General features: G+C 66.7%; 50 protein-coding genes, 2 tRNA genes and 1 pseudogene (1 of these 53 running past the window's edge). 37 read left to right on the top strand and 16 right to left on the bottom strand.

Annotated features, from left to right (window positions below; genetic code table 11):
- The 4 genes in view from D0D37_RS11690 to D0D37_RS11675 are tightly spaced (at most 20 nt apart) and all read left to right on the top strand, a layout consistent with a single transcriptional unit that may run on beyond the window.
- Nucleotides 1–563: the 3' end of an RND transporter family protein gene (locus D0D37_RS11690; RefSeq protein ID WP_116200531.1), read on the top strand. It extends 1,678 nt beyond the left edge of the window; only the last 563 of its 2,241 coding nucleotides appear in the window; its start codon lies beyond the left edge, outside the window; its stop codon occupies nucleotides 561–563.
- On the top strand, nucleotides 563–1,696 hold the full coding sequence (locus D0D37_RS11685) for a peptidylprolyl isomerase (RefSeq protein WP_116200530.1): 1,134 nt from the start codon (nucleotides 563–565) through the stop codon (nucleotides 1,694–1,696). The genes D0D37_RS11690 and D0D37_RS11685 overlap by 1 nt, the downstream gene beginning before the upstream one ends.
- On the top strand, nucleotides 1,693–1,905 hold the full coding sequence (locus tag D0D37_RS11680) for a hypothetical protein (RefSeq protein WP_116200529.1): 213 nt from the start codon (nucleotides 1,693–1,695) through the stop codon (nucleotides 1,903–1,905). The genes D0D37_RS11685 and D0D37_RS11680 overlap by 4 nt, the downstream gene beginning before the upstream one ends.
- Before the next feature lie 20 nt (nucleotides 1,906–1,925).
- The gene (locus tag D0D37_RS11675) at nucleotides 1,926–3,467 is read left to right on the top strand and encodes an acyl-CoA synthetase (protein ID WP_116200528.1); all 1,542 of its coding nucleotides are present in this window, start codon (nucleotides 1,926–1,928) and stop codon (nucleotides 3,465–3,467) included.
- 55 nt (nucleotides 3,468–3,522) lie between these two features.
- Here D0D37_RS11675 and D0D37_RS11670 read toward each other — a convergent pair whose 3' ends face one another.
- Nucleotides 3,523–4,038, bottom strand: coding sequence for a hypothetical protein (locus D0D37_RS11670; RefSeq protein WP_116200527.1), 516 nt, complete (start codon nucleotides 4,036–4,038; stop codon nucleotides 3,523–3,525).
- 190 nt (nucleotides 4,039–4,228) lie between these two features.
- On the opposite strand from D0D37_RS11670, the gene D0D37_RS11665 reads away from it, so the two are divergent.
- The 11 genes from D0D37_RS11665 to D0D37_RS48785 all read left to right on the top strand — a co-directional run bounded on the left by D0D37_RS11665 (nucleotide 4,229) and on the right by D0D37_RS48785 (nucleotide 14,745).
- Entirely contained in the window at nucleotides 4,229–4,630 is a 402-nt protein-coding gene (locus D0D37_RS11665; RefSeq protein WP_116200526.1) for an SCP2 sterol-binding domain-containing protein, read from the top strand.
- Between the two features lie 21 nt (nucleotides 4,631–4,651).
- Nucleotides 4,652–5,707, top strand: a complete 1,056-nt coding sequence (locus tag D0D37_RS11660; RefSeq protein WP_116200525.1) for an alcohol dehydrogenase catalytic domain-containing protein — start codon at nucleotides 4,652–4,654, stop codon at nucleotides 5,705–5,707.
- Nucleotide 5,708: 1 nt separating this feature from the next.
- Entirely contained in the window at nucleotides 5,709–7,229 is a 1,521-nt protein-coding gene (locus D0D37_RS11655; RefSeq protein WP_116200524.1) for an aldehyde dehydrogenase family protein, read from the top strand.
- Nucleotides 7,230–7,234: 5 nt separating this feature from the next.
- Nucleotides 7,235–7,426 (top strand): ferredoxin, encoded by a 192-nt coding sequence (locus D0D37_RS11650; protein ID WP_116200523.1) that lies wholly within the window; start codon nucleotides 7,235–7,237, stop codon nucleotides 7,424–7,426.
- 71 nt (nucleotides 7,427–7,497) lie between these two features.
- The gene (locus tag D0D37_RS11645) at nucleotides 7,498–8,706 is read left to right on the top strand and encodes an NAD(P)/FAD-dependent oxidoreductase (protein ID WP_116200522.1); all 1,209 of its coding nucleotides are present in this window, start codon (nucleotides 7,498–7,500) and stop codon (nucleotides 8,704–8,706) included.
- A gap of 24 nt (nucleotides 8,707–8,730) precedes the next feature.
- Nucleotides 8,731–9,558 carry an SDR family oxidoreductase gene (locus D0D37_RS11640; RefSeq protein ID WP_116200521.1) on the top strand — a complete coding sequence of 276 codons (828 nt, stop codon included), beginning with the start codon at nucleotides 8,731–8,733 and terminating at the stop codon, nucleotides 9,556–9,558.
- 10 nt (nucleotides 9,559–9,568) lie between these two features.
- A complete protein-coding gene (locus D0D37_RS11635; RefSeq protein WP_116200520.1) occupies nucleotides 9,569–10,333 on the top strand; it encodes an SDR family NAD(P)-dependent oxidoreductase in 765 nt (254 codons plus the stop codon).
- Nucleotides 10,334–10,352: 19 nt separating this feature from the next.
- Entirely contained in the window at nucleotides 10,353–11,690 is a 1,338-nt protein-coding gene (locus D0D37_RS11630; protein WP_116200519.1) for a cytochrome P450, read from the top strand.
- A 53-nt stretch (nucleotides 11,691–11,743) separates the two neighbouring features.
- Nucleotides 11,744–12,769 carry an LLM class F420-dependent oxidoreductase gene (locus D0D37_RS11625; protein ID WP_116200518.1) on the top strand — a complete coding sequence of 342 codons (1,026 nt, stop codon included), beginning with the start codon at nucleotides 11,744–11,746 and terminating at the stop codon, nucleotides 12,767–12,769.
- 399 nt (nucleotides 12,770–13,168) lie between these two features.
- Nucleotides 13,169–13,828 carry a hypothetical protein gene (locus D0D37_RS47375; protein WP_244223477.1) on the top strand — a complete coding sequence of 220 codons (660 nt, stop codon included), beginning with the start codon at nucleotides 13,169–13,171 and terminating at the stop codon, nucleotides 13,826–13,828.
- 479 nt (nucleotides 13,829–14,307) lie between these two features.
- Nucleotides 14,308–14,745, top strand: a complete 438-nt coding sequence (locus D0D37_RS48785) for a hypothetical protein (RefSeq protein ID WP_244223476.1) — start codon at nucleotides 14,308–14,310, stop codon at nucleotides 14,743–14,745.
- Between the two features lie 106 nt (nucleotides 14,746–14,851).
- Here D0D37_RS48785 and D0D37_RS11610 read toward each other — a convergent pair whose 3' ends face one another.
- Entirely contained in the window at nucleotides 14,852–15,895 is a 1,044-nt protein-coding gene (locus tag D0D37_RS11610) for an NAD(P)/FAD-dependent oxidoreductase (protein WP_116200562.1), read from the bottom strand.
- A gap of 554 nt (nucleotides 15,896–16,449) precedes the next feature.
- Between D0D37_RS11610 and D0D37_RS47370 the strand changes: the two genes are divergently transcribed.
- Complete coding sequence (locus tag D0D37_RS47370; protein ID WP_208719902.1) at nucleotides 16,450–16,770, top strand: cyclic nucleotide-binding domain-containing protein; 321 nt, start codon at nucleotides 16,450–16,452, stop codon at nucleotides 16,768–16,770.
- A 266-nt stretch (nucleotides 16,771–17,036) separates the two neighbouring features.
- On the opposite strand, the gene D0D37_RS11595 is transcribed toward D0D37_RS47370, so the two are convergent.
- Nucleotides 17,037–17,909 carry an oxidoreductase gene (locus D0D37_RS11595; RefSeq protein ID WP_244223475.1) on the bottom strand — a complete coding sequence of 291 codons (873 nt, stop codon included), beginning with the start codon at nucleotides 17,907–17,909 and terminating at the stop codon, nucleotides 17,037–17,039.
- An 81-nt stretch (nucleotides 17,910–17,990) separates the two neighbouring features.
- Between D0D37_RS11595 and D0D37_RS11590 the strand changes: the two genes are divergently transcribed.
- Nucleotides 17,991–18,614, top strand: a complete 624-nt coding sequence (locus tag D0D37_RS11590) for a TetR/AcrR family transcriptional regulator (protein WP_116200516.1) — start codon at nucleotides 17,991–17,993, stop codon at nucleotides 18,612–18,614.
- Between the two features lie 844 nt (nucleotides 18,615–19,458).
- Here the strand turns inward: D0D37_RS11590 and D0D37_RS47880 are convergent.
- On the bottom strand, nucleotides 19,459–19,902 hold the full coding sequence (locus tag D0D37_RS47880; RefSeq protein ID WP_167493520.1) for a WD40 repeat domain-containing protein: 444 nt from the start codon (nucleotides 19,900–19,902) through the stop codon (nucleotides 19,459–19,461).
- Nucleotides 19,903–20,178: 276 nt separating this feature from the next.
- Here D0D37_RS47880 and D0D37_RS11580 point away from each other — a divergent pair, with 276 nt between their 5' ends.
- Nucleotides 20,179–21,450 (top strand): NucA/NucB deoxyribonuclease domain-containing protein, encoded by a 1,272-nt coding sequence (locus D0D37_RS11580; protein ID WP_162834168.1) that lies wholly within the window; start codon nucleotides 20,179–20,181, stop codon nucleotides 21,448–21,450.
- Between the two features lie 9 nt (nucleotides 21,451–21,459).
- Nucleotides 21,460–22,110, top strand: a complete 651-nt coding sequence (locus D0D37_RS11575; RefSeq protein ID WP_162834167.1) for a hypothetical protein — start codon at nucleotides 21,460–21,462, stop codon at nucleotides 22,108–22,110.
- Between the two features lie 352 nt (nucleotides 22,111–22,462).
- Here D0D37_RS11575 and D0D37_RS11570 read toward each other — a convergent pair whose 3' ends face one another.
- Together D0D37_RS11570 and D0D37_RS48780 are read right to left on the bottom strand one after the other, a co-directional pair.
- Nucleotides 22,463–22,744 (bottom strand): hypothetical protein, encoded by a 282-nt coding sequence (locus D0D37_RS11570; protein WP_116200513.1) that lies wholly within the window; start codon nucleotides 22,742–22,744, stop codon nucleotides 22,463–22,465.
- A 60-nt stretch (nucleotides 22,745–22,804) separates the two neighbouring features.
- On the bottom strand, nucleotides 22,805–23,515 hold the full coding sequence (locus D0D37_RS48780) for a phosphotransferase family protein (RefSeq protein ID WP_425266921.1): 711 nt from the start codon (nucleotides 23,513–23,515) through the stop codon (nucleotides 22,805–22,807).
- 11 nt (nucleotides 23,516–23,526) lie between these two features.
- Between D0D37_RS48780 and D0D37_RS47360 the strand changes: the two genes are divergently transcribed.
- From D0D37_RS47360 to D0D37_RS48625, 3 genes are all read left to right on the top strand, one after another.
- Nucleotides 23,527–23,688 carry a hypothetical protein gene (locus D0D37_RS47360; protein ID WP_208719900.1) on the top strand — a complete coding sequence of 54 codons (162 nt, stop codon included), beginning with the start codon at nucleotides 23,527–23,529 and terminating at the stop codon, nucleotides 23,686–23,688.
- 272 nt (nucleotides 23,689–23,960) lie between these two features.
- A complete protein-coding gene (locus D0D37_RS47355) occupies nucleotides 23,961–24,563 on the top strand; it encodes an integrase core domain-containing protein (RefSeq protein WP_244223482.1) in 603 nt (200 codons plus the stop codon).
- Between the two features lie 98 nt (nucleotides 24,564–24,661).
- The gene (locus D0D37_RS48625) at nucleotides 24,662–25,855 is read left to right on the top strand and encodes a DUF2637 domain-containing protein (protein ID WP_341867979.1); all 1,194 of its coding nucleotides are present in this window, start codon (nucleotides 24,662–24,664) and stop codon (nucleotides 25,853–25,855) included.
- Between the two features lie 681 nt (nucleotides 25,856–26,536).
- On the opposite strand, the gene D0D37_RS11550 is transcribed toward D0D37_RS48625, so the two are convergent.
- A complete protein-coding gene (locus tag D0D37_RS11550; protein WP_116200511.1) occupies nucleotides 26,537–26,788 on the bottom strand; it encodes a hypothetical protein in 252 nt (83 codons plus the stop codon).
- A 370-nt stretch (nucleotides 26,789–27,158) separates the two neighbouring features.
- Between D0D37_RS11550 and D0D37_RS11545 the strand changes: the two genes are divergently transcribed.
- The 7 genes from D0D37_RS11545 to D0D37_RS11515 all read left to right on the top strand — a co-directional run bounded on the left by D0D37_RS11545 (nucleotide 27,159) and on the right by D0D37_RS11515 (nucleotide 40,424).
- Entirely contained in the window at nucleotides 27,159–28,181 is a 1,023-nt protein-coding gene (locus D0D37_RS11545) for a pentapeptide repeat-containing protein (RefSeq protein WP_162834166.1), read from the top strand.
- Between the two features lie 1,316 nt (nucleotides 28,182–29,497).
- Nucleotides 29,498–34,813 carry an NACHT domain-containing protein gene (locus D0D37_RS11540; RefSeq protein WP_162834165.1) on the top strand — a complete coding sequence of 1,772 codons (5,316 nt, stop codon included), beginning with the start codon at nucleotides 29,498–29,500 and terminating at the stop codon, nucleotides 34,811–34,813.
- Between the two features lie 204 nt (nucleotides 34,814–35,017).
- Nucleotides 35,018–35,788: a hypothetical protein gene (locus D0D37_RS11535; RefSeq protein ID WP_244223474.1), complete on the top strand. Its 771-nt coding sequence runs from the start codon at nucleotides 35,018–35,020 to the stop codon at nucleotides 35,786–35,788.
- Between the two features lie 395 nt (nucleotides 35,789–36,183).
- Nucleotides 36,184–36,993 carry a pentapeptide repeat-containing protein gene (locus D0D37_RS11530; protein WP_162834164.1) on the top strand — a complete coding sequence of 270 codons (810 nt, stop codon included), beginning with the start codon at nucleotides 36,184–36,186 and terminating at the stop codon, nucleotides 36,991–36,993.
- A 23-nt stretch (nucleotides 36,994–37,016) separates the two neighbouring features.
- Entirely contained in the window at nucleotides 37,017–37,868 is an 852-nt protein-coding gene (locus D0D37_RS11525) for a hypothetical protein (RefSeq protein WP_116200507.1), read from the top strand.
- A gap of 516 nt (nucleotides 37,869–38,384) precedes the next feature.
- The gene (locus D0D37_RS11520; protein ID WP_162834163.1) at nucleotides 38,385–39,722 is read left to right on the top strand and encodes a hypothetical protein; all 1,338 of its coding nucleotides are present in this window, start codon (nucleotides 38,385–38,387) and stop codon (nucleotides 39,720–39,722) included.
- A 258-nt stretch (nucleotides 39,723–39,980) separates the two neighbouring features.
- Nucleotides 39,981–40,424 carry a hypothetical protein gene (locus D0D37_RS11515; protein ID WP_116200505.1) on the top strand — a complete coding sequence of 148 codons (444 nt, stop codon included), beginning with the start codon at nucleotides 39,981–39,983 and terminating at the stop codon, nucleotides 40,422–40,424.
- 778 nt (nucleotides 40,425–41,202) lie between these two features.
- On the opposite strand, the gene D0D37_RS11510 is transcribed toward D0D37_RS11515, so the two are convergent.
- The gene (locus D0D37_RS11510; protein ID WP_162834162.1) at nucleotides 41,203–41,763 is read right to left on the bottom strand and encodes a Shedu anti-phage system protein SduA domain-containing protein; all 561 of its coding nucleotides are present in this window, start codon (nucleotides 41,761–41,763) and stop codon (nucleotides 41,203–41,205) included.
- Nucleotides 41,764–42,092: 329 nt separating this feature from the next.
- Here D0D37_RS11510 and D0D37_RS11505 point away from each other — a divergent pair, with 329 nt between their 5' ends.
- Complete coding sequence (locus tag D0D37_RS11505) at nucleotides 42,093–43,193, top strand: integrase core domain-containing protein (protein WP_116200503.1); 1,101 nt, start codon at nucleotides 42,093–42,095, stop codon at nucleotides 43,191–43,193.
- Nucleotides 43,194–43,224: 31 nt separating this feature from the next.
- Nucleotides 43,225–43,488 (top strand): annotated as a pseudogene (locus D0D37_RS48775) (tyrosine-type recombinase/integrase); the annotation flags it as partial.
- A gap of 194 nt (nucleotides 43,489–43,682) precedes the next feature.
- Here D0D37_RS48775 and D0D37_RS11495 read toward each other — a convergent pair.
- From D0D37_RS11495 to orn, 3 genes are all read right to left on the bottom strand, one after another.
- A tRNA-Lys gene (locus D0D37_RS11495) sits at nucleotides 43,683–43,755 on the bottom strand.
- A gap of 273 nt (nucleotides 43,756–44,028) precedes the next feature.
- Nucleotides 44,029–44,101 (bottom strand) — tRNA-His (locus D0D37_RS11490).
- A 75-nt stretch (nucleotides 44,102–44,176) separates the two neighbouring features.
- The gene (orn, locus tag D0D37_RS11485; RefSeq protein ID WP_116200560.1) at nucleotides 44,177–44,785 is read right to left on the bottom strand and encodes an oligoribonuclease; all 609 of its coding nucleotides are present in this window, start codon (nucleotides 44,783–44,785) and stop codon (nucleotides 44,177–44,179) included.
- Nucleotides 44,786–44,903: 118 nt separating this feature from the next.
- On the opposite strand from orn, the gene D0D37_RS11480 reads away from it, so the two are divergent.
- On the top strand, nucleotides 44,904–46,442 hold the full coding sequence (locus D0D37_RS11480) for a helicase HerA-like domain-containing protein (RefSeq protein WP_116200502.1): 1,539 nt from the start codon (nucleotides 44,904–44,906) through the stop codon (nucleotides 46,440–46,442).
- Between the two features lie 73 nt (nucleotides 46,443–46,515).
- Entirely contained in the window at nucleotides 46,516–46,902 is a 387-nt protein-coding gene (locus tag D0D37_RS11475) for a DUF3224 domain-containing protein (protein ID WP_116200501.1), read from the top strand.
- 116 nt (nucleotides 46,903–47,018) lie between these two features.
- On the opposite strand, the gene D0D37_RS11470 is transcribed toward D0D37_RS11475, so the two are convergent.
- The 4 genes from D0D37_RS11470 to D0D37_RS11455 all read right to left on the bottom strand — a co-directional run bounded on the left by D0D37_RS11470 (nucleotide 47,019) and on the right by D0D37_RS11455 (nucleotide 50,792).
- The gene (locus D0D37_RS11470; protein WP_162834176.1) at nucleotides 47,019–47,996 is read right to left on the bottom strand and encodes a S1C family serine protease; all 978 of its coding nucleotides are present in this window, start codon (nucleotides 47,994–47,996) and stop codon (nucleotides 47,019–47,021) included.
- 383 nt (nucleotides 47,997–48,379) lie between these two features.
- A complete protein-coding gene (locus D0D37_RS11465; protein WP_162834161.1) occupies nucleotides 48,380–48,577 on the bottom strand; it encodes a hypothetical protein in 198 nt (65 codons plus the stop codon).
- Between the two features lie 93 nt (nucleotides 48,578–48,670).
- On the bottom strand, nucleotides 48,671–49,993 hold the full coding sequence (locus D0D37_RS11460) for a M20 family metallopeptidase (protein ID WP_116200499.1): 1,323 nt from the start codon (nucleotides 49,991–49,993) through the stop codon (nucleotides 48,671–48,673).
- A gap of 37 nt (nucleotides 49,994–50,030) precedes the next feature.
- A complete protein-coding gene (locus D0D37_RS11455; RefSeq protein WP_116200498.1) occupies nucleotides 50,031–50,792 on the bottom strand; it encodes a class I SAM-dependent methyltransferase in 762 nt (253 codons plus the stop codon).
- A gap of 165 nt (nucleotides 50,793–50,957) precedes the next feature.
- Here D0D37_RS11455 and D0D37_RS11450 point away from each other — a divergent pair, with 165 nt between their 5' ends.
- From D0D37_RS11450 to D0D37_RS11435, 4 genes are all read left to right on the top strand, one after another.
- Nucleotides 50,958–51,884, top strand: a complete 927-nt coding sequence (locus tag D0D37_RS11450) for a DNA-3-methyladenine glycosylase family protein (protein ID WP_116200497.1) — start codon at nucleotides 50,958–50,960, stop codon at nucleotides 51,882–51,884.
- A 208-nt stretch (nucleotides 51,885–52,092) separates the two neighbouring features.
- On the top strand, nucleotides 52,093–52,809 hold the full coding sequence (locus tag D0D37_RS11445; RefSeq protein ID WP_116200496.1) for a M50 family metallopeptidase: 717 nt from the start codon (nucleotides 52,093–52,095) through the stop codon (nucleotides 52,807–52,809).
- 650 nt (nucleotides 52,810–53,459) lie between these two features.
- Nucleotides 53,460–54,692 (top strand): aldehyde dehydrogenase family protein, encoded by a 1,233-nt coding sequence (locus tag D0D37_RS11440; protein WP_116200495.1) that lies wholly within the window; start codon nucleotides 53,460–53,462, stop codon nucleotides 54,690–54,692.
- Between the two features lie 32 nt (nucleotides 54,693–54,724).
- The gene (locus D0D37_RS11435; RefSeq protein ID WP_162834175.1) at nucleotides 54,725–55,831 is read left to right on the top strand and encodes a dihydrofolate reductase family protein; all 1,107 of its coding nucleotides are present in this window, start codon (nucleotides 54,725–54,727) and stop codon (nucleotides 55,829–55,831) included.
- A gap of 77 nt (nucleotides 55,832–55,908) precedes the next feature.
- Here the strand turns inward: D0D37_RS11435 and D0D37_RS11430 are convergent, their stop codons facing one another.
- Entirely contained in the window at nucleotides 55,909–57,138 is a 1,230-nt protein-coding gene (locus tag D0D37_RS11430; RefSeq protein WP_116200493.1) for a chitinase, read from the bottom strand.
- Nucleotides 57,139–57,488 lie beyond the last annotated feature (350 nt).

Raw genomic sequence — 57,488 nt, 5'->3', positions numbered from 1 at the left:
AACTGGCCGCCCCGCCGGGCTACCAGGTCGACCTGAGCGGGCTGTCGATGGTGGCCGTCCGCAGCGAGGAGATGGTCTCGGCGGAGCGCGTCGTGGGCAACGTTCTCGGCATCGCGGCGGCGTCGCTGGTCCTGCTGATCGGGCTGCGTCGCCGGGGTGACGCCGTGCGCGCGTTCGCCGCGGCAGTCCTCGCGACCGGTCTCGGTCTGCTGGCGTTGTGGCTCGCGGGAATCGCGCTGAGCCCGGTCACCGTCGCACTCGGCTCGCTGACGGCGGCGGTCGGCTGCGAATTCACCGTGCTGCTGAGCGAAGCGGCCCGGCGCGGTTATCGGAGTCTGCGCGTGTCCGTCCTGCTCGCCGCCGCCACTTCGGCGACCGGCTACCTGGTTCTGGTGTGTTCGGGGCTCGCGGTGATCCGGCAGTTCGGCGCGTTGCTCGCAGCCGCGGTCGTGCTCGCGTTCGCCGCGGCATCGCTCGTGGTCCTCGTCGCGAGCCCGCGCGACACCGGCCGGGAGCCGCGGCGGTCCGGCAAGGAAAGCGAAGAACTGGTTGGAGTGAGCTGATGAGTACCCGAACCGAAGAAGAGCGCACTGCCGAAGCTGCCGAAGTGGACGACGCCAGCGTCGAGCCCGACGAGGTGGAGTCCGAAGTGGACGAACCCGGATCCCGACGACCGTGGTGGCGGCGGGTGTGGGTCCTGGCGCTAGCGGTGCTGCTGGTCGCGGCAGGCGGGGGATACGCCTGGTACCGGTCGACGGTGCTGCCGGACAATGTCGCCTTCCGGCTCGGCGACCAAGACGTCACCGTGGACCAGCTCGACCGCAAAACCGACACTCTGCGCGCCCTCTACGGCGTGCAGGCCCCGACCGACCCAGCGAAGCTTGACGGCTTCCGCAAGGACGTAGCCAAGTCGACAGCCGTCGGCATGATCCTCGACAAGGCCGCGGCAGACCGCGACATCGTCATCGCCGACAAAACCGCACAGGACACGCTGGCCCGCTTCATCGGCCAGCAGTACGGCAACGGCAACGACGCGCACGACAAGTTCGTGCAGGCGCTCGGCACGGTCGGTACGACGGAAAAGGCCGTCCTGGACGAAATCAAACGGCAGCTCGCGGTGAACCAGCTCTTCGAAAAGGTCTCAGCCGGGACGGCCGTCTCGGACGCCGACGTCCAGAAGGCGTTCCCGCAGCGGAAAGACGCGCTGGGCACCCCGGAACGACGCGACCTCCGCAACATCGTCGTCAGCTCGAAGGCCGAAGCGGACCAGGTCGTCACAGCCCTGAAAAACGGCGCGGGCTTCGAAACCGTTGCGGCACAGCGCAGCTTGGACGCCAGCACCAAGAACAACGGCGGATCGCTGGGTGCAGTCGCGGCGAACCAGCTCGACAAGCCTTACGCCGATGCCGCCTTCGCAGCGCCGGTGAACGCTGTGTTCGGCCCGGTGCAAACCCAGTACGGCTGGAACGTCGGCAAGGTCGTGCAGGTGATGGCACCGGTGCCGGCAGTGTTCGATCAAGTCAAGGACAAGCTGAAGCAGCAGCTGCAAACCGAGGGCCAGCTCGCCAAGTGGCGCGCCTGGCTGGCTTCGGCGATCAAGGACGCTTCGGTCGAGTACGCCGACTCCTACCGGCCCGCGGATCCCGACGGACCGCCGCCCGGGCAGCCCGGCGCGCCGGCGATCGGCGCGAAGTGAGAATCGCCGCGATCGTCGTCCAAACGCTGCTCGGAGTCGCGCTGGTCCTCTTTGGACAGTGGGCCGCCCGGCACGCGACCGCGTTCGTCCCGGCGCACCTGCCCGTCGCGGACCGGGTTCGCCGCGCCCGGGTCGTCGGCAGGGGCGCGACCGCCTGCCGGATCGCGGGCGCGCTCTTCGTCGCGATGAACCTGATCCTCTTCTTCTGAACACCGACAGGGAACCCATCATGTACCCAGGCACGCACGCGAAAACCGACCCGGGCAAGCCCGCCGTCGTCATGGTCGAGTCCGGCCGGACGCTGACCTACCTCGAGTTGGAGGCGCGTTCCGCTCAGCTGGCACGGGTTCTCCGCGACGCCGGGCTTCGGCGCGGAGACACAGTCGCCGTGCTGAGCGACAATCAGCCCGAGGTGTTCGAGGCGTATTGGGCAGCGCTGCGTTCGGGCCTGTACCTCACCGCGGTCAACCACCACTTGGCGGCAGAGGAAGCGGCCTACATCATCGACGACTGCGACGCGAAAGCCGTCGTCGCATCGGCGGGCAAGCGCGAACTCGCCGAATCTGTAGTCGCGTTGACTCCTGAAGTCGGTCTGCGCCTGGCATTCGGCGGCCCGATCGCCGGACACGACGACTACGAGAGCGCGCTCGCCGCACAACCGACTGATCCGCTGCCGGACCAGCCGCGCGGCGCGGACATGCTCTACTCCTCGGGAACCACCGGCCGCCCCAAGGGAATCAAACCTCCGCTGCCCGATCGGCAGGTCGACGAGCCCGGCGACTCCTACACCGCTGTCTTCGGTGCCAAATACGGTTTCGATGCCGACACTGTCTACCTCTCACCGGCCCCGCTGTATCACGCGGCACCGCTGCGGTTCGGCGGCGTCGTGCAGGCGCTCGGCGGCACCGTGCACGTGATGGCGAAGTTCGACCCGGTGAAGGCACTCGAACGGATCGAGCAAGCGCGGGTCACGCACAGCCAGTGGGTGCCGACGATGTTCGTCCGACTGCTCAAACTCGACGACAATGTGCGTTGCGGATTCGACGTCTCCAGCCTGCGCGTGGCCGTCCACGCGGCCGCCCCCTGCCCGGTCGAGGTGAAACAGGCGATGATCGAGTGGTGGGGCCCAATCCTGCACGAGTACTACTCCTCGACCGAGGGCAACGGAATCACCTTCATCGACAGCGCCGAATGGCTGCGCAAGCCCGGGTCGGTGGGCAAAGCCGGTCTGGGCATTCCGCGGGTCTGCGACGACGAAGGACGGCTGCTCCCGACCGGCGAGGACGGCATCGTCTACTTCGAACGGGACGCGCCGCCGTTCGAGTACCACAAGGATCCCGAGAAGACCCGTTCGGCGCAGCATCCCGAGCATCCGAACTGGTCGACCACCGGCGACATCGGCCATGTCGACAAGGACGGCTACGTGTACCTCACCGACCGGAAGGCGTTCACGATCATTTCCGGCGGCGTGAACATCTACCCGCAGGAAATCGAGAACTGTCTGACCCTGCATCCGAAGGTGTACGACGTCGCGGTCATCGGCGTGCCGGACCCCGAGATGGGGGAGGCGGTGCGGGCGGTGGTCCAGCTGCCGCCCGGCGTGGAGCCGAGCGACGAGCTGTCCGCCGAACTGCACGAGTACGTCCGCGCGCGGATCGCGCGGTACAAAGCGCCCAAGGTGATCGACTTCGTCGCCGAGCTGCCGCGCACCGAGACCGGGAAACTGGTCAAACGCGTGCTGCGAGATCAGTATCTGCGCGAATCCGTCTAGGGCAAGCAAAACCGGGGCAGTTGTTGCAGTGCAACGACTGCCCCGGTTTCTGCGTTCAGGAGAGATACTGCTGCACCGACTCGGCCAGCAGCGTCACCGCGCCGACGACGAAGGCGAAGAAGACGATCGCCGCCTCCCCATGCCCGCCGAGCGCCAGCACGATGACCGCCGCGACCGCCAGCACCGAAAGCACCGGAAGCGCCCACCGCTTCTTGACCAGCGCGAGAACGATCGCCACGACCAGGCACCCGCCGACAAGCAGCGCCAGGAAATCCTGAGGATGGGCCGGTGCCGAGCCGACGACGCTGCCGCTGTCGAACTGATCGCTGACTTCCTGCGCGGCGCGCTGATCCGGGTCGCCGCCGAACGCGTCGGACCCGGCCCAGATCGTCAGGAAGGCGACTGCGCTCCAAGCGATGGCCGACACGACGAGCGCGGGTGGGACTGAGCGGGGACGGAAGCGGGAGGCGAGCGCTTTCGCCCCGGCGCGCCAGCGACGTTCCGGTTCCGGCTCGGCCTCGCGGCGGGGAAACGGCGAGGGTTTCCAGCCGCCGCCGATGGTCTGAGGCATCAGATTCCTTTCGGTTCCGAGGCGGGCACGTTCACCGCGACGCTAGCTCTTCCGACGCCGGTGAATGCCCGTCGCGGAGGCGAAACCCGCCTTTCGGGAGAGAGGAACACCTCCGGAGAGCGATGAACCGCAAGGCGTTCCGGGATTAGCTTCGTTCAACACGCTTCACCGTCTGCGACAGGAGAACGAAATGGCCTACTTCGCCAATGCCGCCGAAGTCGATCAGTACATCGGCGAAATGTTCCGCATGGCAGGCGACCACCCCGAGGTGGGCGAGAAGATGAAGGCCGCGGGCATCGTCATGCGGGTCGAATACTCCGACCCGGACTGCGTCGTCACCGTCGGCTTCCAGGACCCGATGCGCGTCGAGTCGGGCGAGACCGACCTGAAGCCGGACATCACGCTGGTGATGCGCGCCGACACCGCGGACAAGTTCTGGCGCGGCGACTACAACCTCGCGGTCGGCCTCGCCAAGGGGCAGGTGAAGGCCAAGGGACCGGTCAACAAGATCCTCAAGCTCGTCCCGCTGACGAAACCGCTCTTCCCCGTCTACCGCGACCTGGTCAAGGACAAGGACGCCGCGGTTTCCTGAGCCGGAAAGGGACACGAGCTGATGAGCACCATGAAAGCCGCGGTGTTGCACGCACCGCACGAGCTGAGCGTCGAAGAGGTCGATGTCCCGTCGATCGCCGACGCCGGGGACGTTCTGCTGAAAGTGGAGAAGACCGCGATCTGCGGCACCGACCTCCACCCTTACGAAGGCCGCATCGAGATCGAAGGCGGCGTGACGCTCGGCCACGAATTCCTCGGCACCGTTGTCGAGGCGGGCAGCGCGGTCGGCCAAGTCGAGGCAGGAGACCGCGCGGTGGCCTCGTGCGTGGTCAACTGCGGGCACTGCTGGACCTGCCGTCGCGGCGACCCGGGCCGGTGCGTCGGCTCGCGGATCTTCGGCCTCGGCATCGCGCTGGGCGACCTCGCCGGCGGGCAGGCGGAATACGTCGTGGTCCCGAACGCGGACCTGACGCTGCGCAAGCTGCCCGACGACATCCGGAGCAGCGACGAGGACCTGCTGTTCGCCGGCGACATCATGACCACCGGCTACGAGGCCGTGCGGCGTGCGATGCAGCCCGGCGACACGGTCGCGGTCGTCGGTGCGGGCCCGGTCGGTCTCTGTGCCGCGATGTCCGCGATCGCGCTCGGCGCGACCCGGACCATCGTCCTCGACAAGGTCCCCGCGCGGCTGAAGGAAGCCGAACGGCTCGGCGCGATCCCGGTGAACGCCGACGAGACCGATCCGGCCGACGCGGTCCTCGAACTGACCGAATGGCGCGGGGCCAACGTCGTGATCGACGCGGTCGGCCACGAATCGGCCCTGACCAGCGCCTGCGGTCTGCTGGCCGCCGGCGGCACCCTGTCGATCCCGGGCGTCTACCTGGAGGAACAGCTCACGCTGCCCTTCGGCGACCTCTGGCTCAAGGGGATCAAGGTCGTCACCGGTGTCGCCAACATCGTCAGCTACATGGACGAGGTCATCGAGCTGACCGAGGCCGGGAAGCTGAACCCGGCCACGATCATCTCCCACCGGATGGGCCTTTCCGAGGCTGCCGAGGCGTACCGGATGTTCGAAGCGCACGAAGCCACCAAGATCGTCCTGGATCCGAGGATCTGACATGACGCGCAATTTCCCCATGCTCATCGACGGAAAGCCCGTCGAGTCCGGGCAAGTCCTCGAAATCTTCGATCCGCAGAACGAAGAACTCGTGGCGACGGCCTCGCGCGGCGGCGAAGAGCACATCGATGCCGCCGTCGATGCCGCCAAGCGTTCCTTCGCCAGCGGCGAATGGTCCCGCGCCACTCCGGCCGAACGTGCCGCCGTTCTTCGCAAGACCGCGGAAAAGGTGGGCGAACAGCTGGACGAACTGGTCGAGCTGGAGATCATGGCCAACGGCGCCACGATCCGGCAGGCCACCGGGTTCCACATCGGTTACGTCGCGCCGCATCTGGAGTACTTCGCCGATCTCGCCGAGCGGTACGAGTTCGAAAAGGCCGCCCCGCGGGCGACTTTCCCGACGCTCGGCCAAAGCACGGTCCGCCGCGAGCCGATCGGGGTGGTCGGCGCGATCGCACCGTGGAACTTCCCGTTGCTGCTCGGCATGTGGAAGATCGGGCCCGCGCTCGCCGCGGGCAACAGCGTCGTGGTGAAGCCGGACGAGAAGACTCCGCTGTCCACTTTGGAATTCGCGCGGATCGCCGAGGAATGCGGACTTCCGCCCGGCGTGCTCAACGTCGTCCCCGGGGTCGGCGTCGAAGCGGGTGCGCGACTGGCCGCGCATCCGGACGTCGGCAAGATCGGCTTCACCGGGTCGACCGGCGTCGGACGCGAGATCATGCGGCTCGCCGCGGACACGGTCAAGAAGGTCACCCTCGAACTCGGCGGCAAGTCGCCGTCGATCGTGCTCGACGACGCGGACCTCGACGTCGCGGTCGACGGAGTCCTGTACGGCTGTTTCCTGTACTCCGGCCAGATCTGCGAGTCGGGCACCCGGCTGCTGGTGCCGGAATCGCTGCACGACGAGTTCGTCGAGCGGCTGGTGGAGCGCGCCCGCACGATCAAGCTAGGGGACACGCGCGACTGGGAGACCGACCTGGGCCCCGTCATCTCGGCCCGGCAAAAGGAGCGCATTCTCGGCTACCTCGCCTCGGGAGCCGAGGAAGGCGCCCGGCTCGTGCTCGGCGGCGGCACTCCGCGCGGCGAGGAATTCGAGCGGGGCCACTGGATCGAGCCGACGATCTTCACCGACGTCAGCAACGACATGCGGATCGCCCGCGAGGAGATCTTCGGCCCGGTGCTGTCGGTCATCAAGTACCGCACGGAGTCCGAGGCGATCGAGATCGCGAACGACACGACCTACGGGCTCGCCTCGTCGATCTGGAGCGGCGACAACGATCGCGCGCTGTCGCTGGCCAACTCGATCGAAGCCGGTTCGGTGTGGATCAACGACGCACACCAGATCAATTGCCAGGTCCCGTTCGGCGGCTACAAGCAAAGCGGCCTCGGCCGCGAACTCGGGCCGGACGCGCTGGACGAATACACCGAGACGAAGAACGTCCACCTGGATCTGTCCGGCAGGCGGGACCGCCGTCCCTACGACGTCCTGCTCAGCCACGCCGACGACGCCGAGGAGAGGTGAGCGGCATGCGGGTCATCGTCGACCACGCGAAGTGCACCGGGCTCGGGCTCTGCGAATCGGTCGCGGAGGACGTCTTCGAGGTGCAGGAGGACGGCAGTTTGAGGCTGCTCGTCCAGGAGATCTGCCCGAGCCGTCGGGCGGAGATCCAGGAGGCGGTCGATTCGTGCCCGACCGAGGCGCTCCGTCTCGTCGACTAAGGGGTCTCGTGAGCGGCGATCACGGTTAGAACCGGGATAGCCACTCACGAGCGTCAGGAAGGACTGTCCTCATGCGACGGCGACTTGTCATCGTCGGAGCCTGCTTGGCCGGGCTCCGCGCGGCAGAGGCGGCTCGGCGCACCGGCTTCGCCGGTGAAATCACGCTCGTCGGCGCCGAGCCGCACCTGCCGTATGACCGGCCGCCGCTGTCGAAGGCGTACCTCGATGAACCAGAAGCGCCAGCCTTGCCCGCCTATCGCGACGAATCGGTTCTGCGGCAGGAACTCGATCTGGATCTGCGCCTCGGGGTGGCAGCGACCGCGCTGGATCTCGAACAACGCGTGGTCGGCCTGGACGACGGCGAGGTCTCCTACACCGAGCTTGTGCTCGCCACGGGTGCGCGAGCCCGGACGCTGCCCGGCATGCCCGCGATCGCCGGAGTGCACACATTGCGCACCGTAGACGACGCGGCTGCGGTGCGAGCCGCGCTCGACGGCGGGGCCCGCACCGTCGTCGTCGGCGCTGGCTTCATCGGCTCGGAGGTCGCGTCCGGGGCTCGAAAACGGGGCTTGCCGGTGACCGTCGTCGAACTCGCGCACACGCCGTTGACCCGTTCGGTCGGCCTCGAAGTCGGCGCTGTTTTCGCCGACCTGCACCGGCAGAACGGCACGGACCTCCGCCTCGGCGTCGGGGTGGAGAGCGTTCTCGGCGACGACAAGGCCTCCGGAGTCCGGCTGAGCGACGGCACCGAACTGGCCGCGGACCTCGTCGTCGTAGGTGCGGGCGCTGCGCCTGCCACCGACTGGCTGCGTGACTCCGGGCTGCAGCTGGACGAACGGGACGGCGGCTTGGTCTGCGACGAGACGCTGAACGCCGGCTACCCGGGCGTCTACGGCGCCGGGGACGTCGCGCACTGGCACAACCCGTTGTTCGACCGGCGCATGCGGCTGGAGCACTGGACGAGCGCCGCCGAGCAGGGAGCGGCGGCCGCACGCAATGCCCTCGATCCAGCGGCAGCGAAGCCGTACGGGACAGTCCCATACTTCTGGTCGGACTGGTATGGCCACCGGATCCAGTTCGTCGGCGTGCCGGGCGCGGACGAAGCACGGGTTCTGCCGGGAGAGAAGTTTCTCGCCCTCTACCGCGAGGGCGACCGACTGGCCGGCGCGCTGACCGTCGACCAGCCGACGTTGATCATGAAGTTCCGCCGGCTCGTCGCCCGGCGCGCGACCTGGCGCGAGGCGCTGGAGTTCGCGGGAGCGAAAACGGCCTCGGCGTAGGCCGCAGTTTGTGAAAGGACACTGATGTCTGATCCTCGACCGCTCGCTGGTCGCACCATCCTGATGTCCGGCGGCAGCCGGGGAATCGGACTCGCGATCGCGCTGCGCGCCGCCCGCGACGGCGCGAACGTCGCGTTCGTCGCCAAGACCGACAAGCCGGATCCGCGGCTTCCGGGAACCATCCACACCGCCGCGGCCGAAATCGAAGAGGCGGGCGGGAAAGCTCTGCCGATTCTCGGCGACATCCGTTCGACGGACTCGGTCATCGAGGCGGTCAACCGCACCGTCGAGCAGTTCGGCGGTATCGACATCGTGGTCAACAACGCGTCCGCGATCGCGCTGGACGGGTTCGGCAAGGTCACGCCCAAGCGCTACGATCTGATGCTCGACATCAACGCGCGAGGCACGTTCCTGCTGACCTCAGCGGCGCTTCCGCACCTGCTCGAATCGCCCGCGCCGCGCGTGCTCACCCTGTCGCCGCCGATCAATCTGGATCGCAAGTGGTTCGGTGCGCACGCCCCGTACACGGTGAGCAAGTACGCGATGACGATGCTCACGCTCGGGCTCGCCGAGCAGTACCGGCACCACGGACTGGCCGCGAACTGCCTGTGGCCACGCACTCTCATCGCGACCGCCGCGGTCCAGAACATCGTCGGCGGCGACGACGGGATGCGTGCCGCACGTCGGCCCGAGATCATGTCCGACGCCGCGCATCTCGTCCTGACCGGCTCAGCGTCCGGCGAGTGCTACCTCGACGACGACGTGCTGCGAGCCCACGGGGTGACCGATTTCGCCGAGTACCGCTACGGCACCGCCACCGAAGACCAGCTCCAGACCGACCTCTTTCTCTGAGGAGAAAACCGTGCGCATCAACCACAACACGGTCGCTGTCGTCACCGGCGCGGCCTCGGGGCTCGGTCTCGCCACCGCACAGACGATCATCGGGGCGGGCGGCTCGGTCGTCGTCGCCGACCTCGCTCGTTCGGACGGCGAAACCGTCGCGAAGGAACTGGGCGAGCGGGCAGTATTCGTCCCGACCGACGTCACCGACGAGGACGACGTCACCGCCGCGGTAGACGCCGCGGCCGGACTCGGCTCTCTCCGCGTAGTCGTCAATTGTGCTGGCATCGCACCCTTCCAACGGATCATCGGCAAGTCGGGGACGATGCCGCTGGCCGAGTTCCGCTCCGCGATCGACATCAACCTGATCGGGACCTTTAACGTCCTGCGCCTCACCGCCGCCGCGATGGCTGCCCAGGAACCCGTTGACGGCGAACGAGGCGTCATCGTCTGCACAGCTTCGGTCGCCGCTTTCGAAGGCCAGATCGGGCAGGCTGCCTACGCTGCTTCGAAGGCCGGCGTCGCAGGCTTGACGCTGTGCGCCGCTCGCGACCTGGCCGACAAACAGATCCGCGTCGTGACCGTCGCGCCCGGCATCTTCGAAACGGCGATGCTCGCGTCGCTGCCCCAGCAGGCCCGCGATTCCCTCGGCGCCCAGATCCCGCACCCCAGCCGTTTGGGCCAGCCGGCCGAGTACGCGGCACTCGTCGAGCACATCGTCGAAAACCCTGTGCTCAACGGCGAAGTCATCCGCATCGACGGCGCCCTGCGCATGGGCCCGCGCTGACACACCCAGGAGGACGACCATGAGCACCGAGACTCTTAGCGACGTCGAGGACGACGCACCCGAGTTCATCCCGGCGACTTCGGAAGGCAAGCCGCCGCACAGCGAGATCGACATCTCCTCGAAGGCGTTCTGGACCCAGACGTCGGAGGAACGGGAACAGAAGTTCAAGCTGCTCCGCGAAACCGACCCGGTGTCGTGGCAGCGGCCGGTCGAGGACGCCGTCACCCCGGACCCCGACGACCCCGGCTACTGGGCCGTGACGAGGCACGCCGACATCGCCCGGGTCAGCCGGGACAACGAGACGTTCATTTCCGGTCAGGGCGTGCTGTTCGACTTGCTGCCGACCATCTTCCTGGAGATGACCCAGTCGTTCCTGGCGATGGACCCGCCCAAACACGACGACCTGCGCCGTTTGGTCAGCTCCGCCTTCACCCCCAAGCAGGTGAAGCGGCTGGAACAGCAGATCAAGACCGCCGCCCGCGAGATCGTGGATTCCTTCGCTTCCGACCCCGCCGGAGCCGAAGGCGAACTCGACTTCGTCGAACGCTGCGCCGAACGGCTTCCCGCACGGCTGTTCTGCGACATGTTCGGCATCCCCGAACACCTTCGCGAAGCCACCGTCAAGGGAGCCGGCGACATCGTCGCGTGGGCTGACCCCGACACGCTGGCCGGCCGCCCCGCCGACGAGGTGCAGGTCGAGGCCGCGGCCACGCTGCACGAGATCGCCGAGGAGCTGATCGCGCTGCGGCGCAAGGAACCGGGCGAAGACCTGTTCTCCAGTCTGCTGGACGCCGAAGTCGACGGCCGGAAGCTGGACGACTTCGAGATCGGCGCGTTCTTCGTGCTGATGTCGGTGGCCGGAACCGACACGACGAAGCACACCTCGAGCCTGACCGTGCGGGCGATGACCCAGTTCCCGTCGGAAAAGGAGTACCTCAAGGAGGATTTCGACGGGAGGATCAAGGTCGCCGTCGAGGAATTCGTCCGCTTCGCCTCGCCGGTCATGACCTTCCGGCGCACCGCGATGAAAGAAACCGAGCTGGGCGGCAAGAAAATCGTCCCGGGCGACAAGGTCGTCATGTTCTACCCGTCCGGCAACATGGACACCGACGTCTTCGCTGACCCGGAAACGTTCGATCTGTCCCGCGACCCGAACCCGCATGTCGGCTTCGGCGGGGGAGGCGCGCACTTCTGCCTGGGAAACCAGCTCGCGAAAGCCAGCCTGACGGCCCTTTTCCGCGAACTGCTCACCCGGATCCCCGACATCGAAGCGGTCGGCGAGCCGCGTCTGCTGGGCACCAACTTCATGCGCGGAGTCAAAAGCATGAAGGTGCGCTTCACCCCTGAAGGAAAGTAACCGGGACGGTGCCCGGGCGGCTTCCGCCCGGGCACCTCAGGCTAAGGAGCGCCATGAAGCTGGGCTACCACATCGGGTACTGGTCGTCCGGACCGCCGGAAGGCATCGCCGAGGTGATCGTCGAAGCCGAAAACCTCGGCTTCGACTCGGTATGGACCGCCGAAGGCTACGGCTCGGACGCACTGACTCCCTTGGCCTGGTGGGGTTCCGCGACCCGACGGATCAAGCTGGGCACGAACATCCTGCAAATGTCCGCCCGCACTCCCACCGCCACCGCGATGGCGGCAATGACCCTGGACCACCTGTCCAACGGCCGGTTCGTGCTGGGCCTAGGCGCTTCCGGCCCGCAAGTAGTAGAAGGCTGGTACGGGCAACCCTATCCGCGGCCCCTGGCCCGCACCCGCGAATACGTGGACATCATCCGCCGCGTAGTCCGACGCGACGATCCAGTCACCTACGACGGCGAATTCTTCCGCCTGCCTGCCCCCGGCGGAACCGGACTGGGCAAGGCACTGAAGCCGACCGTCCACCCGCTGCGCCGGGAAATCCCGATCTACCTGGCCGCCGAAGGCCCCAAGAACGTAGCCCTGTCCGCGGAAATCTGCGACGGCTGGCTGCCGCTGTTCTTCTCCCCGAAGAGCGACGCGTTCTACCGCACCGCTTTGGACGAGGGCTTCGCCCGCCCGAACGCACGACGTTCCCGCGCCGACTTTGAAGTAGCCGCCTCGGTTCCGGTAGTCATCGACGACGATGTCGAAGCCGCTGCCGACCAGGTCCGGCCCGCACTCGCGCTCTACATCGGAGGCATGGGCGCGAAGGAGGCGAACTTCCACAAGGACGTGTTCTCCCGGCTGGGCTATGACGATGTCGTGGACAAGGTCCAAGACCTCTACCTCGCTGGCCGCAAACCCGAGGCCATCGCCGCGATCCCGACCAGCCTCGTGGAAGACACCGCGCTCGTCGGCCCGGCGGCGAAGATCCGCGCAGAACTCGCCTGGTGGGAGGAGACGGTCGTTACTACGCTGCTGCTTCGAGGAGACCACAGCACTCTGCGCGCCGTGCGCGACGCCATCGACTGAGGCCCACCTGGTGCGGCACCCGTGCGGTGAGGGAGAACTGCACCGGCGCAGCAACTTCGCCCGCCGCGGATTCCGGGCCGCCGCGGACGGGAACCCCCGCGTTGCCAATCCCGAGGTGCCGTTGCAGCCGAGCAAGACGGCAGTGAAGTTCCACCGCCTGCGCCACAGCCACAAGACCTGGCTTGTCGCCGACGGCATCCCAGAGAGCGCAGAAGCTCCGCCTCGGCCACGTGATCGAGGAGAGAGTCCAAGAGATCTACTTCCACACCGCCGCCGTCGAGTAAGTCCTTTTCGAAGCCTCCAGACCCGGTGGGAAAAGGTGCGGGGCTCGGGAAGTCGTTGCCGTTGGCAGGGGACTGTGTGCGCCAGCTCCTCTTGGGCGGCTGAGATGTTTCTTGGGTGATCATTTGGTTGCTGTACCGAGCAACTCGTGCGTTGCTGTCGGTGTCGGCGATCCTGCTGCGCCGGGGCATGGGCGAGGGTGCCGGGCTGCTGGTTCTCCGGCATCGGCACGCGGTGCTGCGGCGACAGGTCAATGGCACGGTCCGCTGTGAGCCTGCGGGCCGGTTCTGGCTGGCCGCGCTGTCGTCGCTGTTACCGCGCCGCCGCTGGTGCAGCGTCTTCCTGGTCACCCCGAGGGCATTGGTGGGCTGGCGTCGCAGACTGGCCGCCGGGAAGTGGGACTGCGCCGCTCGACGTTCAGGCACCGCGCGTCCGCCGACGGAGGCCGCGTTGAGGATGGCGGTGCTGCGCTTGGCGCGGGAGAACCCGCGGTGGGGCGACCGCGGAGTCCAGGGCGAGTTGGCTCGGCTGGGGCATCGGATCGCGCCGTCCGCGGTCTGGGAGATCTCGCGTGCGGCCGGTGCCGACCCGGCTCCGCGCCGTACTGGTCCAAGCTGGCGCGAGTTCATCACGGCCCAGGCCGAGGGGATCATCGCCGCGGACTTCGTCCACGTGGACACGATCACCGGCTGGCGGTTGTACGCACTGGCGTTCCTCGAGCATCGCACCCGCAAGCTCCACATCACCGGCATCACGGCGCACTCCGCCGCGCAATAGGCGACCCGGCAAGGCTCGTAACCTCGCCAATGATCTGGGCCGCCGGGCCGAGTCGCTGCGCTTTGTCCTGCGCGATCGCGACAGCAAGTACACCGGCTCCTTCGACGCGGTCTTCGAAGCCGAGGAGATGGAGGTGCTCCTCGCTGCGTCCCGGGCTCCGCGGATGAATGCTCACTGCGAAAGAGCACTCGGGACCATTCGCCGCGAGGCCTCGACCGCATCCTGGTCGTCAGCGAGGCCCACGCCGGACGGGCCCTCGCCGAGTGCCAGGAGCACTGCAACAGACATCGACCACACCGGTCCCGAGGCCAGCGCCCCCCCCCGAGGTCCAGGATCAGCCCTTGTGCCGTTCACGACTTCGAGGCCCGCAGATTCTTGCGGACCCCGGTCCTCGCAGGAGTGGTCAACGAGTACCCATACGCCGCCTGAGCTGCAGCGACGACTTTTCGAGCCCTACAGGATGCCAGGCCGGAGCGACGGTGTACGAACTGGGGGCGCGGTTCGGCATCGAACGGCGGACGGTCAGCAACATCCTGCACCGGCACGGCGTGCCGACGCGACGCCGTGGCCTCTCCTCCGAACAGGTCGACGACGCCATTCACCTCTACAACCTCGGCTGGTCCCTGGCACGAGTCGGCGGACACCTGGGCGTCGACCACACCACCGTGCTGACCAAACTCCGCGAACGCGGGATCCCACTCGCGACAGCCACGGACGACCACGATCGTGAACAGATCAGTCGCCGGCTCGGCGAACCTGATGCCGGGCCGTTGTCGATCGCGTGGTGCACGGCTTTGCGCAACGCCCCGCTGCCACCGAGCCTCCAGACGGTGGGGGACTGGCCTGAAACACGACGGCTACCCGGCAGTGGACTTGCCGTTCGATTGGTCTTTCCCCTTGCTGCTGAGCATGGTTGAAACCGTCTGGAAAACTCATCGGTTTCCAGACGGGAAAACAGGTCGGTTTTCTCACCGATAAAAGTGAGGTGAGCGGGTGACGAGCTGAGATCTCAGGGCTTCGAGATCATCGTGCGGCCGCTTTCGGGCTTTCCTCGGCGATCCCCTGCGGGGCCGCGTCGGTGTCCGCGATGGCCAGCATCTTGTTGATTTCGGCGCCGGCCAGTGCGCCGGCCGCCGCGGAGGCTCCGACCTGGGCGACCGGATCGGTGGCGTTGCCGGCCACCCACACACCCGGCACCTCCGTGGCGCCGGCCAGGCCGGAGACGAAACCACGGCCCACGTTCGGCTTCGGCAGGTCCCGCACCGGCAGACCCAGACCTTCCAGGCCTTGGGTGCGAGCCTGCATCTGCGGGCCGACCGCGAGGATGCGGCGGGCCACGACCTGGCCATCGGCCAGGCGCACCCCGGCGAGGGCACCGTCGGTGTCGTCGACGACCTCGGTGACCGGAGTGTCAACGACGCGGATCCCGCGGGCGGCGAACCGAGCACGGCTGTCCTCGTCCAGGTCGGTGCCGTGGGTGAAGTAGATCAGGTCTTCGGTCAGCTGACGGAACAGCAGCGCGTGGCCGATGGAGGCCGGGCCGGTGGCGAGGACACCGATGGGTTCATCGCGCACCTCCCAGCCGTGGCAGTACGGGCAGTGCACCACACTGCGCCCCCAGTGCTCGGCGAGCCCGGGCACCTCCGGCAGCACATCCGTGAGGCCGGTAGCCACCAGGACGCGGCGAGCGGTGATGCTGCGGCCGTCGGCCAGGGTGACGGTGAACCGCAGGTCCCCGTCCGCGGCCGGGGCGGCAGGCTCGGCCGAGACCACCTCGCCGTGGACAACGCGTCCGCCGTACTGGCGCACCTGCTCCCGGCCCCGTCGAAGGATCTCCGACGGCGGAGTGCCGTCGAAGACGATGAAGCCGTGCACGGCCTCCGCGGGCGCGTTGCGCGGGGAGCCGCTGTCGATCACGACGACCGAGCGGCGGGAGCGGGCGAGGATCAGTGCACCGTTCAGCCCCGCGGCACCCCCGCCGATCACCACCACATCGACGGTCCCCTCGGACAGCGCATCGCTCGCGGAGTCCTCGTCGAAGGGCGGTAGCTGGGTCGCCTGTGTCATGAGTTCAACCTCCATGCCGTCTTCGCGGCATCACGGTCCTGCAAGGCCGGACCAAGCCGGTCCGGCAAGCGCAGCACGGTTGTGTACTGAACTGTCAGAAACATATGTTGTTCTGTACTGACTTGTCAAGTACGGCAGGTCGGCCATACGATCAGGCTGGTCTGGTCCAGGAAGGACACTCGCTGTGGCGTTGGGCACGGCCGCGGTGGCCGCGGCGAGAGTTGAGCCTGAGGAAGCGGAAGTCGTGCCGAGGCAGGCGAAAACGAGCGGAGAAGAATCGTGACCGGAGTGGTTCGCATGCCAGGCAAGCGAGAAGCATGAGCATCATCCCCGTGCCGGACGAGTTGACCCATTACTCGTCCCGTCGGCTGGGCGAGGTCGATGAGCTGGCATGGCCGGTGTTGAGCCAACATGCCCTGGACCTGTTGCGGTCATCCGGTGAGGAACCGCATCCGGCGAGTTGCTGTGGGACGCCGGTGATCCCACCGACTTGCACCTCGTGCTGACCGGTGGCGTGCTCCTCGTGGACCGCCGGGAGGACCGGGTCGTCTTTCGTGATCGAGACCGGTGACTTCGTCGGCGAGCTGGGCATGTTGATGGGGCAACGCACCGTCTTCCAGGGCGTGGCCATGGAAGACGGTGCGATCCTGCGGGTTCTGGTGGAGGAACTGCGCCGGCTGGTGGAGATCTCGGGGGAGCTGAGCGATGTCCTGCTGTCCGCTTTGGACGCCCGGCGGCGCTTCCTGGGCAGGAAGGGCGAGGGCGGTCTGGTACTGGCCGGAGACGACGACCGCGACCTGCACCGCCTCCAGGCCTTCGCTGAACGCAACCAGATTCCCTACCGGACGGTGCTGCGCTCAAGCCCGTCAGCGTGATCAGGTATGCGAAGTCGAACGGCCCCGCGGTCGGAGACGGCGCGTAACCGCGAAGCCAGGGCGCGACGACTTGACGTCCGCGGCGGCCGAGCTCGGCGAGGAAGGGCTTCGCGGTCGGCGGATGGTCCGGGAAGCCGTGCAAGACGAGCGTCGGTCGACCATCGGGGTCACCACCCTGCAGCGCGTGAAAGGTGCCGTGCGGCAGGTCGAAGGTGACGTGTTCGAACTCCATGCGCGTCTCCTCAAGCTCCGCGGGTACGGCGGGGTCAGCCGGCCAGCCGGTTGAGCTTGCGGATTTGCTTGTCGAAAGTGCGCGAAGGCGCCATCCGGCGCAGGAGGCTGACGCGTCCGGCCACCGAGCCGGCGGTGTACCGGAGCTTGGGCTTGGCATCGGTGGCGGCCGCGACGATCGCCTTCGCGACAACGTCCGGGTCGTCGGCGTTGCGCACGGCCGTCGCCAGCACGTCCCGGGCGACCTCCCGCTGTGCGGCGTAGACCGGCAGGGGCAAGTCGGGTGCCAGACTGCTCGCCTCGAAACTTGTGCTCGTGTAGGCCGGCTCGACCAGCAGCACCCGGACGCCGTGCTCGCGAAGCTCGTGGTCGACGGACTCGGAGTAGCCCTCGACCGCATGCTTGGCGGCGGCGTAGACGGCCATGAAAGGGGCTGGGATCAGACCGAGTACCGAAGACACGTTGACCACGCGGCCACTGCCCTGGGCGCGCATGTGGGGCAGCACCGCGTTCGTCATCCGCATCACACCGAAGACGTTGATGTCGAAGACCTCCATGGCCTGGGTGATCGAGCTCTCCTCGCCGGCGCCGACCGCGCCCACGCCCGCGTTGTTGACCAGGACGTCGATCCGGCCGAACCGCTCGATCACCTCCTCGACCAGGGAGCGGACCGACTCGTCGACGGCCACGTCGAGATCGAGGAACGTCACCCCAGCCAGCGGCCCGGCGTTCGCCGCGTTGCGGCTCGTGCCGACCACCGCGAAGCCGGCGTCCGCGAGGGCGAGCGCTGCCGCCCGCCCGATCCCGGAGGAGGCGCCCGTCACAAGGGCCACTGGGCGAGCTGTCTGCATGGTGGTTCCTTCGGTTGCGGGCATGACGTCGTCGTGCCCAGTGCGGGTCGCCGACATGGTTGTGTACTGAACTGTCAGAAATCTAGCGAGTTCTGTACTGACTTGTCAAATACGGCAGGTCGGCGCTACCTTCTGGGTATGGCAAGACCACGAAGCTTCGACCGCGACCACGTCCTCCATGCCGCCGAGCGGCAGTTCCGCACCTCGGGCTACAACGGCTCGAGCGTCGACGACATCAGCGCCGCCACCGGCCTGGGCCGCGGCAGCCTCTATGCCACGTTCGACGGCAAGCGCGGCGTGCTGCTGCAGGCGATGACCGGGTACTACGCCCGGCTGGCACAGTTCGCGCCGCAGGCGCTCGCCGGACCGGACGAGGGCGCCCTGGAACGACTGCACCGATACCTGCTCCGCGCCGTCAACGGGGTGCCACTCGCCGACGACGTACCCCCCGCCGCCGACCGGGCCGCGGCGGCCTGCTTCGCCGCCAAAATGGCCTTGGAGATCGGCACCTCCGACCCCGAGGTGCAACGCATGGCCCGCGACTGCTTCTCCGTGCTCGCGACGGCGGTGGCCGAGTGCCTACGAGCGGCGCAACGCAACGGCGACATCGACCCCGACGCGGATCCCGACGACCTTGCCTACCTTCTGCTGACCATCATCCGCGGGACCGACGTCGTAGGCGCCTACGGCCACAGTCCCGCCCGCCTGACCTCGGTGGCGGAAAGCGCGTTCGCATTGCTGCCTCGCCCGCACCGCCGCTGAGAAATGCACGACAGGCCTCGTTGCGCAACCGGCAGTAGATCCTTCTTTTGTCAACTGCCACAGTGCCCGACCGCCCGACTCTTCGGCCTTTGCGGCGCCTTCGCCTGCTTTCGCGGCCTTCGCAGCTTCCTCGGCAGCCTTGCCCAGCTTTCCCATGCCGCCGCCTGGGGCCACGGAAGCAGTCGCCCCTGCACACGCTTCAGCCTGGCCGGTCGCACATTCAGGTATATCAGCAAGAAAAACATCGTAAATGAGCCCCAGGAATCCGGTGAACTTCCCTCCCGGCACGCATTTGTCGTGGAATCTTCCCAGGGTGTCGCATACCATCGACTTCCTCGGACTTTTTTGCGAAGTCTATGGCTTCTTGCCACGTGAACGCACTCGACCCTGCGTATTTCATGCCCAACGAAGTTCGCGAATTGTTCCTTGGACAACCCATGCCCGAGTGCAGGTGTCGCAAGTAACTCTTCGCGCTGCGAGTACTGGCGCTCTACGGGAGCGCGTTTCTACACACGCACCCCGCTCGGCAACGCCCTCACCAACGGCCAAGACAGATCGGAAACTGGGCCGTCACCGCACGCCACTGATAGGCGACCACGCACACTTCGTGGCCGACGACATAGCCAGCCAAATACTGGACGAACAGGGCGCCCACAGAGCAAATCGTGTGCTCGACGCGCGGCTTGCCCCAAACTCACAGGAGCCGAGGAAATGCCACGAACTTGAGACCGATCTTCGGCGACATCGCGTTGAGGCGACCGAGAAAGCCCAAGTCACACAAGATCGACATGTCATGGGCGACGACACCCTACAATCTTGCAGGTCGCGCCCGACTTGGCGTCGCTCATCGGCGGTTGGGTAGGTCCCAGAGCCGCGCGGCGCCGTCCTCGCTGCCGGTTGCCAGGGTGTGCCCGTCGGGGCTGAACGCCACGCTGGTCACCCCGCCGTCGGGCCGGTGAGAGGCTTGCCGAGCGTCTGGCGGCCTCGCCTGGGCCCGACACCGAGAACTCCACCCGATAGTCCGCGTCTCCCACTGCCATCGCCCCTCGCCGGCTCCCTGCGATCGATGGACTCCACATCGTGCCAGGCGAGAGACCAGCTGTGAACCGCTCCCGGCGTACCGCCCGGGGAACGTACAGGCACGCGAGAGGCGAGGCCGGACAACAGCACTCCTTATTCCGCGCGCAAATGCCCTTGCGATTGCTATTTCTGCAGTTTTATTCTCCAGGCGGGCACGTTGGACCGAATGTCGGAACCTTGGCCCCGCCGCCTGGACGCGACCTGGCATCGAGATTCGTGCCGTTGGAGCCTTTTCTCCTCTCCGTTCGTTCCGATAGCTTGGCCGCGCCAGGGGAGGATATTGATCGTGCGCACCATCTCGGCGTTCGCTGTGCGCATATCCGCCCGAAGTGGACAACGGACAAAAGAACTTTATCAACTTGCCGGATCATCTATTCCTGATCACTCTTGATCTGTCACTATCTTCAAATTGGGGAGGATTTTTGTGCGAGCATCATATTTAAGACGCAAGAGTCTGGCCACGGCGGTCGCTGCATTCACCGCAGTGCTCACCATCGGGTCATCGCAAGTGAGCGTCGCGCAACCCGCCCGCGCGGGCCGAACCCTGTCGATCACCGGTCCGGCCGGGCAGCCCATGCAGTCCAGAGGGGCGGCGCCGGTTCGCAAAGCCACGCAGGAGGACGGCTACCGGGTTGCCGAGGAGCAGAAGAACTTCTCCTACTCGGAAGACGCCGACCCGAGATTTAAACAGGCTATCGAATCGCTCAAGAACAGGCCTCGGGACAAGCCGCTGACCGCGAGCCAAATCCCGCCCTTTCTTCTGGCGCTGTGCAAGATCGACCCAAGGGCCGAAAATCCCCGAGGGCACGTTTTTCATCGAGAGTTCTGGTGCCAGCGCTGGACACAGGAGACAACGGCCGCCGTTGACGGAAAACCCGTAGGCGGTGCCAAGCTCAAGTACATAGCGGTAGCGCTGGCTGATGACCGCAGCAATCGCCGAGTCGACATCATGCTCCAGCCGACCGAAGCGGACTCCTGGGGCGTGGTCAAAGACCTGCCGTCGTCCACCATGGGCATCGGACCTGAATGCGACGGGCACAGCTGCACCGTGTTCCCCACGGGCTGGGTCGAGCGAACCGTGCCCAATTGGCAGCTGGACGCGCGCCAAGGCGCCTGGTACGGCTGGCAGATAAGCGACGATGAAAACAAAGGGTCTTTCCCCGACAAGGTCCTTTATCACCTCTGGCACTTCTTCGGCGGGGCGCGCGTGCCCACTTACCCCCCGTCCGATGCCAAGGGGGAAGACAGTCTGCTGCGTTGCGATTCAGCGCAGTATTTCAGGAATGAACCACGCGGCTGCATCAACGCCGACGTGATCTCATATATCACCTACCAGCTCGGCTTGCCTCCAGAGATTGGATCCCCGGAAGTCGCCGCCCATATTCGCGACGCACTGGACCGGCCCGACACGACCTTCCCTCCGAGGCCGCACCACAAAAACATCCCCGGCAAATATATCCCCGGAAGTCAAAGCGGCGGCTTGCACCGCATTTCCGAGGTCGAGTCCCAGGCCAACCGGGAAGTGGTCGCGCAAAACTGCAAACTCCTTCCCGGACCAGGCTCGGACCGGGATTGCGACGAGTACGCCTTCGCGATCACCCTGGAGGGGGCAGCGAATCCCAACTTCGACTTTTCGGTAAGATACGTGAACAAGAACCAGAACCGGCGAGCGGGAAGCTACCTTAGATGGTTCCTCTCGAACGACCGAATTCTGTATAAAGACGAAGACAGGTTTTTCACAAATATTATTGATTGACGAGGTATGATGCCCGAGCCGCTGCGTCACCTGGAGTACGAAGTCATGATGGTCGACGGCTACTTCGTCATCGAGGACACGTCCTTGGTCGACCACATCATGCCGGACTTCAATTCTGACCAGTGGCTGCTGGCAACCGAAAATCAAGTAACGATCAGTCGTACGTCCCAAGGGCTTGGCCCCTGGGACGTACGACTGGAGTTCTGGGACAGCGAACCAGTCGCCAGTGCGACGCCCTCGAGCACGACGAGCGAGTCTCTTGCATACTTTGCCACCGGAACTCTTGTCGCGTGGCAAGCCTGGGGCGAAAGCGATGCCGGAGAGTTCGACCTCGCCGGCAAGGGCGTCTACCGCGTGCGCGCGTCGGCCAGCGACGACGAGCGCTATCTCGTCCAGTTCTGGCCAGGCACCGCCACCGACACCCGGGACGACGTACCCGCCCCCGGCAAGATGATCAACCCCATGCTGCTGAGCTTGAACATCCCCGACGAAGTCAAGTCCGCCCTCATCAGCCGATCTCTGGACTCCGAAGGCATCCCTTGCACGCTCACCGAGCAAGACATCCGCGAGGCGTACGAAGCCCAGCGCGGCCAGGAGCACGAGACCGCGGAGGCGACACAGCCGCCCGAGGACGAGCCTCCTGCATCGCAAGGCCCCTGAACAACACGGCCTCCCCAACCTCGCCTACTACGGGGCCGAAACTCCGCTCGGTCGACGTCGATGGCTGGAACGACGTCGCCGAGGTATCGCCGCCCGGCTGGTGGTGCCTGAGGTTCATCGCTCGACAAGGCGCTGCAGTTCATCGTCAGTCCGTCGGACAGGCACAGTCGCTGTGCGAAAACGCTCGGATCACGGCCGGAGCAGGATCAGTCATGTGTGGCGAATTCTTGCCAGATGAAGGTTCCGACGGTGGGCACGATGATCCAGCTCAGTAATCTGCGTCGGGTGGCATCGAGGTCTACCGTGCGCGGGAGAAGCGCTGCGGACGCGACCGCGTCGCAGGCAGCGTCAGTCAGACCAGCTGCGACTTTTCGAGGGGCGCGAAATCCTGCACGGCCGTCGGGACACCGTGATCGTCCAGGCTCAGCGTGGTGTCTGGGCCGCCTTCCGGCAGAACCACGGTGCCGAACGCGAAGATTGCTTTCAGCTGGTCCGGGTGGCCGATGAGTTTGAGGCAGGCGACTCCGCCGCGCGAGTGACCGGCAGCTACTGCGGCCAGGCCAACAGAGGTAGGGGCGATGCTCGCCCTTGGAAGATCGTCCGGCCACGTGCGGAAGATCAGGTTCGCGATCAACTGAAACTGTGTCGCGCCTCGGAGAGTTCGGGAAGGCGCACCGGTGCAGGCACATACTCGTCAGAAGGCGGTCCAGGTCCAGGTCCAGGGACGAGGAACGACCTCGCGCAGACACGTGATCCGGTGCTGGGCTTCCTGATGGGCTTCGGGACTGGTGTTTTGCCGAGCACGAAGGCGGCCCAGCGCAGTTCCTCGACGTCTGCGAGTGTGCGGAAGAGCGGCGTGGCGGTGATGTCGTGGCCGTCGTAGGCGTCGACGAACGAGCGGTAGTCGGTGTCGGTGATGCGGGCGAAGTCGGGCGTGGTCGGCGGCCAGCGGGACGAGGTCCCAGGCCGGGTGGCCGAGCGAGACGTGGTCGAGGTCGAGCAGGACGGGGTCGCCTCCGGTGAGCGGGACGACGAGGTTTCCTTGCCAGGCGTCACCGTGCAGCACGCGGGTGGTGCGGTGGAGGTCGAGTGCGTCGACTGCGCGGCGGAGCTGGGCGAGCCGGTCGGTGAGCCAGCGCCGGTCGTCGGGGTCGAGGTGGCGTGCGTGTGCGATGCGTTCGCCGATCCCGGAGAACGCGTCGTAGCTCGGCAGGGCAAGCTGAGCCGGCAAGGGCAGCCGGTGCAGGGCATGGAGTGCGGCACCGAGTTCGGCAGGGCTGGAGTGGCGGTGCTCGGACAGTCCTGGCCTGTGGGTGCCGGAAACGCTGCCATAGGTTCTGACCAGCTGATTCGTGGCGTGTGGGCGGGTGGTTGATGGGGTGACTGCTCGGTGGCCGATGATCACGAGTTGTGGTCATGAGGTTTCTGTATCTGCTGGTGGCGCGGGTGTTCGGGTGGCTGGTGCTGTGTGCGCGGCCCGCGGCCGCTAAGGACGTGGAGATCCTTGTGCTGCGTCATCAGTTGGCTGTGCTGCGGCGCCAGGTGACGCTGATCGCGCTGTGCTGTCGGCGCTGGTGAGGCTGGTGCCGAACTGGCGTCGGTTGGCGTTGATCGTGTCGCCACGGACGATCTTGCGATGGCACGCCTCGTTGGTGCGACGTCGGTGGACCTGTCGACGCCGACCGGGGCGCCCGGCGGTCACGGCAGCGATCCGCCGGTGGGTGCTGGAGATGGCCCGGGACAACCCACGATGAGGTTACCGGCGAATCCACGGTGAACTCGTCGGGCTGGGGCACACAGTCGCGGCATCGACGGTATGGACGATCCTCAAGGGTGCAGGCTTGGACCCGGTGCCGCGCCGAACGGGACCGATGTGGAAGCAGTTCCTCACTGCCCAGGCTGAGGGCGTCCTGGCGGTCGACTTCTTCCACGTCGACACGGTGTTGCTGCGCGGGTTGCACGTGTTGTTCTTTGTCGAACACGACCGTCGTCGTGTCCATGTTGCAGGGGTGACCGCTCATCCGACTGCGGAGTGGGTGGTTCAGCAGGTCCGGAATTTGCTGATGGAACTTGATGGTCGCGTGGACAGTCTGCGGTTTCTGATCCGTGACCGCGACGCGAAGTTCACCACTGCGTTCGATGCGGTATGCGCCTCGGTCGGCATCGACATCCTGCGCAGTCCTGTTCGGGCGCCGCGGGCGAACGCGATCGCTGAACGCTGGGTGGGCAGCGTTCGCCGCGAGTGTCTGGATCGGATGCTTGTCGTCAACCGGCCTCATCTCGAACAGGTCCTGGCCGAGTACGTCGATCACTTCAACTACCGTCGACCTCATCGCTCCTTGGGCCAACGACCGCCCGAACGGCAGGTTCCGGTCCGGATGCGTGATGCCAGATCGGTACGTCGGCACGGTCGACTTGGCGGTCTGATCTACGAATATCGGCAGGTCGCATGATGTGACACAGTTTTCGGCACCCACAGGGTCTTCCGCCGATCACGTTGCACGGGTTGCGGCACGGCGCGGCGACGCTGGCGTTGGGGGCGGGGGTGGACATGAAGGTGATCCAGCACATGCTCCGCGACTCCTCGATCAAGGTGGCGATGGATCTCTACACCAACGTTGCCCAGGAAGTCGCCGCCGACGCACCCCGCAAACTCGCCGCCGCGATCCCGCGGAAGGCGGCGCTGCACCCGGCCCGCGCTCTCGGGCTCCCCTCGGGCTCGCAGGAGACCACAATGGACAGTCAGCATTCGGAAGAATCTGGTCCAGACAGCACAAATCCCCAGGCCGAAAACTTCTCGAACCTGGGGAGTGAGGGTGCGCCATCAGGGACTCGAACCCCGAACCCGCTGGTTAAGAGGACCTGTCGGGTGGTGTCGAGTGATGCCGGGCAAGACCTTTTCGTGTGGTCGCGGGGCTTCGGTGGTGTTGTGGTGTGTCGGCCGGTGTTGTCGTGTGGTGGAGGTCTCGGGCTCGCCTCGGGCTCGCAAATGTCGGCTGGTGTTGTGTGGTTCAGGCTGGGTATTGCGACGCGTGCTGGGGTGGTTGTCGTGATGGTGCCGGGTGTGCGGCGTGATCCGGTCGTCTCGGCGGTCAGCATCATGGTGGGTGTGGTGGTTGGGCTGACGTTCCTGTTCGGTTTCGGGAACGTGCTGGCGCTTGCTCTTCGGTTGGGTGTTCCGGTCTGGGTGGCGCCGTTGGTTGCCCCGGCGGTTGATCTGACGGTTGTGGCGTTGCTGGTCGCCGTTCGGCGGTTGTCGTCGTGCGGTGCCTCTCCTGCGACTTTGCGGTCTGCGCGGTGGTTGCTTGTAGGGGCGAGTGTGGTCACGTTGGCGTTGAACGTGGCCGAGCCGTTGGCTGCTGGAGAGGTCGGCAAGGCGTTGTTCGACGCGGTGGGGCCGCTGTTGCTGATCGGCTGGTCTGAGGTCGGTCCCGGGCTTCTGCAAGCTCTTGTCGGCGTGCGCGGTTCAGTCGAACAGCGTGCCGACGAGTCAGAGGCCGGCCAACCTGGGCCCTCCGCGGAGAACCCTGGTGAGAGAACAGTTGAGCTTGATCCTGACTTGGTGGAGCGGGCTCGGCAGATTGATGCGGAGCATCGTGCGCGGCATCAGCGTCCGGTTTCGGCGGAGGTGCTGCGGAAGGCGTTGGGGGGTCGGGGCGGAACGTTCCCGTTTGTTGACGCGGTTGGTGCGTGCGGAGCGGTGCGATGGGGCCGGCTCAGCTTCGTCGGTGGTTGCCTGAGCTGAGCCGGTTTCCGCCGCCGGGCCCGGTCAGGTCAGCCGGTTCTGGTTGGCTGCGGCTTCTGTCCGGACGGCGTTCGTGAATGGGGCGTCGAGTCGTTCGTTGAGCTCCTCGATCTCGGCTTCGTCGAGGTCCTTATCCATGCCGTCGCCGTCTTCGTCGTCGGAGCACAGCCGTAGAGCAGGTGCAGCCGTGTAATCCGTCGAGGAGGTCTTCGAGCAGGTCCTGCGTGGTGAGTGCAGTATCGCGGGATCGTGTTAGCCGGGTGTTCCTGACCTGCGTGAACAGCACTGTTGACCCCCTCACTGCCAGTATGGCCGGGGCGCGTCCCTGACCTGCGGTTGTCGAGAACCCGCAGGCCCGCCGCCGCAGTTGACCGCACCTGAGCGCGGTTCAACGCTGTTCGGCGTCGTTGGAACCGTGGTCCTGCTCCAGTTTTGCTCCAGGGAAATTCGCATGAATGCGTTTTGCGCATACATGTCCGTCCGCATCGTCTCGCAGTGCGGACATGTTGTCTAGAGCTCGGGGTGGCCAGGACGGTCTGTGCTCGGTTGTCGGTCGAAGAGGTCGAAGATGTCAACCTGAGTGTTGGCGAGGAGCACGGCGAGGACGTGCTCGCAACACGGGCCAGCTGATCGTATCCCTGCTCGCCTGAGGAGAACGCGCCCTAGGTCACGCGCGGACGTTCATCCAGCCAGCCCCTCCTCGCTCGCGCAGCGAGAACGGCGCAGCTTCAGCTTCGCCGCGCGCGCCCGGCGGACCACCCCGCTCGCGCGGGGAGAACGCCACCGGACGATTTCGGGACAACTCCGTGCCAGGACCACCCCCGCTCGCGCGGGGAAGACCTGGCCGGTGATGACCTGGATCGCGACCGGGCCGGACCACCCCTGCTCGCGCGGGAAGACGTTGTGTTGCACCGTGAACCCGGTGTAGGCCATGGACCACCCCTTGCTCGCGAGGGGAAGACGAGGTGGTCGCTCCTCGCTCGCATCTCGCGGATGTCGGCGCGGTCGCCCCGGAAGGCGCGGACGTGCACTCGCTTGGGCGTGAAGCTCGAAGAAGCGACCCATGCACTTGACCATGACGTCGTGATCAGTCTGGTTGGCTGACTGACAGCGAGATACCTTGTAGCCCGAGACAATGGGTAGCCTAAGCCGAGTCTCTGCACCCTACCCTCTCTGGACGGTTTCAGTGCGCCAGCCCGCCAGCACTTATCCTCGTCGCCGACGCACGCCCTCAAACGTGCACAAACGTGGCATCATCCGACCCGGCTGCGCGGATGTTCCGCCCAGCAGTAAGAGGTGGACCGTGAAAGTGCCTGAGACAATCACGGCACTCGCGGCTGTCGGAGCGTTGATTCTCTCTGGTCTGGCACTGAATGCCACGCATGAGCAGAACAAGGCGAACGAGCAAGCCCAGCTTGCGGACAGATACACCAGGGCCGTTGCCCAGTTGGACCAATCGGGCCCGGAGCATCTGGATGGCAGAATAGGCGCCGTCTACGCCCTCGAGCGTCTTGCCAGGGACGCGCCCCAGAATCAGCCCAGCGTTGTCGAGATGCTGTCCGCGTTCGTGCGCGCTACTCGCCCCGCCCCCGTTTTCGGCAAAGGGTCCGAGGTGTCGGGGCCTAGCTGCCCGGCACCTGCCGCGCTCGGGCAGGACGCGTGGGCGGCGCTCATCGTTTTGGGCCGTCGCGATCATGCGCGGGACGGCGGCACCAGCACCGACCTGTCCCGAACCTGCTTGAATGGAATCGATCTCAGCAACCTGCGTTTGGACGGCGCCGTCCTGAAATACGCGGTCCTCGCTGGCAGCGACCTGTCCTCGGCGCAGCTCAACGGCGCTGATTTGAACCACGCGTACCTTTGCAGTGCAAAGCTGGACTCTGCGGATCTTGTCAACGCAGACCTGGCGGGTGCGTGCCTGAATAATGCGACGATGATATACACAAAAATGATCGGAGCAAATGTTTCGATGGTCGACGCAGAAGGAGCGAACTTCACTGGTGCTTATCTTCAGAATGCGCAAATCAGTATGTCGCGGCTGAAGAGGGCGATCTTCATGGAAGCGGAGATGAGAAACGTTAATCTGGTCGCTTCGAATCTTGCGGAAGCGCAAATTTGCCAGGTCGATGCCGCTGGTGCCGATCTCAGCTCGTCGAACCTGAGCGGTGCATCTCTGGCCGGCGCTTTTCTCGTCGGCGCAAACTTGTCCGACGTCAATTTGAGCAGGGTGGATTTTTCGCGCGCACAACTGACGAACGCGGTTCATTCGGGTGCGGTTGTCAGCACGCCAATGTTTGATGGTTTCACCGAAGGGCAATGGTGGTAGCGGCAGGCAGCGAAGCTCGCCGAATCTCCGCGCTCGCAGAAGATAGCCCGGAGTTTGCGAGCAACCGATGCGGCCGTCATCCTCGGCCTGCATGGGCGAGGATGACGGCCGCGTTCATCGTCTCTTCTTCTGCGCGCGGACAACCTCCGTTCCCCGTCCACCCGAGCTTCGCCGACGCTACATGGCGGGTCGTCCACGCGATCGCCGAGGAGCGTTGCGCGGTCAACGTCCAGTGCCCGCGAGCAGGCGGGGCGCGGTACCGGTCCTTCTCTCTGTCTTTTGCAGATCGTTTTGCACTCCTTGGAGTGAAGATGGACGAGATCCGTTCGCCGAGGGCTCGCTCCGCCGCAAATGCACCGACCGGCTGTTTATCACCGGTCGTAACCCACCTCGGCCACGTGCTTGAGGCGTACGTCGACCACTACGACGCCGACCGCAGCCACCAAGGCCACGGCGTTGGATGACGAGCGCCCGATGACGTCCCGAACGTGGCCCCATTGCCCACCCCGCCGGACCGGATCAAGCGCACACGACGCCTTGCAGGACTACTCAACGACTATCCACCAGCCGCCTGAACCCCCAGCTCACAGCCGATGACGGCATTTTCGACCAGGACGGGGATACACCCGGCTCAGTGTCGATCTGAAGACAGTCGCGGACGGGCTGAAGGACGGGGAGTTCGCTGCCGCGGAAGCAGGACTCTCGACGCCGTGATCGCACGGGCTCAGGGCGCAGTCAAACGCCTTGCTGTCCCCCTGTCCGCCTGTCCGCCTGTCCGCCGATCGCTGAACTGCGCTGCGCAACAGGGCCCGTGACCCGGGACTCGTACGTCGGCAGGCTTGCGAGGACGCGACGCGCCAGCGTCCACCCCACGACATGACGGCTGGGGCGTTCGGCTGTGACGCGCGTACGTCCGGTCCAGGCACAGCCACAACTCTCCCAGGCCCGCGTTCACCAGCGCGTCGAGCATCGGCGGCCAGCTCGCGTGCCAGCTCCGGCGCTCCGCGTCCCCCGCCGGATCCCCGTGGATCTGCTGGAACCGGCGCGCGCACGCGCCGACGAACCCCGCCGCGGACGCTGACATCTCCTCGGCGGCCGCGCGGACCGTTCCCCCGTAGACGTACATGAGGACTGGGTACCAGAACCAACCGACAATTCCAGCGAAGACCGCGATTTCGGCTGACCGGATTGGCCGGCTGCCGTGGGGACAGCGTCGACAGAACCCCGCGTCGCGTGCGCGGGTTGACGGCGATGTCGGCGAATTTTCGAGACGCCAGAAGTCTTCCGTGCCGCTGTGCGCGTGGGAACATTCGGTCGTGGCGGCGGAGGGAGAACGGGTGGGCCGGGACGAGCGTTGGGAGAACACCAACCGTGTCGAAGGGACCGTCTCCGGCCCTACTGTGCAGGCCGGCTCCATCCAGGGCGGAGTGCATGTCCACCTGCACCTTGACGAATTCGATCGGAATTCCTCGTCGGCGGAGGAGAATCCCGCGCCTTCATGCGGGAACCCTCGCCTGGGCGGTCTTCTGCCGGAGGTCCGGTCGTTGCTGCGCGCCCAGGTTCAGGCGGCTACGGAGCTTCCGTACCGGTTGCCCGGGGCTCGTCGGCCGTCGCTGGCCACGGTCTACGTGCGCCAGGAACTCGGCGCCGGCGCGGAAACGACACAACCGGAGCAGCCGAGCCCGACTCCGATGCTCGACGACCGCGGGCAGATCGTGGACGTGTCTCGCGCATGGAATGCCCGTGTAATGGTGCGGCCGCCGGCGCGCGCGGTCCGCGAGGTGCTGGACTCCGACCGGCATCTCGTGATCACCGGCGGTCCGGGGCAAGGAAAATCGACGTTATCTCTGCGTTTGGCAGCGGATATCGCAGAACAGTGGACTGCGGTGGGCGACGTCGCTGCTCCGCTGCCGGACGCCGTGGTGCCGCTGCGGCTCACCGCCCGGGAGCTGGCCGCGCGGTTGGATCTTCCGTTCGCGGAGGCGCTCGCGGCGAGCGCGCGCGTCGAGTACGGCGCGTTGCTGAGTGTTCCGTTGACCGGTTCGGCGCTGAACGACCGGGTCGTCGGCTGTCCCTGGTTGCTGCTGGTGGACGGCCTCGACGAGGTGGCCGGCAGTGGTGAACGGGATCGGCTGGTGTCGGTTCTGGCTGCGTGGGCGTCGAGTTCGCCGGATTCGGCCTACCGCGTGGTGGTGACGACTCGGCCGATCGAGGGTGCCGCGCTGGCTCCGCTGCAGCGCATCGGGGCGGCGCGTTACGAGCTCCAGCCTTTCGACGACGAGGCGTTGCGACGCTTCGCGGAGAACTGGTTCGCCGAGGTCGGTCCTGAACGCGCCCAGCATTTCCTGCGGGACGTCCGCGACGCGCATCTGGACGAACTTGTCTCGGTGCCGTTGCTCGCGACGATCGCGGCGATCACCTACGAGCAGTCCGACGGACAACCCCTGCCGGACAACCAGTACGAACTCTACGACGCGTACCTCGCTTTCCTGGGGGCCGCGCGAACCTGCGCACCGAGACCGTTCGGTCGTCGACGCGCGGCGCTGCTCGAACACCTGGGCCTGGTGCGCTTGGAGCGCGACACCTCGCTCGTCGAGGCGGCACGCGACTGGGCGCTGCGGAACGTCCCGGCACCGGAGCTCGCGGACGGCTGGGAAGCACAGCTGCGCGTGTTCCTGGCGTCGACGGGGCCCTTGGTCGTCCGCGGCGGCGATCTGGCGTTCCTGCACCACAGCTTCGCCGAACATCTCGCCGCCACGGCGACCGCGCGCACCCTGCCGGAGCAGTTCGACCCGGACGACGGCGGGTTCGCGAACCTCCTGCACAGCGCGCTGCCAAAGGACGCCGGGCGCCACGCCCGCGCCGTGCTGCTCCACTACGCGCGCTTGCGCCCCGATCAGGCGGACCCGCTGATGAGCCGCCTGCACGCCGGAAGCTCTGACCAGCATCTGCTCGCCGCCCGGCTCCTCGCACGCCATATCCCGGCGGGCGCTGACACGACCGACGCGTTCATGGCGACGGCCCGCGGCTGGGCCATGACGACCCAGTACGCCGCCGGGGAGATCCTGCGGCAAACCTGCCGCGCCGTACACCATCCGGGACTTGTCGAGTGGCTGCTGGACTTGATGAGAACGAGCGACGCTCCATGGCCGTCCCGGGTCGAGGCGGCCTCGGCGCTGGCGATCAGGGTGCGCGGCACCCACAGCTCCGAGGCGACGGCGTTGCTGCGCACCGTCGCAGACGACGACGGCGTGCCGATCGACCATCGCCTGGCCGCCGCCGAAGCCTTGGCCCACAGCGGCACCGCCGAACGCGACACCGCAGAACGAGGCCTCCGCTCGGTTCTGCGCGACCCGCTCGCGTCGGGAAAGAACTGCCGCACAGCCGCGATCGTCCTGTCCGCCTTCGGCGCCCGCGCTCGAGCGGACGCAGTGAAGACCTTGTCGCAGCTGCTGGCAGACCCCGACACGCCGACCGACGACCTCGTCGCAGCGGCCACCGGCCTGGTCGAAATCGGCACCGAGTTCCACGAACGTTGCGCCGAGGTCTTCCGCGCTGTATTGCGCGACCCGGTGGAGCGGGACAGCATGGCCGGCCGGCGCGACGCTGCGCTCGGGCTGGCGTCCCTGGGACCCCAGTGCCTCGCCGACGCCGCCACCGAGATCACCGCGCTGATCACCGATCGCCGCCGCCACCGCTTCGACCGGGCAACAGCTGCGAACATACTCAGCGAACTCGGCCCGCAACACCGGATCGCCGCGGGCAAACTGCTGATCGAAATCCTCGGAGAACGAGGAATCATGCCGTTCGAGCGACATACTTGCGCGTACCAACTGGCCCAACTGGGCGCAGAGTTCAAGCTCCGCTCCGTTGCCGAGCTGCGTTCGGTGATCACGGACCCCGAGGCGAACACCAACAACATCCTGTTCGCCGCTCGCTACCTGGCGGAAATCAGCCCGGAATTGCAGAGCGAAGCGGCCGACACGATGTGGAAACTTCTCGACGACCCCGCTGTTAACGGCGATGACCGCGCGCAAACGCTCGGCGAACTCGCCCGGCTGACCAGCGATCCACACCGACAACAAGCGTTGGACCGGCTGCGCGCCATCGCATCCGATTGCGCCGCGGATCCGTGGGCACGCTTCCGCGCAGCGCAACTCCTAGCCGACATCGGCCCCGAGTTCCACGCCGAAGCGTGTTCACATCTGCGAGCCCTGGCCGCGAGCGGCCTCGACTCCGAAATCGTCTCGAGGGCCTGGCGGGAACTCCTCATGCTCGATGCATCGGTCCACGACCAGGCGTGCGAAGCTCTGCTCGACTTGGCGTCGTCCGAGGGGCCGGCCGGAGCCCTTTCGCTCCACGTTGCCTCTGCGGTGGCCTCGACGGATCGCAAGCACGTCGAGCAGGTAGCGCGAGCGCTGAACGCCGTCCAGGCCAGCGAAGAACGCAGCCTGCGCGCCCGGATCTCCGCAACCCGCGAACTGGTCGCACTCGGACGCAAGTTTCATCGCGGCGCTGCCGGTGCCCTCTGCGAATTGTTGCGCTCGCCGACGAACGTTGACGTGAACCTAACCGCTGCTGTGCAGAGCTTCACCGCGACGGGGACTGGAATACGCGCCGAGGTCCGCGAAGCGCTACGCGACCTGATACTCAATCCGCATTCGTCGTCCGAGGAAAAATGGGACGCCACCGAAGCTCTCGCTATGCTCGGTGATCGAACTAGGCACGAGACGGCGACCGTCCTGCGGTGCATCGCCCGGGACGAATCAGCGGATTTCCGGGTGCGAACCGACGCAGCTCTCGCGCTGGCGAGAATGAACCCCGGCTTCCTGGCGGAAGCCAGAGAAACCGTCTTTCAAATGCGTTCCGAATCGTGGCGGCCCGGGTGGCGCGCCGCTGTTCTCGATCTCGCCGAACTCGGTGCCGAGGTGGTGCCCCAGCTTCAAGCCGTCGCCGGGGATCGCGACGTCGACATCACCGCTCGCAGCGCCGCAGCGGCACTGCTCGCGGCTCTGGCTCCTGATTCCGCCGACAAGGTGCGAGCGGAACTGCAACGCTGGGTCGACGACGACCACCTCGCCTTCGACACGCGCTCCGACATCTGGCAGGTCCTCGTCGAACTCGACCACGCCCTCCGCGAACCAGCGGCCCGCTACCACCAACAGGTGATCGAGGACGCGCAGGAGAACATTGCCAACCGAGCCGCTGCCGCGTACCTCCTCGCGCAGTTGAACCGGGGCGGCAAACGACTGGCGATCGACTTCCTCCGCCGGAACGCCGAGGACCCCCGAATGCCGTCGAACGCGCGGCGCGCAAGCGCCGCATGGCTGGACAACCTCCTCTCCTGGCGTTACGAGCTCAACCCCCTGTTGATCGCTGTCGTGCAAGACCCCTGGACCGAACCCTATGATCGACGTCGCCTCGCCGAGAGGCTCCCGAGAAAGGTGCGCACCGAGATCGAGCGGGCCTTGCTGGCCGACCGCTCCGCCGCGATCGAGGATCGCCTGCCCCAACGCGACGTGTGGGGAGATTTGCCGCTGGCGGCAGAAGCAGAGACGGAAGTGCGCGACGTGCTTGCCGCAGTCGAGTCCCTGCCGTCCGAACGAGTCAGCGCCGCGGCGGCGCTCGCGCGCCTGTCGCGGCGGCATCTGCCTGAAGGGATCCGCCTGCTCAACCGCTTTGCCCAGCAGGAACACGCCGCCTACCAGGCCCGGAAAGAACTGGCCGCATTCGGCCCGTCAGTCCGGCGGGAGGTGCAGGACTGGGCGGAGAACCAGCTCCGTAACGAAACGCTGCCATTGCGGGACCGGCTGCGCGCAGCCCGCCTCGCCATGGACATCACCACGGACTTGCCCGATTCTGTGGTCCACTTGATGCGGCAGGTCGCGCAGGACGAGCGGTCGTCGGACCGGGACCGCGTCGATGCGGTCTTCGCGCTGGGGCAGATCGACGGTCTCGACAGGCTCCGGGCATTGCGCGACGACCTGCGGCAGACACCTGTCGTCCGGTGGCGAGCAGCCGAGAAACTCCTCGACAGGACCGTCGAGGACCGAGCCTCAGGCTTGCAGATTCTCCACGGGATCGCCGCGGACGCGGCGGTGAGGCCCGCGTTGCGCCGGTTCGTCGCAGGCACGCTCGCCACGCTCGGAGTGCCGGGCCGCGAACGAGCAGTGACTGTGCTCCGCGGGCTCATGCACGACACAACTGTGGCGACCGCCGTGCGAGCCGAAGCAGCGCAAGCGCTCGCCGATCTCCTTCCCAGCGGTCATCGCGAGGTCTTGAGCGCCTTGCACGGCATGAGGGCGGAGGCACCCTTGTGCCGCAGAAAGATTCTCCTCGCCACCGCCACCATTGATCCTGTGACGGCAGAGGCAGCTCTCAGCGCGATGGCTCGAGACGAGGGACTCGGCGGCGTAGTCCGTGTCCGGTGTGCAGAGGCGCTGGTCGCATTGCGGCGCGACTGGCGGGAAACAGCTGCCGGGGTCGCGCGAGCCGTCGCCCGAGACGAAACGGCTCCGTCGCACGTGCGGCGGCACGCTGCCCGTGACCTCGCTCGATGGAGCGAGCTGTGCAGAGACGAAGCACGGGCCATGATCCGCGACCTCACCCCGCTAGCCGACGAGCAGCCTTGAACAACGATCGGTTCGGGGTTCACCCGCCGCTTTTCTGCTGGAGGCGAGCGTTGCCGAGTGTACTGCCATCGTCACCGTGAATCGGTCGCAGGTTCGAGCCCTGGGCAGGGCTACATGCAGACGGTCCCAGTTCTGACCAGCGGGTTTCGAGCGGGATGCTGGTGATCGAGGGCAGTTTCAGGTCCGCAAGCGCGGCGGCGTCTGATGGCGGCCAACGGGCTCGGTTTGGGCACCAGGCCCCAGACCGATCGTGACGCGATCGTTCGGGCTGTCTCCGGGATCATGGGTACGGTTGTCGGATTAACGTTCCTATTCGGTTTCGGCAACGTGCTCACCTTGGCGCTTCGTCTCGGCGTGCCCCTCTGGGTTGCGCCGTTGGCCGCTCCCGCAGTTGATCTTTCTATCCTTGGGCTTCTGCTTGCGACGCGGCACCTCGCGCTCGTGGGCGCTCCCCCCGGCGTGCTCCGGCCTGTTCGCTGCCTGCTGATCGTTGCTAGCGTGGTCACCCTTGCGCTGAATGTGGCGGAGCCTCGCCTGGCAGGCCAGTTTGGTAAGGCGGCGTTCGACGCAGTGGGCCCTCTTCTCTTGATCGGCTGGTCAGAAGTCGGTCCTGGCTTGTTGCCCGCGATTGGCAATCAGTACCCCGGCGAGCCGGTCGTATGCCAGGTCGATCCGCCCGAGTGTGCAGCCCTCGCGGACCTCGATGACGGCGCACTGGGTACGCGGACTCGACTCGACGAGGACTTCATGCAGTCGGGCATCGAGCAAGCAGGTCGTAGCATGGATGCATTGTTGATCGAGGCGCGAAGAGAAGATGCGGCTCATCGCGCAGTGCACCAGAAGCCGATATCCGCTGACACGCTGCGCGCCCGACTCGGCATTGGTGCCGCACGGGCTCGGCGGCTCGTCAAGGCAGTTCGCTCCGAGTTTGAGGATCGTGCCGCTGCTGATCCGCGCAGAGGTATCGGTGAATGAGGTGGCGTCCCCTCCGATGCGTGAACTAACGTCAAGCGTTGGTCATGCCGGGCTGATGCACTGGCGCGACGCGGATCTGAGTGCGGTCGAGGGATGGTCGGCATGATGAGGACCGGGTGCCTGGTCAAGGTAGATCTGTGAGGACTGGGCTGCAGCTTTGCGGGTCCGGGGACTACTCGCGGGCCCTTCCGTAGCGGCGCAGCGCGTCGGATGTCCAGACTCCGAACGGGATCACAACGGCGGCCACCCTTGAGGGTGACCTCGAGGGTGTCGGTGTCGAGGCTCAGGTGCCGACCGGTCAGCGTTAGTCGGATCGGCGTCCGGTAGCGGGTCTCGGCCACCTGCTGATCGTGACATGCAGCCGACCCACCGGCTGCCGCAGTAAGATCGGTTGAGTGGGCCGCCGTGAGGATGTGCAGCACAGGATCAGCCTGACGACGGTCGAATCGTTGTCGGTTTCCGACGCTGCTGTCGCGAGTATCGAAATGGTCGCCGCCGTCGTCGGCGCGGCCAACTTCACCCGGGTTTCGATCACCGAAGGGATCGACTTTCGCGGTGGGACTCTCCAGCGTGCCATGCGGTTCGACAACGTCGAGTCCATCGGTCCCGTCACGCTCGACCGGAGCACTGCCCAAGGACCGCTGTGCTTCGTCGACTGCGTGTTCCGAGACGACTTTACTTTGGTGGCCGCCGCCCTGCTCACGCCGCTGATGCTGACTGACTGCGTCTTCGACGGAAAGCTCTCCCTCGACGCAGTGAGTGCGGCCGATCCTGTCCTGATCGAACGGTCGGAGACCGGGAGCGAGTTGTCGCTCAATGCCGGGAGCTATGCCGCAGGCCTCGAACTGAGCAGACTCGACGCAAAGGCCGACGTCCGCCTTCAGGATGCAGCCGCCTCAGGGCGGTTCATGGTTGAGAGCTCGACTTTCCGGAGTGCGCTGAGCCTCGACCGGATGCAATCCAGTGCGCCGCTCGAGATTTGCGATGTCACCTTCGCAGGCTCGGTGAGTTTCCACTCTGGGACCTATTGTGGCGAGGTCGCGTTCCGCAACGTGGAGTTCCAGGGCCCGGTCATCTTCGACTCGGCCCAGTTTCACTCCCCGGTCGTGTTTCGCGATGTTCGGTTCCTCGGGCCGGTCAGCTTCCGCGGCGCGTGTTCAGAGATCGTTTGCGGTTCGAGCACGTCCGGTTCGATGGAGCGGTAGACCTCGACATCGAGGTAGGCCGGATGGAGTTGGTGAACACCACCTTCGCTGTCCAATCCTCGCTAGTGCTCGAACATGCTGACCTGATCTTGGAGAAGGCCCGGTTCGCAGCGCCAGCCACGATTGACAGCAGGTCCATTTGCCGGGTGCGATCGCTCAGCGGCACGGACGTCACTAATCTCACGCTCGCCGCGGTCAGCTTGGGCACCTGTTTGCTCAGCGACGTCTACAACCTCGACAAGCTTCGCTTCGAAGCGGGTTCCTTTCCGTGGACTCCGCACCGCTTCCGGATCTCCCGGCGGTGGCCTTGGGTACTGAAGCGCGCAAAGCGCCGCATCGTCGCGGAAGAGGCAGCGGTGCGCACCGACTCGGCGTCCGGAGCCGACTGGGCGCCGCTGCTGCAGGACCTCACAGCATCGGTGGGACCGATCGACGCCAAGGATGCGGCACGGGTGTATCGGCAGCTACGCAAAGCCCGTGAAGACGCGAAGGACGAGCCCAACGCCGCCGACTTCTACTTCGGCGAGATGGAAATGCGGCGCCGTGCAACTCCTCGACGGAGCGCGGAGGGGCTTGTCTTGCGGCTGTACTGGCTGACGTCCGGCTACGGCTTGCGCGGCTGGCGAGCGGTGGGCTGTCTGGCCGTGCTCATGCTGGCCTGCGCAACGCTGATGAACCGGTATGGCTTCGCGGATCCGCACACGTGGTCGGCATCCCTGGTCCATGTCGCTGACGCGGCCACCAAACTCATCGGCGGAAGCACCTCCGACCGGCTCACTGGATGGGGCGTAGCCATTCAGATTCTCGTACGCCTTAGCGGTCCTGTGCTGCTGGGTCTGGCGATTCTTTCAGTACGCGGACGAACCAAGAGATAATCAGAGGTTACAGCGCGTTCCCGGTCTGCAGACGCAAACAACGGCGACCAACGCGGGCCGCGGCGCTCGATCCGTATGCCCGTCTCGGCACCGGTGCGCATGTGGCATGCACGTTGCCGACGGCAAGATCACCACGACGATCCGTCCCGAAAGGGCACAAATCCGCCGTGTGCATCCTGCGGCCGGAACGGTTTCGCTGGAATGTGTCGTCGGCCAGTCCAGCGGTCAGCATCGACAAGGTCCGATTCGAGTCCGGGAACTCGAGTCTCGGCGGGTCTCACCCGCCTCTAGGGCCGCCGATGCCGAGGTTGAATTCCTCGCGCCGCCGTCCCGGCGGGCGACTACACCGCCCGCGCGTAGCCCAGCGGTGTCGACACCATCACCGAAGACCGAGGCCACAGTGAGGATCTCCTTCGTGTGGTCCTCTGGTCGAGCCCCGTGCTCGAACCACGCGTCCTCAAGCAGTCCGCGCACCTTTCGATGTGGTACTCGGCGATTTCGTGGGAGGCTGGGTTGATGCCGCTGCTCAACGACATGCCTGTCGAGCGAACGAACCAGATCTTCCGACACCCGATCCACCAGGACGCGGTCGGCACGCTGGTGCAGCTGATCACTGCGTTGCGGAAATGTCGGACTGCCGGAGACTTCTACGAGTTCCAGCAGGACCTGCTCGGGCGAGTGCTTGAGGTCCAGGAACGTCGGGCAGCGTGCCGGCGTGTGGCGAAGCTGCTCCGGCAGGGCAAGTCAGTGCCGGCAAACGCCCCCGAGTTGAGGTCCGCAGAGCCGGTGACGAGTCCGGAGACCTGGGAGCTGGAAGCGGATATCTGCGAGCGAGTAGACCGTCAACTGCGGTCGGTCGCTGATGGTCTGGCCTGGCGGGTGTTCAGCTACGACCGGCGCGTCATCATCGCGCTCTCTCGGAATCAGCACCCTGGCCCGATGACCGGCAAAAAGGGCTTGGCGACCGAACGCGAGTTTGCGACCAAGTGGTGGCGCGACGAGGCCCGGTTCGTCCTGTTGCATGATCTCACCTCGTGCCTGACCATCGGCGACGCCACCTCGTTCAAGGAGATCGGCAACGAGTATGAGGCGTACTTGCACGAGATCAAGTCCGATCCCAAGCGCACCGTGTCGCAGCAAGCGCGGCGAAAGCGGATGGCCGAGGAAGCGATTCGCTCCGGTGGACCGTTGCCCGGCGGCCTGCACGGTCGGCTGGTGCCGCTCGACATCCAGTACAAGACGCACCTCGACCTGCTGGGCGCGGCATTCGGCCTCGCCTGCCAGCGTGGCATGCAGGGGATGAAGGTTCCCGGTGGCCGGGCTCTGGTTGCAGTCGACATCGTGCGTGGGTATGACCTGTGGTCCGAACGCGAATTTATCGACCGGACGGCCGCGGAGCACCTCCAGGCCGTCAAACGGGCGCATATCCTGGATGCGAAGCACCTGGTCTATGCGCGCAGCGATGACCTGGTTGCGCGTTCGCCGACGATGCCTCCGTGGTCGATCTATCCGCTGCCGTCCGCGCTGTGCGCGCGGCTGATCACCGACTACGCCATGTACTTCGTGACGATGTCTAGCGAGGCGCTGACGGCCGCATTGGACGATGCAGGTCTCGCTGCGGAGTGGGTACTCCCTCGCGATCAGGAGACCGTCAAGCCGGACGAGGTGGTGCTCCGCGCGCACCGAGGCGCTCGAACCATCGAGCTTCGCTGGGGTGAAATGCAACGGCGGCTACTCCTGGAGATGGCAGACCTTCCAATGTGGGCAGAAGGCGTCGCACAGCTGGCGGACCAACACGATTCCGGACAGCACCCTTGGCAGTCGTTCAGCGAGGAGTGGAAGGTATGGGCATAGGTAGAAACGTCGGGCCCACCCGACGGATCGCACCCGCAGCGCCGGAAACATAGGCACCGGGCGAACGCTGAAGCGCCTGACCGCATGTCGCGGCACTCGCCGTCACCGGCGACGTGGTGTCGGCGGGGAGCGCCGTGCTCAGCCACCGCTGCAGACCTGCTGGGGGAGCGGGCCGTAGGTGGCGTCGTGGCCGGTCGGTGCCCTGGCTGCCGCTGAATGCCCGCGTAACGCGGAGTCGCCGGTCGCGACATACCTCGCATGGATTCATCGCACGATAGCTCGCCGGAGCGAGACGAAACGCTCCTGGCGGAAGCCATTAACGTCATCGAGCGCTACGAGAGCCTGCGTAGAGAGCTGACAGCCTGGAACTTTAGTGTGGGTCGAATTAGCTTGAGTCGCTCCGTTGGAACGGTCCAGATTTTCGGCATTTTTGTCGTTTGGCATACTCTTGCGTTGTGTGCGGGAATCACTCTGATTGCATTGAAAAGTGGTGCCGAGCTGGGAATAGCGCTGACGGTAGGATCCTTGTTCGGCATCGGGAGTTTCATATCCCAAGTGTGGTCGCAGGGTATGGACCGTGAGCGGGAATTCATTCATAAAGTAGAAGGCGCAGACGCGTTGGAGAGGCTTGCGATCGTTTCGAAACAGATGCGCGATATTGAAAAGCGCCTAGATCGGCGGTTTCCTGACCGCTTGGGCTAGGTGGACATCGAAGCTCCCATGAGAGGGTCGCAGGGCGGAAGCAGGTTCGCCGTTTCCAGAGGTCAGGCGATACCGGGGATCTTTCCGGCAGGCACGGGCAACATCTTCGGTCGCGGTGACGACGAAGGACCGTTTGTCCGATCCGATCACAGTGGCAACAATTTCGGAGGCGGCCATCGAGAAGCTTCCAACGCTGGGTTTTCAGCGGTTTCTAGCGTTCGGCCGTGTGAGGAGCTGCTTCATTGCTTCAGCGACTTGCGTGCGGCGGTGCACGCGCAGGATCGGCCACGATGTGTGCAGGAATCTCCGCGAGGAGCACGCCAACACTGCGAGGAAGAACAGGCCGAAATTGGAACTGCTATGCCCGTCTGGGGGCGTGCCCACCTCGCCCGACCAGGTCCAGCCGTTCAGCCAACATCGAGGATCCGCAGCCATGGTCCTTCGCCTCTGGACTGTGGTGCCCATCATCGAGCGGCCTACCTAGGCTGACCGGGGACAATAGGGGCAGTTGGCTCTTGTACATGCTACTAGGGTCATCAAAACTGCGGCGGTCGACCAGACGGTACCGCTACCCGACTAAGAACTGAGTGAAGCCGACGACCAGGCTGGCGCGGCTGGCGAAGTCCCGGCGTTAGGTTCTGTCGCCGAGGCCTATGACCGCCACACGCCAGCGACCTTGTGCTGCGGTGGCGTCGCCGAGTTCGGCAGTACGGTCGTCGTTGTATGCGAACCTGGAGCAGGAAGAATGCGTTCGTGCGGCTCATCGAAGCTTTGCCACTCAATCGGCATGAGCATGCGTCTCCGTGCTCAGTGTGTCCAGTAGTCGATTGGCCTGGGCGAGGAGCTGATCGTAGGTCATGATCTGGATCCCGTGGAGCCTGGAATTGAGGCCGTGCAGGGCGTTGAGCTGCGCTTGACTCCAGCCGGCGGACCGGCCCTGGATGATGAACGCTCGTGGATGGTAGGCGACGATGTCCGGATTGTCGCGGAGGCCATTGCGTGCTTCGTCGTGCAGAGCGTCGAGGTAGCGATGGCACTGTCCGATGGCGTGTGATGTCTCGGCCGACCAGTAGTAGCTGCGGTGGTCGTTGTCCCACAGGAGGAGCCTGCTGTCCGGCCGTTTGAGTTCGAATATGTCTCGGAGTCCGTGCGCCGTATGCTTGACCAGATGGTCAACCTGATCGCCGAGGGCGATCGCTCGTACCTCGTCGCGAAATGTGTAGGCGTTTCCGAATGCCCAGCTCTGAGATTCTAGCCATTTCTGAAAAAATATTTCATTCTCGTTCCCTGCGGCGAGGGCTGTCTCGAATTCTTTTATCGCGCGTCGCAAAGTGGTCAATCTGGCTGACAGCTGAATGGCTTGAAGAAGTTCTCGCCCTTCCTGATCCCTGCTTAACGCATCGATAACGCGCTGATCGACGAGCGATTCTGCGGCTTTCTTAGAATCGGTAGTTTCGAGAGAGTACGCGTCGCCTCTGGGTTTCTCCTTGGCGGTGACCGCGAGGGAGAACAGCGCTGAGGGCGGCGTCCTGATTTTCCGCGCAGGGACGATGTACGGTTTGCGCGATTCCTTGGATCCTCTGGATGCTGTGCGTGCCGAATAATCCGTCCATGCAGGTCAGGGGCCATCGGCGTGTGACTGATCGCCGTCGGGCATGATCGCGGCTCGTGCTCGTTCGCTTCGCCTATCTCGCCGTCACCCACGCCTTCGCCGCATTGCGACTACTGCCGATGACCAACCGCGAGAAGGACATCGAAATCCTCGCTCTACGCCACCAACTCGCCATCCTGCAACGACAACTTGGCGACCAACGCCCACGGCTACGACCCGAGGACCGGGCGCTGTTGGCGGTGCTGCTCGTGCCGCTGGCCCGTGCGACACTGCGTCGGCTCCGCCTGCTGGTCGGCCCGGACACCGTGCTGCGCTGGCATCGCGACCTAGCCAAACGCCGCCATGCCCGCGCGAGCGCCGACCGCGGGCCTGGGCGTCCGCGTACCGTCGCGTCGATCCGCCGTCTCGTCCTCCGCATGGCAGCCGAGAACGCCTCCTGGGGCTACCGGCGCATCCACGGCGAACTTGCCCTCCTCGGCATCGTGATCGCTCCCTCCAGTGTTTGGGAGATCCTCAAGGCCAATGGCATCGACCCGGCACCGCAACGCGCGACTGTCACCTGGGCAAATTTCCTCCGTGCCCAAGCCGAGGCGATCCTGGCGATGGACTTCATCGAAACCATCACCCTCACCGGAGCCCGGCAGTACATCCTCGTCGCCATTCACCACACTGGCAGGCGCGTCCGCATTCTCGGCACCACCGCGCACCCCACGCATGCCTGGGTGACGCAGGCCGTCCGCAACCTGCTCATGGATCTCGAGGACGCCGGAAGCCTCGCACGGTTCAGGTTCCTCATCCGCGACCGCGATGCCAAGTATCCCGCCTTGATCGACGAGATCCTGGGTAGCGCCGGGATCACCACGGTGCTGACCGGTGTCCGGATGCCCCGGATGAACGCAATCACCGAACGGTGGGTGAAGACACTGCGCGCCGAGCTGCTGGACCGCACGCTGATCTGGAACGAGACCCACCTCCGGCGCGTGCTTAACGAGTACGAGCAGCATTACAACCGGCACCGAACCCACCGATCACTGGCTGCTGCGGCACCGCTGCGAACCCGGCCTCAGCCCCTTCAGCTCGACCGCATCGAACACCTCGCCGTACGCCGAGAAGACCGACTCGGCGGACTCATCCACGAGTACCAACACGCGGCTTGACCTGCTTGGACGTAATTTTCGGCACTCGCAGGTGCAGGACGCGGACCGGGCGCGTCTCGGGTCGCAGTGGAAGGAACACGACCTGGCCTTCACCCAGTGGGACGGGAGCCCGTTGCACCCGGCGCATGTCACCGACGTGTTCTATGAGCTGATCCGCCAGGCCGGGCTTCCGCCGATCCGTCTGCACGATCTGCGCCACGGCGCGGCGACGCTGGCTCTCGCGGCGGGGGTGGAGATGAAGGTCGTGCAGCGGATGCTGCGGCACTCCTCGATCACCGTCACCGCCAACACCTACACCACCGTCCTGCCACAAGTAGCGTTCGCGGCGGCGGAGGCGACGGCGGCGATCATCCCTCGGCAGTCGGCGCGAAGTCTCGGGCTCGCCTCGGGCTCGCCAACGACCACAGTGGACAGTCCGGAAACGGAAGAAACCCTTCCAGAAAACCGAAATCCCCAGGCCGAAAACTTCTCGAGCCTGGGGATTGAGGGTGCGCCATCAGGGACTCGAACCCCGAACCCGCTGGTTAAGAGCCAGCTGCTCTGCCAATTGAGCTAATGGCGCTTGGTGCTTCCCGTCGCTGTGGTTTCCCTCGGCGACGTGGAAAAGATTAGCAGGGCGTTCAGGCCCCGTTCCAGGGGGGTCCCCTTTTCGGTCCGCCGGAGCAACAGCCCTGGTCAGCGGCAGTAACCCACCGTGAACCCGACAAGCGGCGACCCGTGCGGCGGAGGTTAGGCAGCAGAGAAGCCGCAGTGACCTGCGCGACACCGCTGTCGGCAAGTGTACTCCGGAAATGACAAAACCCCGGCTTCTCCGAAGAAGAAGCCGGGGTGCAAGGGTGGCTAACGGGGCTCGAACCCGCGACCTCCTGGACCACAACCAGGTGCTCTACCAGCTGAGCTATAGCCACCATCTGGCAAAAAGATCTCGCGATCGCCTTGCTGGAAGCAATCCTAGCGGGTGCCCGCGAGCGCTTTTCAGGGGGTCACCCTCGGTGGCGTTCCAGCACTTCGGCGGCGGCGGCCTTGGCCTCGTCGCTCGTCGGGCCGGGCTGGGGGACGAAGGCGATCGCGCGGTAGTACTCGAGTTCGCCGACGGACTCCTTGATGTCCGCGAGCGCGCGGTGCGCCAGGCCTTTCTCCGGCTTGGCGTAGTAGATCCGCGGGTACCAGCGGCGCACGAGCTCCTTGACCGACGACACGTCGACCATCCGGTAGTGCAGGTGGCTGTCGAGCGCAGGCATGTCGCGGGCGATGAAGCCGCGGTCGGTGGCGATCGAGTTGCCGGCGAGCGGTGCGCTGGCCGGGTCCGGGACCCATTCGCGGATGTACTCCAGCACGCGCTGCTCGGCTTCGGCCAGCGTGGTCGTCGAGGCGCGGACTTCTTCGGTGAGGCCGGACTTGGCGTGCATGTCGTGGACGACCTGCGGCATGCCGTCGAGCGTGGCGTCGTCGGCGTGGATGACGATGTCGACGCCCTCGCCCAGCACGTTCAGGTCGGCGTCGGTCACCAGAGCGGCTATTTCGATCAACGCGTCCTTGCCGAGGTCCAGCCCCGTCATCTCGCAGTCGATCCAGACAAGATGGTCGTTCACCCGCACCACCCTAACCCGACACGGGGATATCAGCGGCGTCACCTGGGCTTCCGGCGCGTTACGCTCGGTCAGCCAGTGCAGCGAAGGGTGATTTCGGACTCGGAACGGGGTGCGGCCAGTGGCCGAGCAAGCGTCGGGACCAGCGGCGGAGATCGCGCGGGGATATGCGAGCGACGGGGCGGCGGTCGAGCTGGGCGCGGTGGTGATCGACGGGAAGACGGAAGCGTCGGCCGCGGTCCGGCTGCCGTTGGCGACGTTGAACCGGCACGGCCTGGTCGCGGGCGCGACCGGCACCGGCAAGACCAAGACCCTCCAGCTGATCTCCGAACAGCTGTCCGCGGCCGGGGTTCCGGTGGTGCTGGCGGACGTCAAAGGCGACCTCTCCGGGCTGTCCGCGCCCGGCGAGTCGAGTGATCGCACCGCGAAACGGTCCGCGGAACTGGGCGACGACTGGGCTCCCGCGGCCGGTCCGGTGCAGTTCTTGTCGCTCGGCACCAGCGGAACCGGGATCCCGGTGCGCGCGACGATCACCAGCTTCGGGCCGGTGCTGCTGTCGAAGGTGCTGGGGCTGAACGAGACGCAGGAGTCGACGCTCGGCCTGATTTTCCACTGGGCTGACCAGCGCGGTCTCGCCTTGCTGGACACCAAGGACCTGCGGTCGGTCATCACGCATCTGACGAGCGACGAAGGCAAGGAAGACCTCAAGGGCATCGGCGGGGTGTCCGCGGCGACGGCGGGCGTGATCCTGCGCGCACTGTCCAATCTGGAGGCTCAGGGCGGCGAGGAGTTCTTCGGCGAGCCCGAGCTGGACGTCCACGATCTGATGCGCCAGGAGGACGGCAAGGGCGTCATCACCCTGCTGGAGCTGGACAACCTGCAGTCCAAACCGGCGTTGTTCTCGACGTTCCTGATGTGGCTGCTGGCCGAACTGTTCGAGGAGCTGCCCGAGGAGGGCGACCTCGACCAGCCGAAGCTGGTGTTCTTTTTCGACGAGGCGCATCTCCTGTTCTCCGACGCGTCGAAGGCGTTCCTGGAGCGGATCGAGCAGACGGTGAAGCTCATCCGGTCGAAGGGCGTCGGCGTGTTCTTCTGCACGCAGCTGCCGACGGACATCCCGAACAACGTGCTGTCCCAGCTCGGTGCCCGGGTACAGCACGCGTTGCGCGCGTTCACGCCGGACGACCAGAAGGCGTTGGCGCGCACGGTGAAGACGTATCCGAAGTCACCGCACTACGACCTCGAGACGGCGTTGACGTCGCTGGGGATCGGCGAGGCGATCGTCACCGTGCTGTCCGAACGCGGGGCGCCGACGCCGGTCGCGTGGACGCGGGTGCGTGCGCCGCGGTCGAAGATGGGGTCGACCGGGGCGGACGCGATCCGTGCGGCGGTCGCGTCGTCGGAGCTGAACGCGAAGTACGGGGAGACGATCGACCGGGAGTCGGCGTACGAGAAGTTGACGGCGAAGGCCACGCCTGCCGAGCCCTCCACGCCCGCTGCCGAAGCTGAGGTGCCAGCCGCTCCGAAGCCTGAGAAGGAGGAGCCGGGGATGATCTCGCAGGTGCTGAGCAACCCGGCGGTGAAGTCGTTCATGCGCTCGGCGGCGAGTTCGCTCGGGCGGGAGTTCTCGCGCGGGCTGTTCGGCAACCGGCGGCGTTGAGATACCTGACAGGAGATGGCAGGTATCGGCGGTTGACTGTCCGGGACCGAGTTTCCGGCAGAGGAGCAGCAGCATGACCAGTACCGCCGTCGCCGCGTTCGAGCTGGACAAATGGGAGCCGCAGGCGCAGGACGAAGCCGGTGGCACGGCGTTCGCGCAGGTGCTGATCGAGAAGACGTTCACCGGAGCGGTCGAGGGGACCAGCCGGGTCGAGATGCTGACGGCGTCGAACGAGACCTCGCGTGCGTACGTCGCTTTCGAACGTTTTACCGGTTCTGTCGACGGGCGGAAGGGGAGCTTCGTCCTCCGGCACACGGCGGGGGACGAGGGGTTGTCGCTGGTCCTGCTCCCCGGCTCGGGAACGGACGAGCTGGCGGGCATCTCCGGAACGGCCGAGATTGACGTGGACGAGGCGGGCAAACACGCGTTCACGCTGGTCTACGAGCTGCCGGGGGCGTGAAGAAGCCGCTCTCTCCAGGCCCCGAATTCCCGGAGAGAGCGGCCAGGTTTCCTCACCGTCCCGAGTGAGGAGCGAAGGCGGGCCGCCCCGACCGCGGTCCGCCTCCGGAGTTCCGGTCAGCCGTTGCCGATCTGGTCGACGATCTTCTTGGCGTCGTTGATCGGGATGGCGAACCCGATCCCGACGCTGCCCGCCGAGGAGTTCGGGCTGTAGAGCGCGGAGTTGATGCCGATCACCCGGCCCTGGCTGTCGACGAGCGCGCCGCCCGAGTTGCCCTGGTTGATCGAGGCGTCGGTCTGGATCGCGGTGTAGCTGGGGCCGGACGTGGCGTTCGAGGTCTGCCTGCCGAAGGGCGAGTTCTGCTGATCGCCGCCGTCGCCGCCTCCGACGTCGGAAAGCGGCCGGTTGAGCGCGCTGACGATGCCGGTGGTGACGGTGTTCTGCAGCCCGCCCGGCGACCCGATCGCGATGACCTGCTGCCCGACGGCGAGCTTGCTCGAATCGCCGAGCGTCGCGGCGGTGAGTCCGCTCGCGCCCTGCGCCTGCAGCACCGCGATGTCGCTCTTGGTGTCCGAGCCGACGACCTTGGCCTGGTACTTCTTGCCGTCCGAGGTGGCGACCGTGACGGTTTGTGCACCCTGGACGACGTGCGCGTTGGTGAGGATCCGTCCGTCAGCGGTAAGGATGACGCCCGATCCGATCGCCGTGCCTCGCCCGGTCGTGACGTTCACCTGAACGACACTGGGCACCACCTTCGCGGCGACCGTGCTGACGTCTCCGGATGCGGTGGTGTTGCTGATGGTCTGCCCGGTCGTGGCGGACGACGCGGTGGTCGAGGACGCGCTGGAACCGCCGGTCAGCCCGACGATCGCCGCGCCGGCACCCCCGCCGAGAAGGGCCGCGGCGAGCGCGGTGGCTCCGACGAGGGCGGTCAGGCGGCCAGGCCGCTTCCGCGGGCCGGCCAGCGCCGCTGGTGGTTGCGCGGGCTGCGGCATCGGTCCGTAGTGCGGGGTGCCGGGTTGGTGCTGCTGGGTACCGGGTTGGTGGTGCTGCTGGGTGCCAGGCTGGTGGTGTGCGGCGTTCGGGTTCGGCACGGGCGCGGTGTTCGGCCTCGGCTGCGGAGCGGTGCCTGGCTGGACTGGCCGGGCAACGCTCGGTCCGGACGCGCTAGGTGGCTGCGCGTTGCTCAGCCTCGCCTGGTGAGCGCTCGCGGCGATCGGCGGCACGCCATACGCTCCGGCTTGCCCGGCCGGACCGCCTTCGACACCACGCGGGTGGCCCTGGTTGGCGACGAAAGGACTCGACCCGGCCCGGTACTGGCCATACTGCTCACTGCTCTGGTGCGGCTGGTGCCCACCGGGGATAGCGGGGCCGGGCCGGCTCTCGTTCTCGGTCATGACACAAGCCTCGCGCCCGCGCTTATGAGCAGCCTGTGGAAAACCCTCAGGCTTTCCTGAGAAGAATCAGCTGAGAATTCTCAGCCGTTCTCAGGAAGTGCATCCTCGTCCGTGCCGTGCCGTGCCGTGCCGTGCCGTGCCGTGCCGTGCCGTGCCGTGCCGTGCCGTGCCGTGCCGTGCCGTGCCGTGCCGTGCCGTGCCGTGCCGTGCCGTGCCGTGCCGTGCCGTGCCGTGCCGTCAGGACACGAGCCCACCGTGCTCGCCACCGCAATCGTCACGACCGTCGGCCTAAGCCAACTCGTCAAACCGGTCGACGCACCTCCTCTCCACCTTCGCGACCCACCGTCATCCATGCCTATCCCAACACTGGGTCAGTCGAAGAAACTAGGCACGTCCAGCGCCCCTCCCGATGCCTCGAACTCGTCGTGCACGGCTTTGCGCAGGCCAGCGTCGGCGAGATAGTCGGCGGCGGTCAGAGCCAGGCCCAGCGCACCGTCGACGACCGCTTGATCACCCGTCGGCGACCCGGCAGCCTCGGCGAATTCCTTGGTGTGCAAGGCGACCGTCGGTCCGGACACCGCGATCATCGGATGCAGGGCGGGCATCCGGAATGACAAGTTCCCGAGATCCGTGCTCCCGGTCAGGAACTCCGGCACGATGCCCGGCGGCAGCGGTTTCCGCCCGGTGCCCTGTTGATTGACCGACCACCGGCCGGCCAGCGTCGTGTTGAACCGGATCGGCAGGTACGCCGGCTGCTCGTCCCAGTGCAATTCCACCCCGCAGCCAGTCATTTCTGCTGCGCCGTGGGCGGTCGCGGTCATCCGGTTGGCCAGATCGCGCAGCGTCTCCGGATTCGCCGACCGGAGATAGAACAGAAGAGCTGCCCGGGCGGGGATCACATTCGGCCGTGCGCCGCCATCGGTGAAGATGCCGTGCACGCGGTCGCTCGACGGCAACTGTTGCCGCAGCGCGGACACCCCTTGATAGGCCGCCACCGCCGCGTCGAGCGCATTGCGCCCCATGAACGGCTGCGCCGAAGCATGCGCGCCGACGCCGTGGAACACCATCTCCAGCTGTCGCCTGCCGAGGAACGGGTGCAGGGCGATGTCGTGGCTGAACGGATGCAGCATGATCACCGCGTCGACATCGTCGAAGATCCCAGCACGCGCAAGCGTTTCCTTGCCGCCACCGCCTTCCTCCGCGGGAGTGCCCACCAGCGACACGCGTCCGCCGAGTCGTTCGGCCACTGCTGCCGCACCGAGGAAACCGCCGGCTCCGGCAGTGCAAATGACGTTGTGTCCACATCCATGGCCCAATCCGGGCAGCGCGTCGTACTCGGACAAGACTGCGATGTGCGGCCCGTCATTGTCTGGAGTTCCGGTGCGCAACGCGGTATCCAGCCCGCCGAGCCCGACGGTGACTTCGTGTCCGTGAGCACGCAGCAAGTCGGCGAGCGCGCCGACTGACCGGTGCTCGGCGAACCCTTCTTCCGGATGCGCGTGCAAGTCCTGGCTGAGCGCGACAAGTTCGCCGGCTCGGGAGCGCACTTCTTCTTCAACCGCAGCACGGGTTTCCGCGTCAGCTCCGGCGTGATCGGAGGCGAGCGGTTCGGCGGCGGCCACGGCATCGGCGGTGGCTTCGACGAGGGAACGGAGGTGGCTGTCGTCGGGCGGGACAGGTGCGGCGTGGGTCATGCGGGGAATGCTAGCGCCGAACCCCGACAGAAATGGATCACTGCACGTCAGACAGTCGACCGGAGACGAGTTGGGCGACCCCGAAGTACTGCTCGCGCACCTCGTCGAAACCACGCGCGCGCAAGCCGGCGGCGATCTCTCCGCGGTCGAACATGCGTTGTCCGCTGACGATTCCTCCTGCGGTGTCAGCGATCCGGGCTGCCTGGCAGTCGCGGCGAGCGCTCGTGAGCAGGACGATCCGGCCGCCGGGACGCAGGATCCGGGTGAACGAATCAAGCGCGCGTTCCGGCTCGGCGAACATGTGCAGGGCGGCGAAACAGCAGATGGCGTCCACAGTGGACGAAAGCAATGGCGGCTTTACCGCGTCGGCGCGAAGGTAAGTCACGGCAGGCGAATCAGTTTCTTCGACCGCTCGCGTCAGCATGCTGCGTGCGCCGTCCAAGCCGATCGCGAGCCCGCCCGGTCCCACTGCGTCCCCGAACGCGCGCGTGAACCGGCCAGTTCCACACGCGACGTCGAGCGCGACTTGGCCAGGCTCCAGCGCGAGCCGCGCGGAGGCCAGCGCGACTTCGTCGGTCATGCTCGGACCGCTGGGGCCTTTGAGGACCCGGCCGAGCACTGGCCGCCAGTAACGTTCGTAGACCTGCGGCAGCAGCGTGGTGCGCATGAGCCGCTGAGTGAGGCCGGTGGGCGGTCCGGCTTGGGCAGCGTCGCCGAGCGTGTCGAGGAAGCCGTCGACCGTCGTGGCGGGCTCGCTGAGCAGATCGGTGAGCCGTTGCTGGGTGCTGGGGTGGGGCACGGGGGTCCTCTCGGTGGGATACCGGCAGTATGCGGCATCAACCGCTCACTCGTTCGAGTGAAGATCTGTCCGACCAAGCGTTCGAGTGTCCGCATTGTCGGTGCCTGTTCCTAACGTCGTCCGCACGGTCTCCGACTCGCGGAGACCAGCGAGGAGGACTGACTGATGACCGCACCGATCCTGCGTCCGATCGACCTTCCGACCGGCGAGATCGCCGTGCACGGGGCCTTCGACCTGAGTGCCGCGTCGCAGTGGCTCGCCGGTGCGGGCCCGGCGGGATCCTTCGCCGCCGAACCGGGCGTGCTGCGGTTGGCGTTCCCGGTGGACGGGACCTGGACTCATGCCGGAGCCGCGATCCGGCAGAGATCCCCGGGCACGGTCGAAGTCGGCGTGGCGGCGCCGGTGGAGATCGCCGCGCGAGTGGTCGCGCAGGTGAGCCGGATGCTCTCGCTCGATGTCGACGAATCCGGTTTCGCTGAGGTCGCGAGCCGCGACTCGGTGGTCCGGCGGCTTCAGGCTCGCCACAGCGGAGCGCGCCCGGTGCTGCATTCGTCGCCGTACGAAGCGGCCTGCTGGGCCGTGCTCACGCAAGGAATGCGGGTACGGCAGGCGATGCGATTTCGGGAACAGCTCGCGGCGCGGCACGGCCGTCAAGTGGGTGACGATGGGCCGTTTTCTTTTCCCGCACCGCAGATTCTGGCCGAGTTGGGTGACGAACCGTCGGTGGGACCGTTCCGGCTCGCGCGGCTCCGAGCTGTCGCGCGGGCGGCCGCCGATGGCCGCCTGGACACCGAAGAGCTTCTGGCGATGCCGATCTCCGACGCGATGACGCGGCTGTGCGCGATTCCGGGCATCGGAGCGTTCTCCGCCGAGCAGATTCTGCTGCACGGCGCGGGCCATCCCGATCTCTTCCCTCGGCTGGACACCCAGCTTCACCAAATCCTGTGCGCGGAGTACGCGTTGCCTCCCGACACGCCGGCGGACGAGCTTGAACCGCTGGCTGAGGATTGGCGTCCGTATCGGTCCTGGGTCGCGCATCTTTTCCGCCTCGACCGGCTGCGGACGACGGCATCCGGGGAGGTGGCGGACTGAGCGGTGGCTGAAGTCGCGGATCGACGGGAAGGAGACGTTATGAAGTGAGGCCGCGCCCCATACCGAATCGCGGTCGACGGTTGTCGCCTGGGCACTCACAGCGGCCAAATAGGGCCTGTGGTGAGGTGTCCGCGTGATTACGCCTGCACTCGCCGTCTCGACTGTGCTCAGTGCTCGTCCGGGCACCGGAGAAATCTCTGGTGCGGTCATGGCCGCGGGCACGGGGACAATCGGTGCGGCGCTGGAACAGGCGAACACGCCGAGCGTCATCACGTTGGTCACCGGCGGTATCGCGTTGCTGGTGGTGCTCGTCGGCGGAACGCCGTGGCGGTTCGCGCGCAACGTCATCACGATCGTGCACGAGGCTGGCCACGCGTTGGCTGCCGTGACGGTCGGCAGGCGGCTGCGGTCGATCCGGCTGCACTCGGACACCTCCGGGGTCACTGTGTCGCGCGGCAAGCCCGAGGGACCGGGAATGGCGTTCACGGCCTTGGCCGGGTACGTCGCACCGTCGGTCTTGGGACTGCTGTTCGCGAGCCTGGCCGGGGCTGACCTGATCACCGCGGTTCTCGTGCTGGTCGCGTTGCTGCTGCTGGGTGTGCTGATCATGGTGCGCAATGCCTACGGCGTGTTCACGGTGGTGGCGAGTGCGGTCGTGCTCGGGCTCGTGGCTCTGGTCGCGCCGAAGGTGGTGCAGGCGCCGTTCGTGTATCTGCTGACCTGGTTCCTGTTGTTCGGCGGCGTCCGGCCGGTGGTGGAGCTTCAGCTCAAGCGGCGACGTGGCCAGGCGCGGGACTCCGACGCCGATCAGCTCAGCCGGTTGACCGCCGTGCCCGCGGTGTTGTGGGTGCTGGTGTTCGGCGTGCTCACGGTGAGCTGCGTTATCGCGGGCGGCTTGTGGTTGCTGCAGCCGTTGGCGTTGTGATGCGGCCGTTGGGGTTCTGGCGTACGGCGGGCTGACGCGGGCTGGTGGCTTGGTCGCGTGGTGTGACTGCGCGGGGCCGTTGGGCTGTGGCGTGGGCGGTGTTTCGGCGCGAGGCTTGTGGACGTTGCGCTGCTGCGGAGCGGGGCACTGCTTGGGGGCGGGGCGCTGCTTAGCCAACGGTTGCTGCTGGGCGGACGGTTGCTGGGCCGCGCGGGGATGACCTCATGCGTGATGAGCTGCCGTGCCGTGCCGTGCCGTGCCATGCCATGCCATGCCATGCCGTGGCTGGGCGCTGGGCTGGGCTGGGCGAGGTGGACGCCTTGGGGCGTCGAGGTGCGCGAGAGCGGGCGTCTGCGGGCCGTGCGGGCTGACGCGTGATGCTGGCTCACGCTCGATCGTGAGCGGGCGACGCTGTGGACGTCGAAGCACTGTGGAGCGTGCCGTGGCTCGGCCGCGTCGGGTTGGTGTCCCGGCTGTGGGCTGAGGAGGCGTGGGCCAGGACACAGCGGCCGGTGAGCGGCGGCGTTGTCGACCACGTTGTCCACCAGGAAACTGATGCCGCGAGTGTCCCGAGGGCTGAGCCCGTCGTCTCCCCATGTGGGCGGTACGGCAGACTGGACGTCTGCTGAGCCGCCGGAGGGAGACAGGCGATGGACGAGGTCGCGAAGGCCGTCGAGGAGTGTGCGCGGGCGGCGAAGGCGGCTGCGCCGTCGTTGGCCGCCGCCGGGGACGACGCGGTGGACGCGGCGCTCGTCGGGATGGCGGAGCGGCTCGTCGAGCACCGGGACGAGGTGCTTGAGGCCAACCGGGCCGACGTCGCCAAGGCTACGGCCGACGGGATGAGCGCCGGTCTGCTCGATCGGCTCACCATCACGCCCGAGCGGCTCGACGGGATGGCTTCGCAGCTGCGGCTGCTGGCCAGCGCGCCGCACCAGGAGCGGTCCGTCGAGGTGTCCACGTTGGACGGTGGGCTGCGGCTGGTCGAGCGGCGGCGTCCGGTGGGCGTCATCGGCGCGAACTACGAGGCTCGGCCGAACGTGACCGTCGATGTGGCGTCGCAGTTGGTGAAGTCGCGTAACGGCGGCGTGCTGCGGACCGGATCGGCCGCGTTGGGTTCGGCGCAGCGGTTGCGGGACGTCGTGATCGCGCCCGCGCTCGAGGCTGCCGGGATCAACCCGGACGTCGTGCAGTTGGTGCCGCGCGTTGAGCGGGAAGCGGCGTCGGCGCTGGTTCGGCTGCCGGGGCTCGTGCCGCTCGTCATCCTGCGCGGCAGCGGCGACAGCACGCGCGAGCTGGCGACCGAGGCCGCGGTGCACGGGGTGCGCACGTTGGCGCACGCCGACGGTGGCGGGGTGCTGTACGTCGACGCCGCGGCGGACGCGGGCAAGGTCCGCGACCTCGTGTTCTCGAGTCTTGACCGGCTTGGCGTCTGCAACCGGCTGAACCTGCTGCTGATCCACGAGGACGTGCACGACACGGTGTGGCCGCAGATCGAGTCGGCGCTGGCCGAGCGGGGCGTCACGCCTTCGCTCGCGCCGCACGAGCATCCGATCGGCTACGAGTGGGCGTTGGACTCCGAGCGGGAGGCGACCGTCACCGTGGAGAAGGTCGGCGGGCTCGTCGACGCGGTCGAGATCGCGAACGAGCGCACGTCCGGGCTCGCCGCGGGGATCGCGACCGAGAACCCGGCGGCCGCGGAGCAGTTCTTCGACGGCTACACCGGCACCGGCGTGTTCTGGAACGCGCCGACCCGGCTGCTGGACGGCTTCAAGCTGCTCGCGGTGCCCGAAACCGGCATCAACCTCGACCGGGTGCCGGGTCCGCGCGGACCGGTGACCTACACCGACCTGTACGTCCGCCAGTACGCCGTGGTGCCCGCCTGACCTGGCCGGAGCACGATGAGCGGATGGGCACGATGACCGGGCGGCCGCACGTCCTGCTGTCCGCGGCGCAATCGCTGGACGGCTATCTCGACGACGCCGGCAGCACCCGTCTGCTCCTGTCCAACGAGGACGACTTCGCGGAGGTCGACCGGCTCCGTGCCGAGGCCGACGCGGTCCTCGTCGGCGCGGGCACGGTCCGGGCCGACAATCCGCGGCTCCTCGTGCGCTCGGCGGAACTGCGCCGCGAGCGGATCGCGTCGGGGCGGCCGGAACAACCGGTCAAAGTGACGGTGACGAGCAGCGGCAAACTGGATCCCGCGTCGCGGTTCTTCACCGTCGGCGACACCGAGAAGCTCGTCTACGCGCCGCGAGGCAGCGCGGACAGCCTCAGCGCGGTCGCGACTGTGGTGGATGTCGGCAGTCCTCCACAGCTCGAGCGCGTCTTGGACGACCTTGGCGCGCGCGGGATCCGGACTTTGCTTGTCGAGGGCGGCGGGGCGGTGCACACGCAGTTCCTCGACGCCGGCCTCGCCGACGAACTCCGGCTCGCGGTCGCGCCGATCATGGTCGGCGACCCGCGAGCGCCGCGGTTTCTCGGGCCGGGTACGTTCCCCCGGCCGTTGGAACTCACGGAAGTGCGGCGGCTTGGGGACGTCGCGGTGCTGCGATATCGCGCCGCGACTGAACCGTCCTCGCTCGATGTGCTGCGGTTGCGCCAAGCCATCGAGCTTGCCGACGAATGCCCGCCGAGTTCGACGTTCCGGGTCGGCGCGGTCGTCGGGCTGCCCGACGGGACTGTGCTCGCCACCGGGCATTCTGGCGAGGGTGATCCGCACAACCACGCGGAGGAAGCCGCGCTGGCGAAGCTCGATCCGCACGACCCGCGGCTCGCCGACGCGACCATGTACAGCTCGCTCGAACCGTGCAGCGATCGCGCGTCCCACCCCAAAAGCTGCACGCAGCTGATCCTCGAAACGGCCATTCCGCGGGTGGTGATGGCCTGGCGGGAACCGTCGTTGTTCGTCGAGGCCGAAGGGGTCGAGCGGCTGGTCGCGGCCGGGCGGCGGGTGATCGAGGTCCCCGCGCTGGCTTCGGAGGTCCGCCGGGCGAATACGCACCTGCCTGGCGTCCGGCCCTGATTCGTCAACGCGACTGACGGATCGGGCGCTGCGGCGCGGAATCCGCGACACAGCGCCCGACCGGGAAAACCAGCCGGTCAGCAGCCTCCGTTGTCGGTCCAGACGCCCCACTGGCCGGTTGTGCCGGGTTCCTCGCCCTGGGTCCACCATTTGGCGGTCCATTTGTGGCTGTTGTGCGAAACCGCGGTGCCGCCGGTGTAGACCTGCGTTTTCTGCCATTCCGGAGCCGAGCAGGTGCCTGGGGGATTGCTCGTCGGGCTGGTCGGACTCGTCGGGCTCGTCGGCGGGGTGGTCTGCGGCGGGGTCGCGCCGGCGAACCGGGTGGTGAACTTCGTGAAGTCCCAGTCGTTTTGCTGGACATTCGAGCACACGCTGTTGTCGGTCGTCGTCGTGCACTGCCGGTCGCGGTTCACGGCCCAGAAAGTGAACCGGCCGAGGTGGTGGCTCGTCGCGTAGTCGTACACGGTCTGGAAATCGGAAACGTTGAAGATTTCCGCCGAATCGGATTTCCCGTTCATTCCCGAGAAACCCTCGTGCGAATACGCGGTGTCGCTGTCCCAGCCGAGATGGCTTTGGAGCAGGCCGTGGAACGCCTCGAGCGCCGACACCTGCGACGCGCCGCCGCCGGTGAAGCCGCCGTCGAACGGCATGATCGAGAAGTCGTTGGGAGAGAAGCCGATCGACTTCGCCTGGTCCAGCAACTGGGTGCCGAACCAGCCGGTGCCCGCCGCGGTGCCCGGCATGGTCACCGAGACGAACAGGCCGGGGTTGTCCGCCTGCAGTTTCTTCGCGGCGCCGAGTTCGTTCGCGATGGCCGCGGTGTCCTCGTACTCGGGTTCTTCGAGGTCGAAGTCGATGGCCTTCAGGTTGTATTTCGCCACGACCTGCTGGTAGGCGGCAGCGGTCGCGTCGACGGTGCCGCAGGTCTGGCCCAGCTTCGTCCCGCCGTAGCCGCCGACCGAAACCGACACGTCGCCGCCGTTGCCGCGGATGCGGTTGATCGCGTCGCCGACGGTCGTGTCCGAGGAAACCGGCGTGGTGCCGTCCCAGGTGGGACTGCATCCGCCGCTCTTGGGCGCGAGGATGAAGGCCAGCTGGAACGCCTTCTGCCCGGTCGCGTTCATGACGGTCACCGGGTCGGGCGGGTTGTTGCTCTGCGGCATGAGGTACGGCGCGGCCGCGTACCAGTTGTTGTCGAGGCCGGTCGACGATCCGGTCTGCGCGTGGGCGGTCGCGGCCACGACGGCAGCTGCCCCGGCCACGGTGGCGGCGGCGACGAGTGTGGCGGCCAGTCTGCTTCGCTGCATCTGTCCTCCGGCGAACATGCGGAAAATTGATGCGGTAAGCATTGGACTAGACCATTATGAAGTCAAGGTGCGGTCGGCTGCTCTTGTCCGGCGGGCGGCCGGTTCGGGGGGTATGCCGGAATTCGGATTCACGAGTTCACCCTTGCGGCGCAACGGTTCCGCGCAAAGGGATGCGGACCGCGGGGGCAAGTGGTCCGCTGGGGGAGAGGGGAAGACGGTGACGGTGCGATTGGGCTCGACGGGTGCCCGCGTAGGGCGCGGGGCCAGCACTGCGGTGCTTGGTGGGCGGAGGAAGTACGGGCGGCTCGGTGCGTGGTGGCGGGCGCAGTGGTGGTGGCGTGGTTGGGCGG

This window comes from Amycolatopsis circi (assembly GCF_003385235.1).
Classification (GTDB): domain Bacteria; phylum Actinomycetota; class Actinomycetes; order Mycobacteriales; family Pseudonocardiaceae; genus Amycolatopsis; species Amycolatopsis circi.
The sequence above is the reverse complement of the archived record's forward strand: the minus strand, read 5'-3'. Positions and strand labels throughout refer to the sequence as shown.

Bases quoted from the DNA above. Each gene is read 5' to 3' on its own strand.
- D0D37_RS11520 (WP_162834163.1), top strand. From the start codon at position 38,385: ATGCCGCTGCTCAACGACATGCCTGTCGAGCGAACGAACCAGATCTTC.
- D0D37_RS47880 (WP_167493520.1), bottom strand. From the start codon at position 19,902: ATGCCAGGTCGCGTCCAGGCGGCGGGGCCAAGGTTCCGACATTCGGTC.
- D0D37_RS11475 (WP_116200501.1), top strand. From the start codon at position 46,516: ATGACCAGTACCGCCGTCGCCGCGTTCGAGCTGGACAAATGGGAGCCG.
- D0D37_RS11650 (WP_116200523.1), top strand. From the start codon at position 7,235: ATGCGGGTCATCGTCGACCACGCGAAGTGCACCGGGCTCGGGCTCTGC.
- D0D37_RS11625 (WP_116200518.1), top strand. From the start codon at position 11,744: ATGAAGCTGGGCTACCACATCGGGTACTGGTCGTCCGGACCGCCGGAA.
- D0D37_RS11550 (WP_116200511.1), bottom strand. From the start codon at position 26,788: ATGGCCTACACCGGGTTCACGGTGCAACACAACGTCTTCCCGCGCGAG.
- D0D37_RS11535 (WP_244223474.1), top strand. From the start codon at position 35,018: ATGGCGGCCAACGGGCTCGGTTTGGGCACCAGGCCCCAGACCGATCGT.
- D0D37_RS11640 (WP_116200521.1), top strand. From the start codon at position 8,731: ATGTCTGATCCTCGACCGCTCGCTGGTCGCACCATCCTGATGTCCGGC.
- D0D37_RS11630 (WP_116200519.1), top strand. From the start codon at position 10,353: ATGAGCACCGAGACTCTTAGCGACGTCGAGGACGACGCACCCGAGTTC.
- D0D37_RS11655 (WP_116200524.1), top strand. From the start codon at position 5,709: ATGACGCGCAATTTCCCCATGCTCATCGACGGAAAGCCCGTCGAGTCC.
- D0D37_RS11430 (WP_116200493.1), bottom strand. From the start codon at position 57,138: ATGCAGCGAAGCAGACTGGCCGCCACACTCGTCGCCGCCGCCACCGTG.
- D0D37_RS11575 (WP_162834167.1), top strand. From the start codon at position 21,460: ATGCCCGAGCCGCTGCGTCACCTGGAGTACGAAGTCATGATGGTCGAC.
- D0D37_RS11435 (WP_162834175.1), top strand. From the start codon at position 54,725: ATGACCGGGCGGCCGCACGTCCTGCTGTCCGCGGCGCAATCGCTGGAC.
- D0D37_RS11525 (WP_116200507.1), top strand. From the start codon at position 37,017: ATGGAGTTGGTGAACACCACCTTCGCTGTCCAATCCTCGCTAGTGCTC.
- D0D37_RS11645 (WP_116200522.1), top strand. From the start codon at position 7,498: ATGCGACGGCGACTTGTCATCGTCGGAGCCTGCTTGGCCGGGCTCCGC.
- D0D37_RS11515 (WP_116200505.1), top strand. From the start codon at position 39,981: ATGGATTCATCGCACGATAGCTCGCCGGAGCGAGACGAAACGCTCCTG.
- D0D37_RS48625 (WP_341867979.1), top strand. From the start codon at position 24,662: ATGAAGGTGATCCAGCACATGCTCCGCGACTCCTCGATCAAGGTGGCG.
- D0D37_RS11595 (WP_244223475.1), bottom strand. From the start codon at position 17,909: ATGTCGGCGACCCGCACTGGGCACGACGACGTCATGCCCGCAACCGAA.
- D0D37_RS11590 (WP_116200516.1), top strand. From the start codon at position 17,991: ATGGCAAGACCACGAAGCTTCGACCGCGACCACGTCCTCCATGCCGCC.
- D0D37_RS11460 (WP_116200499.1), bottom strand. From the start codon at position 49,993: ATGACCCACGCCGCACCTGTCCCGCCCGACGACAGCCACCTCCGTTCC.
- D0D37_RS11685 (WP_116200530.1), top strand. From the start codon at position 563: ATGAGTACCCGAACCGAAGAAGAGCGCACTGCCGAAGCTGCCGAAGTG.
- D0D37_RS11610 (WP_116200562.1), bottom strand. From the start codon at position 15,895: ATGACACAGGCGACCCAGCTACCGCCCTTCGACGAGGACTCCGCGAGC.
- D0D37_RS11665 (WP_116200526.1), top strand. From the start codon at position 4,229: ATGGCCTACTTCGCCAATGCCGCCGAAGTCGATCAGTACATCGGCGAA.
- D0D37_RS11670 (WP_116200527.1), bottom strand. From the start codon at position 4,038: ATGCCTCAGACCATCGGCGGCGGCTGGAAACCCTCGCCGTTTCCCCGC.
- D0D37_RS47360 (WP_208719900.1), top strand. From the start codon at position 23,527: ATGAGGTTTCTGTATCTGCTGGTGGCGCGGGTGTTCGGGTGGCTGGTG.
- D0D37_RS11675 (WP_116200528.1), top strand. From the start codon at position 1,926: ATGTACCCAGGCACGCACGCGAAAACCGACCCGGGCAAGCCCGCCGTC.
- D0D37_RS11445 (WP_116200496.1), top strand. From the start codon at position 52,093: ATGGCCGCGGGCACGGGGACAATCGGTGCGGCGCTGGAACAGGCGAAC.
- D0D37_RS11450 (WP_116200497.1), top strand. From the start codon at position 50,958: ATGACCGCACCGATCCTGCGTCCGATCGACCTTCCGACCGGCGAGATC.
- D0D37_RS11660 (WP_116200525.1), top strand. From the start codon at position 4,652: ATGAGCACCATGAAAGCCGCGGTGTTGCACGCACCGCACGAGCTGAGC.
- D0D37_RS11440 (WP_116200495.1), top strand. From the start codon at position 53,460: ATGGACGAGGTCGCGAAGGCCGTCGAGGAGTGTGCGCGGGCGGCGAAG.